This window comes from Pseudomonas sp. KSR10, assembly GCF_022355455.1.
Lineage (GTDB): Bacteria > Pseudomonadota > Gammaproteobacteria > Pseudomonadales > Pseudomonadaceae > Stutzerimonas > Stutzerimonas stutzeri_E.
The window spans coordinates 1,694,301-1,737,623 of sequence record NZ_JAKOEN010000019.1; the positions used below are offsets into that span (position 1 = coordinate 1,694,301).

Below are 43,323 nucleotides of genomic sequence, written 5' to 3' on the forward strand. Positions count from 1 at the left end.
TGGAGAGGTTGGATTCTTCCATCAGCTTTTGCAGATGCTCCACCGCTTGCCGACTGAATGCCGTGAAATCCTGGTTGCCCTCCATGTACTGGCTCAGCCAGCCGCTGAACGGGTAGGCGCCGGACTCCTCGTGAAAGAAGCCCCAAGCCTTGCCCTGCTTGGCGTTGTAGCTTTCGTTGAGATCGGCCAGAAGATTCTCGATAGCCTGGGAATCGCCCAGCTCCGAGTCACGGGCATGAAGCACGGCGGGCGTCCCGTCCGGCTTTTTCTCGATCAGATGAACAATGCAGTGGCGAATCGGCATGGGTTACTCGCGTCGGGTGAGGCAGACAGGCGGCAGTTTACCCGAGCGGCCGTTCCCGTCGCAGGGCAAAAAAAAGTGGATGCGAACGGGTAGGGGTATGCGAGTAAGATGGATCCCCCCTTCGTTTTTGCTAAGTGTGTCGGCTATGAATGCGATATGGCGCAACAGTACCTGGATTCTGTTGGGTGGTTCTCTGATCCTGGCCGTTTCCCTGGGAACGCGGCACGGCTTCGGCCTGTTTCTGCCACCCATGAGCGCGGAGTTCGGCTGGGGGCGTGAGGTCTTTGCCTTTGCAATCGCCTTGCAGAACTTGATCTGGGGTCTGGCGCAGCCGGTTACCGGCGCACTGGCGGATCGCTTCGGCGTCGCTCGCACGGTATTGATCGGCGGCGTGCTCTACGCGGTTGGTCTGCTGTTCATGGCTGGCGCGGATTCACCGATCTCGTTGTCGTTGAGCGCAGGTCTGCTGATCGGTCTGGGGCTGTCCGGCACCTCGTTCTCCGTGATCCTTGGCGCGGTCGGCCGCGCCGTGCCGGCCGAGAAGCGCAGCATGGCCATGGGTATCGCCAGCGCCGCCGGTTCGTTCGGTCAATTCGCCATGCTCCCCGGCACACTCGGCCTGATCAGCTGGCTGGGCTGGTCGTCGGCCCTACTGGCGTTGGGCCTGCTGGTCGCATTGATCATGCCGCTGGCGCTGATGTTGCGTAGCGGACCGCCGGCACCGGTGACCGGACCGCAACAGTCGCTGGTCGAGGCGCTGAGCGAGGCGGTCAGTCATTCCGGGTTCCGCCTGCTGGCGCTGGGGTTCTTCGTTTGCGGTTTTCAGGTGGTGTTCATCGGCGTGCATCTGCCAGCGTATTTGGTGGATCAGCATCTACCGGCCATGGCGGGCACAACCGTGCTGGCGCTGGTCGGGCTATTCAATGTGGTGGGGACCTATACCGCCGGATGGCTCGGCGGCTGTTATTCGAAACCCAAGCTGCTGACCGCGCTCTACCTGCTCCGAGCGGTGGTGATCAGCGCGTTCTTCTTCGCTCCGCTGACGCTGTGGACCGCGTATGCCTTTGGTATCGCGATGGGCTTACTGTGGCTCTCCACGGTCCCGCTGACCAACGGCACGGTGGCGACGCTCTTCGGCGTGCGCAACCTGTCGATGCTCGGTGGCATCGTCTTCCTGTTCCATCAGATCGGCTCGTTCTTTGGCGGCTGGCTGGGCGGCTGGGTATACGACCAGACCGGCAGCTACGACCTGGTCTGGCAAATTTCCATCGCGCTCAGCCTGATGGCCGCCGCGCTGAACTGGCCGATTCGCGAGCAACCGGTCGAGCGGGTGCGCCTGGCTGCGGAGATGGCCTGATGCGTGGCGGGTGGCTCTGGACCGGCGGCGTCATGCTGTTGGCGCTGCTCATGGCGGCGATCTTTTGGGGTTGGCGGCAGGGCGGGTTGGCGCTGCTCCAGTTGGGTGTCGGTATTTGCTGATCGATCGTTTGGGCAGTTTTTGCGCTGGCTAAGGAATCAATCAGCCAAAGATGGCTCCAACAAGCGAGACGAGTGAAACTGTCGCGTAACCGTCATCTAATGCCTGTAAAAAGCTGCGGCATGCAGTTATCTGGAGCCACCGAACCATGTCCACTCTTACCGAACTCGCCCAACAAATCGCTCAGCTCTATCCACTGCAGGACAAGCGCGTCGGCAAGCGCTACCGCGTGGTCGGCGAACTCGCCGGCATGACCGAACTGGAAGAGATCAACGGTGAGCCACGTTACATCCAGACCATGGCGCTGAAGAACAAGCAGCTCTGGGACGTGGCGGTCTGAGCAATGCCCCATGTGCGCGACGCGCGCCGTACTGATGCATCAGCAATAGCCCGCCTGCTCGGCGAGCTTGGCTACCCGGCAAACGATGACGTCATCGAGCGTCGCCTTCAGCAGCACCTGAATCATGCCGATGCCTGCCTGCTGGTAGCCGAAGGAGGTGAGGGGCAACTGCTCGGCTTCATTTCCCTGCACTTCATCGTCCAGTTGGCGCTCGAAGGCGACTTCTGCCGAATCAGCTATCTGTGTGTCGACTCGACGGCGCGCAGCCAGGGGACCGGTGAACGGCTGGTGCAGGCTGCCGAGCAGCGCGCCCGAGCCCGCGGTTGCGATCGCATGGAGCTTCATTGCGATGTTCGTCGCGAAGGGGCTCATCGCTTCTATGCGCGACTGGGCTACGAGGATGCGCCCAGGTACTTCCGTCGCCCGCTGAGCTGATCAGGTCGGCTGGCGCATCCAACGCGTCGCGCGCCACTCGCGCTGTTGTTCTTCGGCCAGAAAGGTCCAGGCGACGAAGCGACTGCGCTTCTGCCCTTGTGCCATGTCCGATAGGCGTATCTGCTGGGCTCCGAGCTTTTTCAGGCGCCCCTGCAACGGCTGCACATTGCCACCCTTGGACACCAGCGTGCTGAACCAGCAGACCTGTTGCGCCACGCCGCGGCTTTCGTCCGCCAGCCGGGCAATGAATGCCGCCTCGCCCCCTTCGCACCACAGCTCCGCCGCCTGGCCGCCGAAGTTGAGGGCCGGCAATTTGCGCTTGGGGTCGAGTTTGCCGAGGTTGCGCCATTTGCGTTGGCTGCCACTGCTCGCCTCGGCTTGTGATGCATGAAAGGGAGGATTGCAGAGCGTGATGTCGAAGCGATCGTCACGCCGTATTAAGTGTTCGAAGATATGCCCTGGATCGCTCTGCTGGCGCAACGCGATGCTTTTGCCCAGCTTGTTCGCCGCGACGATGGTACGCGCCGAAGCCAGGGCTATCACGTCGATGTCCGTGCCGGTAAAGCGCCAGCCGTACTCGCGCACACCGATCAGTGGGTAAATGCAGTTGGCACCGGTACCGATGTCCAGCGCATGAATGCGCGTGCCGCGAGGGATTTCACCAGCGTTTTCGTCCGCCAGCAGGTCGGCCAGACCATGCAGGTAGTCGGCCCGCCCAGGGATCGGCGGGCATAGATAGCCTGGCGGAATGTCCCAATGCGCGATCCCGTAGAATTGCTTGAGCAAGGCGCGGTTGAACACGCGTACGGCATCCGGGTTGGCGAAATCGATGCTCTGCTTGCCGTAGGGGTTGATGATCACGAACTCGGCCAGCTCTGGGCTGCCAGCGATCAGTGCGGGAAAGTCGTAGCGTCCGCTATGGCGGTTACGCGGATGCAGGGTGGCCTTGCCTTCAGCTGATTTGGCGGCCCGTGCTGGCGGGTTGACGGATTTGCGGACGGTCATTTTTCGGCTGCTGGTAACGGTGAAAACCGGCATTGTCCCACAGCTTTCAGGCGCGACGTGGAACCTGCAGCATCCAGCCCAGGCCCCAGAGCAGCGCGCCGGCACCGAGCCAGAATGCGCTGTGCAGCGAGCCCCCCATGGAAAGCCAGATACCCGTAAGCCAAGGGCCGGCCAACTGAGTCAGGCTGTAGAGCGCAATCAGTGCCGCCGATAGCCGCGGGCCCTGGTGCGGGTGCAGTGCGCGTGCCAAGCGCTGGGTCAGCAGGACCGTGCCGAGAAAGGTACCGCCGACCAGTACGGCGCAAAGCAGAATGCCTGACGCACCCGGCAGCAACAGTGCTGCCAGCACGCCGAGTAGTTGAGCGACATAGCTCAAGCGCAAGGCCAGCACATCGCCCAGCAGAGCACCGAGGCGGTTCCACAACCAGGGGGAGGGCAGCGTTGCGAGTGCAACCACCAGCCAGCTGCTCTCGATGAGCAGGTCGCCGGGCTCGACCTGCAGACGCGCGACCATCGGCAGAAACGTCATCGGCAGGATGTAGCCCATGCCGGCCCCGGCGTAGGACAGAAACAGCGGTGTACTGGCGCGGTCCAGCAGGCGCCCGCTCGGCACGTGTTCCGATTCGTCGGCGAGGGGCGTTTCCGGCATGTCCAGGCGAGCTAGCTGCCGCCAGCCCCACCATGCCAAGGGTAAGGACAGCAGCGCCGCCGGCCACCAGCGGTCCGCACCTGTCAGCACGCCATTGCTAAGGCTGACTAGCAGACTGGAGAGAATCAGCCCAACACAGGCACCCAGGTACACCAGCCCGCTGGATGACACACGCTGCTGGCGCGCCAGCCACTCGAGAATCAGCGAAGGTGCCTGAACGAAGACCAGCCCGTTGCTGATTCCATTGAGTAGACGAAGCGCCGAAAGCGCATCGGCTGAATCGGCCTGGGTTTGCGCCAGCGTACTGAGTACATGCACCACCAGGGCCCAAGGCAGACTGCGGCGGATTTGCGCGACGCGGTGCCAGCGTAACGCCAATAATGCGCCGATGAGATAGCCCAGATAATTCCAAGTGGCGATACTGGCGCCTTCTCGTACCGTCAGCAGGCCGTCCTCCACCAGCCACGGAAGTAGCGGGGTGTAGACGAAACGGCCCAGCCCGTGAACGACCAGCAGCAAGATGGCGCCGGCCAGCAGGACCGGAAACAGGGCGGGGCGTCGAGACATCGAGATGTGGACTATCAGCGAAAAGGGATCACAGCTTAGCGGCTGCTGAGGCAAACGACCACGCTACCTATGGCGGGGCGACCAGCCAGCAGATCCACCTGGCGAAGACGACTCCCGGTATGCCACATACTCCATCCTTAGCGTGAACGTTGGTGAGTGACACCCACCGAGCAGACGGGATCGGCCCGGATTGCGCTGCTTTCAAGGATAGTCGAGTACGGTTTTGATTCGGGACAGGTTGCGCTCGATCCACTGCCTATCGACCGCGCCCCAGTCATGGATGCGATAGCAGCCGGCGTTGTGGCGTTCGCCGTCCTCTTGGATGAAGCGGCAGTCGATATCGAGGTCGGATAGCGCGGCCAGGGTGTCTTGTGCGGTGCGCCTTGGCATGCCGGTTGCGGCGACCAGCGCTGGCACGTTGGTGGCCGCTCCAGTGTCGATCAACCATGCGACATAGAGGCGGCGATAGAAACTGCTTCTGGTCTTGCTGACGGTCATCTCGATTCCATTGCTATGAAAGTCCGGCCCGCTCAATACCGCGCCGTGGCGACGGGCCAGGATAGTAGTGTGCCATTCAGCGCAATGCGAGCAGACCGATATAGGTGACGGCTCCGGCCGTGTATCCGAGGAAGGCCAGCAGGCTGACTCGTTTGACGTACCAGGTGAAGCTGATCTTTTCCATGCCCATGGCCGCTACGCCTGCCGCCGAACCGATGATCAGCGTGCTGCCGCCGGTACCGGCGCAGTAGGCAAGCATTTCCCAGAAATTCCCGTCGACCACGAACTGAGACAGCCAGGTCGACTCTTCCGGCGTGGCGGCAGCCAGCGTCACGGGGTTGACCAGCGGGTACATCTTCATCGCGCCGGCTACCAGTGGCACGTTGTCCACCACTGCCGAGAGCAGGCCAATGGTGTAATTGATCGGATAAATATGGCCAAGGGACTCGCGCAATATCGTAGCGACCTGGGTCAGGTGACCGGCCGTGGCTAATGCTGCGACCGCCAGCAGAATACCCAAAAAGAACAGTACGCTTGGCGTGTCCACCTTGCGCAGCACACCGACGACCGACAGCGGATGCTTGTGATCGTCCTCCTTGTGACGGTGCAGGAACTCGGTGGTAATCCAGAGGATTCCAAGCCCGAACAGGATGCCCATGTACGGCGGCAGATGCGTGACCGTTTTGAAAATGGGGACGAACACCAGCGCTCCGAGGCCAAGTGCCAGTACCAGATTGCGCTCGAACGCCGTCGTGGCTGGCGGATTGCTTTCAGCCAAATGCGCGCGGGCGCCAGGGCGGGGCACTTCACCACGCAAACGAAAGCTGAGGATCAACAGCGGCACCACCAGGCATACCAGACTCGGCAAAAACAACCCGACGATGACGCCGGACGCGGTGATCTGGTTACCAATCCAGAGCATGGTGGTGGTGACGTCGCCAATCGGCGACCAGGCACCACCGGCGTTGGCTGCGATAACCACGACGCCTACGAACAGCCAACGTTCCGGTCGGCCACGAATCAGCTTGCGCAGTAGCGAGACCATCACGATGGTGGTGGTCAGGTTGTCCAGCGCGGCGGAGAGGAAGAAGGTCAGGAAGCCGATGATCCACAACAGATGCACGCGCTTGCGGGTCTGGATGCGATCGGTGATCACCTTGAACCCTTCGTGGGAATCGATCAGTTCGACGATGGTCATGGCGCCGAGCAGAAAAAACAGGATCTCCGAGATCTCACCGAGATGGTGCCGCAATGACTCGACGACCGTCTCGGCCGGACTAGCCGTTTCGTGCCCGCCTTGTATGTGCGGGATGATCGAATCGGCACCCAGCACGAGAAGTGTCCAGCAAATCACGGCGGTGAGAATCGCCAGCGCTGCCTTGTCTATCTTCAACGGGTGTTCTAAGGCTATGCAGAGATAGCCGATAAAAAACACGACAGCCATGAGTACGTACATCGGAGGGCTCCATATTGAGAAACCAAACCGGCTCGTCGGCAGTGCCGACGATTCGGCAGTGGCAGGCTCAAGATGGGCAAACGGCTATGCGAAGCATGAAGCGAAACCGCAAAACGAAAGGCTGGCGCCAGCGTGTGAACGGTTGCACGGTCCCTCCGTCACGGCGTGACGACTCGTGCATATTTCATGTCGTGGAGCGCTCTGCGAGTTAGGCCTGCCAACTATAAATTGTTAATTGTTAATGTCCGTGTGCGGATAGTGTATCGGCCACATCGGTTTTTACTTGTCATCAATCAAGTGCAAAGGCCTAAACAAAAAAGGCCAGCACATCACGCGCTGGCCTTCTGTTTGGTTACAGGCTGGCGATACGCTCGCGCTGTTCCAGAAGTTGGGCTTTTGCCTGTTCGGCCTCGGCCAGCTTGGCGCGCTCCTTGTCGATCACCTCGGCTGGCGCCTTGTCGACGAAACCGGCATTACCGAGCTTGCCGCCAACGCGCTTGACCTCACCCTCGAGCTTGCCGATTTCCTTGTCGAGGCGGGCGAGTTCAGCGTCCTTGTCGATCAGCCCGGCCATCGGCACCAGCACCTGCATGTCGCCGACCAGTGCCGTGGCGCTCAGCGGCGGCTCTTCGCCGACACCGAGGATGCGGACGCTTTCGAGCTTGGCCAGCTTCTTCAGCAGCGGCTCGTTGTCCGCCAGACGACGCCGGTCCGTATCGGAAGCGTTGCCAAGCACGACGTCGATCCGCTTGGCCATGGAGATGTTCATTTCGCCACGGATCTGGCGAATGCCGAGCATGAACGCCTTGACCCACTCGATATCGCCTTCAGCCGCCTCGTCGAGACGCTCCGGGTTGAATTGCGGCCAGGGTTGCAGCATCAGGGTCGGACCGGATTTGCCTGCCAGCGGTGCGACCCGCTGCCAGATTTCTTCCGTGATGAAAGGCATGAACGGATGGGCCAGGCGCAGGGCGGTCTCCAGCACGCGCACCAGCGTGCGGCGTGTGCCTCGCTGACGTTCCAGGCTGGCGTTTTCGTCCCAGAGCACGGGCTTGACCAGCTCCAGGTACCAGGCGCAGTACTCGTCCCAGATGAACTCGTAGAGCGCTTGGGCGGCCAGATCGAAGCGGAAGGCCTCGAGCTGACGAGTAACTTCGGCTTCGGTGCGCTGCAGTGCGGAAATGACCCAGCGATCCACTGACGACAGCTCCACCGAAGCGTCGGCCGCCGGAGCGCCGGTCGCCGGTTCGCCATTGACGCCGGTATCCTGGCCTTCGGTGTTCTCGAAGACGAAGTTGGCGGCGTTCCAGATCTTGTTGCAGAAGTTGCGGTAACCCTCGACGCGCCCCATGTCGAACTTCACGTCGCGGCCGGTCGAAGCGAGCGAGCAGAAGGTGAAGCGTAGGGCGTCGGTGCCGTAGCTGGCGATGCCTTCAGGGAACTCAGCGCGGGTCTGCTTGGCGATCTTCTCGGCAAGCTTGGGCTGCATCATGCCGCTGGTGCGCTTTTGCAGCAGCGCGTCCAGCTCGATCCCGTCGACGATGTCCAGCGGGTCGAGCACGTTACCCTTGGATTTGGACATCTTCTGCCCTTGTCCATCGCGGACCAGACCGTGCACATAGACGGTCTTGAACGGGATCTGCCCGGTCAGGTGAGTCGACAGCATGATCATGCGGGCGACCCAGAAGAAGATGATGTCGAAGCCGGTAACCAGTACGTCGGTCGGGTGGAACGTCTTGAGATATTCGGTCTGCTCGGGCCAGCCGAGGGTGGAGAAGGTCCACAGGCCGGAGCTGAACCAGGTGTCCAGCACGTCTTCGTCCTGACGCAACTCGACGTTGTTGCAAAGGTTGTACTTACTGCGAACCTCCGCCTCGTCCCGGCCGACGTAGACGTTGCCGGCTTCGTCGTACCAGGCTGGGATGCGGTGCCCCCACCAGAGCTGGCGGCTGATGCACCAGTCCTGGATATCGCGCATCCAGCTAAAGTACATATTCTCGTACTGTTTAGGCACGAATTGGATTTCGCCGCTCTCGACGGCCTTGATCGCTTTCTCGGCCAATGGCTTGGTCGAGACGTACCACTGGTCGGTCAGCCAGGGCTCGATGATGGTGCCGGACCGGTCGCCGCGCGGGACCTTGAGCGCGTGATCGTCGATCTTTTCCAGCAGACTCATGGCTTCGAATTCGGCGACGATGGCCTTGCGCGCGTCGAAGCGATCCATATGTGCATAGCCATCGGGCAGGCTGGCGTCGACTTTGTCGTTCGGCGTGCCGTCGATGTTGAACACCTGCGCGCGCGCCAGGATCGCGGCGTTGCGGTCGAAGATGTTGATCAGGGGCAGGCGATGGCGCTTGCCTACTTCATAGTCATTGAAGTCGTGCGCCGGGGTGATCTTTACGCAGCCGGTACCGAACTCGAGGTCGACATAATCGTCGGCAATGATCGGGATCAGACGATTCACCAGCGGCAGCATGATGTGCCGGCCGATCAAGTTCCTGTAGCGTTCGTCCTCGGGGTGCACCGCGACGGCCGCATCACCCAGCATGGTCTCCGGACGGGTCGTGGCGACGATCAGGTAGTCCTTGCCGTCGGCCGTTTTGCAGCCGTCGGCCAGTGGGTAGCGCAGATGCCAGAGATGACCCTTCTCGTCGTGGTTTTCGACCTCCAGATCGGAGATGGCGGTGTGTAGCTTGGTGTCCCAGTTGACCAGGCGCTTGCCGCGGTAGATCAGACCATCTTCATGCAGGCGTACAAAGGCTTCCTTCACGGCATTGGACAGGCCGGCGTCCATGGTGAAGCGTTCGCGCGACCAATCCACCGAAGAGCCCAAGCGGCGGATCTGACGCGTGATGTTGCCGCCGGATTCCTCCTTCCATTCCCAGACCTTGTCGAGAAATTTTTCGCGGCCCAGGTCATGACGACTCACGCCTTGCGCGCTCAACTGCCGCTCGACCACCATCTGCGTGGCGATGCCGGCGTGATCGGTGCCTGGCTGCCACAGCGTGTTGCGACCTTGCATGCGGCGGAAACGGATCAGCGCATCCATGATCGCGTTGTTGAACCCGTGCCCCATATGCAGGCTGCCGGTGACGTTCGGCGGCGGGATCATGATGGTGTAAGGCTCGCCTGAACCCTGGGGGGCGAAATAGTTGTTCGACTCCCAGGTTTGATACCAGGAAGTTTCGATGGCGTGCGGCTGGTAGGTCTTGTCCATGCGGCGGGACCCTTAGAACGGCTGATCGGAAAAGCGGGCAAGTATAAAGGCAAAGTGCGCGAGGGGCAGAACCGCGATGCGGCATTTATCCGGCACTGCTGAATGAACCGTCCGATGTGTGGGGAGGGGACGTCACCGGAGACGCCCCGGTGCAATCATGGCGGATCGTTCAGGAACGGTGGGATTTGATCAGCTGTTCGGCGCGCGCCTCCAGGCGACTGCGCAGTTCAGCTTCGATCTGCGGCACGAAATCGTCGATCACATCTTGCAGAATCAGCTGCGCGGCGGTGCGCAACTCATGATCGAGGTGGCGCTCGGCAAGGGTGCGGAAAGCAGTCCGTACGGCTGGCTCGCGTGGCTCGATTTCTTGCTGCGCTGCCGCTGTGGGCGCGCGCTCGACGACCTCAGAGAGCAGGGGGATGCTGTCTGGGTCAAGTGTCTCGCTGAGCATGGGAGGGTCCTCATCCCCAAGCAGAGCGCGAATGGATTCCAGGTCGTCAAGCAGGTGAGCGGCTTTATTGGGAGGTGTTTGCGTCATGTACGGTGGTTTCCGGAGATTAAGCGTCCAGGCGGTGTGGCGCTCCTGAAAGGGCATTGGCCCTATAGCCAAGGCCGTCGAACGGCTGCGGAGTCGGTGAGTTCGTGCCGTCCGAAGGCTCGCTACAATTCGACTCTCTTTGGATCATAGCCGCGCTGTCGATAGAGACGAAAATTGTCCCGGCAAACGGTCAATAGCTCCGGTTGCTGGTTGACGATCTCGATCACTCGGCTGAACTGGTCGGTATGCGGCGACAGGGTGGGTGACAGATTGATCAGCAGGCCCTGGGTGGCGGTAGGCGGCTGCTCCGTACCGATCACCACGGGCGCTTGAGGATCGTCATCGTGGAGCTCATGCGGAATGAAGCGCTCGGCGCGAAAGCTCCACAGCAGCTCATCCAGTTCGCTGCACTGCTGGCTGTCCTGGCAGCGTATGAATACCGGCATGCCGTGCTGCCAGCCTTTGCTTGCCAACAGGCAGGCGGCTCTGGCTCGGCCTGCCGGTTCGCTATCGGGCAGTACATAGAACTCGATGCGTGTCATGCCCGGTTTCCGCTCGCCTGGCTCATGCCTGCCCGGCTCGATCCAGCAGGTATTGCGTCAGCAAGGGTACCGGACGACCCGTGGCGCCCTTTTCCTTTCCGCCACTGACCCAGGCGGTGCCGGCGACATCCAGGTGCGCCCATGGGTAGGCCTTGGTGAAGCGCGAAAGGAAACAGGCCGCGGTGATGGTGCCAGCCTTGGGCCCGCCGATATTGGCGATGTCGGCGAAGGGGCTGTCCAACTGCTCCTGGTATTCGTCGAACAGCGGCAGTTGCCAGGCCCGATCATCGGCTTTCTGGCCGGCCCCCAGCACCTGTTGCAGCAGTTCGTCGTTGTTGCCCAGCAGGCCCGATGTATGGCTACCCAGCGCAACGATGCAGGCGCCAGTGAGCGTGGCGATATCGATCACGGCGCGCGGCTTGAAGCGCTCGGCATAGGTCAGGGTATCGCACAACACCAGACGGCCTTCGGCGTCGGTATTGAGAATCTCGACGGTCTGGCCGCTCATGGTGGTGACGATGTCGCCCGGACGCGTGGCATTGCCGCTGGGCATGTTTTCCGCGCAGGCCAGCAGGCCGACGAGGTTGATCGGTAGTTGTAATTCCAGTGCGGCGCGGAAAGTGCCGAGTACGCTGGCGGCACCGCACATGTCGTACTTCATTTCATCCATGCCCTGGCCTGGCTTGAGGCTGATACCGCCGGTATCGAAGGTGATGCCCTTGCCGACCAGCGCGTAGGGCTGCTCGCCTTTCTGGCCGCCGTTGTATTGCATGACGATGATGCACCCGGGCTGCTCACTGCCCTGGGAAACGGCAAGAAACGAGCCGGCACCGAGTTCACGCAGTTTCTTTTCGTCCAGAATGTCGACTTTCAGGCCTTTGAATGTTTTGCCGAGCTGCTTGGCCTGCTCGGCCATATAGCTGGGATGGCAGACATTCGGCGGCAGATTGCCCAGGTCTCGGGCGAAACTCATGCCGGCGGTGATCGCTGCGGCGTGGCGAGTGGCCTGCTCAACCTGCGTCTGGTTCGCCTTGTCGCTCAGGATGGTGATCTTGCCGAGCGCCGGGGCATCGTTCTTCTTGCTCTTGAACTGCTCGAATACGTACTGACCATCGGCCAACACTTCGACCAGCATCCGGATGCACGCATAGGTATCGCGCTCTTTGACCTGTACATCTTGCAGCGCAAAGGTTGCATCTTTGCCGCCGAGCCCTTTGAGAACGCCAAGCGCGGCGCCGGCGATCTTGCGCCATTGGCGAGCGTCGAGTTCGCCCTCTTTGCCAGTGCCGACCAGTAGTACGCGATCGGCTTTCAGGTTCGGCAGGCTGTGCAGCAAGAGGGTCTGACCCGGCTTGCCCTGCAGGTCGCCGCGCTTGAGCAAGGCGCTGATGGCGCCGCCGCTGACCTGATCCACGCTTTGCGCGGTTGAGCCGAGCTGTAGATTTTCACCGACTGGCAAGACCAGAGTGGCTGTTTTTGCCGCAGCTGCTTTGGTGTTTTTTACAACAAATTCCATGGCGTCGAGTCCCCAAGACAAAGAGTCGGGTTTGCAGGATGATGCAGAGGTTTTTCGCTATAGGCCTTTAAACATGCGGCCTTCAGAGCGGTGCCGTTTCAGCCTGTACCGATTTTGTACCAACTGTAGCTGTTGAGAGCTTGGCCAGTTCCGACCAATCGGAGGGCGAATTGATCCATTCGGCGTACGTGCTCAACAGCATCTCGACCGTGTGCCCAAGCTGGTTGGCGATAAATGCCACGTTCATCCCGGACATCAAGCAAAGGGTCGCGTAGGTGTGCCGAGTATCGTACAGACGGCGCGGACGAATGCCCAGTGCACCTATGGCCTCCTTCAGGTAGCCGGTGGGGCCGTCTGGGTCTTTCATCCATTCGCCGCCTTGGGCGGGTGGAAACATGAAGTCGGTCTTGATCCTGATGTCGGCCTTGATGGCCCGGGCGCGATCCAGCGCGTGCAGCGCGCGGTCATTCAACAGCACGTTGCGGGGCTTGCGGTTCTTGATGCGCTCGGCAACGTCCCCATCCACCACGATGCGACACACCCGCGCGATGCGCTGGTTGGTGTCGATCTCGTCCTCTCTCAGCGCGCGGATCTCGCCCGGGCGCATGCCCGTGAAGAACGCGAACTCCATGTAGGCCGCGTAGATCTCTACACGCCGGCCGGCCAGGGTCTCGTACAGGTACGCAATGATCCGTTCGGCTTCCTCGCGCGTGAACGGGTCAATCTCGCGCTTGTTCTTGCGCGGCAGATCTATCCCGCGCGCAGGGTTCTTCTCCAGCCAACCATCATCGACGGCCGACGCCATTACCGAGCGAATCCGAACGAGTGCCGCGCGTTTGGTTGTGGCTGACGTCCATTGCGTGTCGGCCACGATCTGGCGCAGCTCGAAGGGCGTGATGGCGCTGATCGGTTTTAGCGCCAGGTGCGGCATCCAGTACAGGTTGAGTACGTTGCGATAGTTGCGCCGCGTGCCACCTACGATTTCGCGTGTGTCGAGCCACACCTGGGCGTACTCGGCGAAGGTCGGCGTCTTTCGCGTGGTGGCATACCGGCTGTTCGGAAACAGCTCGGCATATTTGTCGTCGGTCAGCGCGTTGTGCTTGATCAGCTGGACTACTTGAGCACGTAAGCTGGCGGCAGCTGCAATCCCTTTCTGGGTTTGCGGGAAGCTGAGCGTTTCGCAGCGGCGGGGCGGCTCGGCTCCTTTCCAGGTGAAGCGGATTCGGATTGAGGTACCAACAAACTCAACTCCGGTGGGCAGTCCCAAGTTGTTTCGAGCCATGCTTCGTACCGCCTCCAGCTGTAAATGATATCGCCGTTGATCTTGTTCCAGACGCCGTAGGGGATTTGCTTCCTGTATCGGCGGGTCTGCAGCCCTCGAACGGTGGTCCCGATGCGAGCGGCCATTTCTTCTTCCGTCAGCTTGTCCCGATCGGGCTCAAGCTCAAACTGGTGCGCGGCTGACATCGCACGCCTCCCATTTCGATCGGTGCATCGCTTGTCTCTGGCGAGAGCAGGCGGTGTGGTTTCCCTTGGTGCGCGGGCGGTTGCAGATGTCGCAGTGCGGCGTCAGCAGGGACATGCAGAGCACACCTGGGACGCTGCTGCGGGTGGTGTGGCGACGGCGTAGGGGCTGGGTCATGCCTCACCTCGCTGGCTAATCTTTAGGTGCGTATACCCCTTAACAAGCTGCGCGTACGGGCGGGGCGATGAGCGAAGCGGGGCAGCAGGGTGCGCGGCCCGGCGCACGCCTGTCAGGGGGTATGCGTGGGCTCCGCGGGGGCGAGAGGCAAGAGCGAATATGCCTGCTGCTGCGCAGCAGCGACTCTTTATCTCGCCACCGGCCGAGCGCGCAGGGCGGCCGGCCAGCTGCTGAGTCATCAGGGCGCGCCGTGCCCGGCCGCCGCCGTGCTGTCGCACGGCCGGGGCTTGGGTGGATACGGTGGCGAGGATCATTCCGCACCTCCTTGCGTGGAGCGCAGCAGCCCTTCGGGCGAGCCGGTGGGCTGGCGGTCAAGGCGCTCGATCTCGGCGAGGATCAGCGCGCCGGCGCGGACGTAGTTCGGTCTGGCCTCCTTGGGTTTCCACCACTTCGATGCGAACGGCCAGATACAGGGCGCTTCGTCGTTGGCACCGTTCAGGATGTAGGCGGCGGCGGCTCGCGGTAGCTCGGCGGCGCAGTAGAGATCGTCATGTGCAGGCGTCCACCCCTCGGCCTCGACCTGCCGGCGCCGCTCGGCGAGCACGTCGGCGGCGGCCTGGCTCTGCTCCGGGGCGGTCTGCGCGATGGGGGCGGCTATCGGCAGCCAGCCAACAGGCGTGCCTTTGCCTTCCGTAAAATGGTCGTGCGACCAACACCACCCGGCGAACTGCCAGCGATCCTCTCCGTCGTTGTCGTAGTTGTTCGCGCCGATAGTCGGAGCTGGCCCGTCCGTATCCTCGGTGGCGTGCTCGTCGAACTCGACTAGCAACTGGACCAGCGTGCCGTCTCGCGGCGCGGTAGCCATGTCCTGCCAGCCTGGGTCGTGATCCTCCTGCGCACCGCAAGAGGTGCAAACCAGAATATACTGGCCATCGTCTACCCACTGATGGTCGCAGGACGTGGCGGGCTGCTGATCGGTCTGCGCGATGGGGGCGGCGTAGAGCTTCAAGGCGTAGTTCGCGGCCAGGGCTGGACATTTAGCCTTAAATTCCGGCGTGCAGACGTCAGTGACCTTCTCAATGTTTGCGTATAAGAAAGGCTGCTGCTCGGTCTGCGCGGGGAGGGATTGAAGGTAAGTGGTCATGCTGCAATCTCCTCCTGCAGCTGCTGCAGGGCGACGGCGTTGCGGGCATTGGCCTGCAGGCGCCATAAGGTTTCGGTGCCGTGCTCTTCACGGATGGCTTGGTGCAGGGCGGCGAGTTGGGTTTCCAGCTGGTCAGCGCGCTTGGTGGCGCGCTCTAGGTCGTGGAGGGCTTTGCCGGCCGCCTCGGGGGTGAGGCGGTGCAGTTGGTAGGTGCGTCGTGTCATGGCCGGGACCTCACATGCACGTCGGGGTGGCGGGTTGGAGCTGTTCGTCGACCCGCTCCCAGGTGCCCAAGGCCTCGGCGCGATCGAGCTGATCTTCGCGTTGGCGGGTGCGTTGCTGCGCGACGGCAAGCACGAGGATGTCGCGCAGATGTGGCGGGACGGCGTAGGGCGCTGTGGCCGGATATTCCAGCACTGCGCTTTCGGGCTCGACGCAGCATGCGGCGTGGCTGTCCAGCCACTCGATCAGGTCTGTATCCGTGATGCAGCTATCCGCCATTTGGGCCATCAGCTTCGGTGCGGTAGCAGCGGCATGCACTCGGCCGGCGATCTCGTTCACCTGGTGCTGCGCCTCGGTTGCTTCTTTGGCGCTCTTTGGGGCGATCCTGCGGATCAGCGCTGCGGCGTTGCCCAGCTGCAGGGCGGCATGTGTAAGCGTTTGGTGGTCCGCAAGGGTCAGGCTGTTGGCGCGCTCGCGCTCTAGCTCCTCAAGCAGATCCCGAACGATCGTGATGTTATCGGACTGCTCCTGATGCAAGGCCGTGCGTAGCGCCTTAAGTTGGCGACGGATGCTGTCGGTGAGTTGTTCCTCGCGGGCCAGCATGCCCCGCATCTCGGCGTGTTCGCCGCGGATGCACTTCATCAGCCATTTCCAGTAACAGGTTCCGGTTTCGCGGCCTTGCTCGTAACCGGCCGCTCGGCCGGTGCGAAGGCCAGTACAGTAGCTCAAGCCGATCAGAAGGCCGACGAATATCAGCATCGAAAACAATGCGTACAGCTGTGGTGTTGTGAGTTGCATGGTGTTGCTCCTGGTGGTGGTCGCTGGTGGTGGCAGCGGGCAGGTTTCGTTCTAGTGTTGGGTAATGGTTGACGGTGCTGGGACGCAGCCCAACTCTCTCGGGCCGGCCAGGCGTGCCGAGTAACGCGGGCGGCTTGGTTTGCCGATCATGTTGCGCTTGGCACTGCTGATGGCTTCAGCTGCGGTCCGGGCGCGGACGTAGACGGTGTGCCGGTACGTCGGGCGGTTGGATGGGCCGGCAACCACGTCAATGGCGAACGTCTTCCACTCACGAGTTGCCCAGTATTCCCGTGCATCCGTCTCGTCGCCGAAGTAGATGCGCGCTTGGTTAGCCGGCATGGTTGGTTGCCTCCGGTTCGTTGATCTGCGCTAGATCGTCGTCAGAGGCGTCGGCGCGCGTGTCGATGAAAATCGCCAGATGGCGCACGTCGATGAACTTCGGCGCCTTGGCACTGCTGTCCAGAGTGGTAATGGGAAGCTGCAGCCGGCCGCTGCTGAGCGCTCGGGTGAAATTCTCCTCGTTGAGGTTGCGGAAATACGTCGTGCGGATCCGGTCGACCGGAACCAGCACATCGCCGAAGGTGCGATAGAGCAGTTCGACCGTCGCTTGGCGTGGCTGCGATGGCAGGCGCAGGCGTGGTTGAGCGTTGTTCATGCCCACTCCCTCTGTCTCTGTTTAAGCCTGCTAAGCGGGCCGCGCGGACGTGCGATGACGGGTTTCGGCTTGGGCGGTTGCGCCTGCGCGGCTATATCGCTCTTGAGCCGGTTCAATACCTGCGCGGCGGTGCGGCCAAAGGCGACGAAGCGAAGCTGATTTAGGCCTGATTCTCGCGGCTCGATGACGCCGCACAGCTCGACGCCTTCCAGCCCACCGCCAAGGCGCAACGTTGCGCGATGGATGTATGCGTCGCCGAATTCAGCAGCGAGCCGTTCCAACGCGGCGTGCAGCTTGAGGTGTTCCAGCTGCAGCGGTGCGCCTTCGGTGCTGAGCGAGATTCCGGCAGCAGTCGCGGCCAGGGTGAGGCTCGCCAGGATCTTCTCTGGTGTGCGGTACTGCTCCGGCAGCATCAGCAGCTCGGTCAGCAGGTTATCGATCAGTTTGCTGTCCATTTGTAGCTCCGTTCGGGTGGTTCCAGCCGTTCTCGACGTGAAGGCGGACAAGTTCGCGATGTTCCGCCGGTACGTTGGCGAGGGCGGCAACGCGCTCGTCGCGGGTGGGTAGGGCCATGATTTGCCGCGCGTACTGGCGCGGCCATGGTTCGGGGTAGCTCTTCACGCCACTTCTCGCGGGTCAGCAACAGGTGGCGGTGCGGGGCGCTCAATTCCGAGCTGTTCGGCCAGCCAGTTGATGCCGGCCGGCGTGACCCGAGCCGAACGGCTGTACTGCATGCCGAGCTTTGGATGGAACCACTGGCCGTCCTTGATTTTCAGGTACAGGCGGTCGCGCACCGGCTTGGCCGGAAGGTTGTTTGCATCGAGCAGCGCTGCATTGCGCATGGCTTCGATCAGCTTCGGGCGCGTGATGCCGAGGCGAGCCGCTGCCTTTTGTAGGGTGAGGTCCATGGCAGCACCTCACGCGACGGCGCTGAAAGCGGCGCGGAAGTCCTGCAGAAAACGCTGCAGGTGCGCCGTCAGGCGGGTGAAGGCGACCGAGCGGTCGGCCGGCAGCGTGAACCCAGCGTTCGCGCTTCCGAGGCGCAACTGGACGAGGAAGCCGCCACGGTCGGTGCGCCTGACGAGCAGCTCCGGTTCCAGCTCGTCTGCCGGCAGCACAAAGGTGCCATGCCCGAAGCGAAGGGCTTCGCGCAGCACGATTTCCAGATCGCTCACCAGCACATCGCCGTCCATCTCAGGCAGGCCGGTAGCGGCGTCGCCGTTGACTGTTGCTTCAATGAACCGGGCGATACGTACGACGTTGTCGCGGCGCTTCTTGTCGAGCGTGACGCTGTTGCGTGTGCCGTTATGGGCGACCTCGACCCGAATGGACTTGCCGGCTTGCTCGACTGCGATGGTGGCATGCACGCTTCGGCGGGGCTGATCGGCATCGAGGCGATGCTGAAATACGCCACTGAGGCGCACCTGGGCGTCCAGGCGGGCGACCGCTGTGGCGTTGAGTTGGAGGCGGCTCATGCGCGGGCCTCCTGTGCGGCCGAGTTCGGCTTGCAGGTGTAGGGCTGTTGCGGCAGGCGCAGCTCCAGCCAGCGGCACTGGCGCGCATTGATCGCAAGATCCCAAAGGCGCTCGAACTCGTCGCCGGTGAGCGCGTCCAGGTGCAGCCCGGCACGGATCATGCCGAAAGCGTGCTGAGAGGCCTCATTGCTGGCGTTGATATCCGTCGCTTCGCGACATTGGCGGATCGCTTCGCCGACCCGACCGATGTAGAAGGTTTTGGGGGTTTCGGATACCCAAGCTGGGCAGGTGACCGTTGTGCTGCTCATGCGGCGTCACCTCCCCATGGGGTCGTGGGGGTGGGGGCCGGCTGGGAGGGGCGTTGTTTCAGTTTTGCCTTGCCGCCGCTGATCACGACGAGCAGGCCCGTGGCGGCCTGCAGGTTCTCAACGAAACGGCGGTTCGACGCGCACGTCGGGTGGACGTGCAGGATTGCTGTGGTGTGCATGTTGACCTCGGCTCTGTGGTGGAGAGACGAGGCAATTAAACGCAATGTTTACAAGTGCGTCAACACAAAATGTTTATCGCGAGTTCATATAAGTGGCGCCGAGCGAAGCGGGCGGATGGTCGACCACCAGAAAACGCGGCCCAGAATCACGATCCGCTGCTCCATCACCTGATCGAACGAAAAGTCTTCATCTTTGAATTCGGCATGGTTGTAGCTCTTCAGCCGTAGGCCTCCGCCAGGCAGTCGTTCCAAAAATTTAACTCGGAGAAGACCGTCGTGATCCAGTGCGTATATTTCGCCGTCCACTACGCGCGTCATGCCTTTGTCGACGCCGATCGTAGCGCCGTGAAGTATAAGCGGATGGTTGCTATTGCCGGAGTTGGTAGCAAAGACCGCGTGCTCTGGGTCAACACCGCATTGACGCATTGTGGAGCGAGAAAACCGAAGCTTTGGCCCTCCGATCTCTTGTACTGCTGTTCGTCCGTGTCCTGAGGACAACTCAACCTCCTTATACAGCCTCAGCTCAACTTCATCGCTGTCGAGAGGAGTACTGCTATCCCAGGCGGCCAGTGGTTCTAGGCAAACTGGTGATAGCTGGTCCGCTACTTCTGGGTCGGTAGGAAACCGCCAACCCAGGGCCCCGGCTCGCTCGTGATTGAAGGAGGGATCAAGAAGCGGATCTCCCGTCCCTTCGGCCAACCAGCGCGGCGATACTTTGAGGTTGTCGGCAATCTGAAAAATCCGCGCTTTCGGAATCCCTCTCTTGAACCAATGGTTGACGTGCTGAGACTCGACGCCGAGGTTTTCAGCGAAGTCTTTATATGCAATGCCTCTCTGATCGAGAAGCTCGCGGAGACGGTTTCCGGATTCGTTCATAAACGTGGAGTTTATAGAGCTAGACAGTGCGTTTAAATAAACGTAATGTATATGAACTGATCTCGACTTAGCCGGAACGTTTATGAGCAAGACGTCCTTAGAAATAGCAATCGAAGCCTCCGGAGGCGGAAAGGCGCTAGCAGACAGCTTGGGTGTGAGCCCCATGGCTGTATCTCAATGGAAGAAGCGTGGAGTGCCGGCCGCGCGCGTGCCGGGAGTGGTGCGTGCCGCTGGCGGGTGCGTTCAGGCGCACGAGCTTCGCCCTGATCTTCCAGAGCTGTTTCCTGCGCCCGTGTCTGATGCGGCGCCGACAGATGCTGATAGGCGCAACGGTGAACGCAGGGAAGGGGATCGCCGGATATGCGAGCGCCGGCAGGAAGATCGCCGAGTAGCATAAGAAAAAAGGCGACCCAAGGGCCGCCCGGTTTCTCCCGACACACACCACCACAGTGCTGTCGGGTGATGCAGTAAGTCAGCGAAGCACACCACGTACCTGCTGATCTACCGCACCCGCCAAGGCACGGATGCCTTGGGTTGCCCGCCGTCTCCACCACAGATAGGGCGGGCTGTAGCGGCGGGGTTCATGCGGAGCATGGGCCTCGCCACCACGGACGTAACCGGCAAATCCACCACAGAACGGCCGGCTACGTGTGACCACCTTGTAAGTGACCACGGCGCAACTCTAACACCACGTTTGCGCTGTGGCACTGGCAGTACCGGGGAGTAATTGCCAATGCGACGTTCATTCACTGACCAACTGGAGCGGCTTGACCGGGAGGTAATGACCCTCCCGGATGCGCTCAATCTCGTGGCGCGTAACGAGCTGATGTGCCGGGGAGGCATCACCGGCTTTGCATACGCCTACAACCGAAACCCTTCCACCGTGGCCCATAAGTTCGACCGCGAGCATCCAGGGCACAACCTCAACATCATCGAGCTGATGGACTTCCTGCGCTACGTGTCGCCCGAAGGTCGTGCTGTTGTGCTGGATAGCTTCCATGCCGAACTGGGCGACTCCATGTGGTTTGGCACCGAGGCGTTTGATGACGACTGCGCGATGCAGCTGCTTATCGCGGGGGCCAGCGAGGTGCTGACTGCTTCAGGGACTGCCGTTCAGCGTGTGGCTGAGCACATTTCCGATGGCAAGATCGACGAAACCGAGCTGGCCGAGGCGAAGAAGCTGAGTAGCCAGATCGTGCGGGTTGGCATCAGCCTGTGGCGCCGTGCGCTGTGGGTGCATCGCGTTGGCGGGAAGGAGGTGCGTCATGGCTGATATTGCTGACGTAACCAATGACCGCATCCTCGACGAGCTGGATCAGCGCCTGGCTGCACGAAAACTCTCCGGGCCGCGGCGCGTTGCGGAGGAATGTGAAGAGTGCGGCGTGAAAATTCCCGAGGAACGCCACAAGGCCTTGTTAGGCCGCGATTGCTTGCTTTGTGCTTACTGCCAGACCGCGACCGAGTCGCTTGCTAGTCGCGGGAGGCGCGCATGACGGACTTGCTCGATGACGTGCTGCGTCAGTTCCGTGACTACGGCCTCGATCCTGAAACGCCGCTAAACATCAATGGCAAGCGCACGCGCTGCCTGGCCGAAGGCGACAAGGCGCCCGAAAAAACCGGTTGGTATGTGATTTACGAGCACCGCACCTCGGATGACCGTGTCATCTACTGCGGTGCGTTCGGTGATTGGCGTCAGGGTGAGAAGGGCGACTGGCAGAAGATCAAGCCGAAGGGCGGGAAGCTGAGCGCCGAAGACCGGGCTGTGATGAAGAAGCGCGCCGAGGATGGCCAGCGCAAGGCTGCAGAGGCCGAAGCGCGCAAGCACAAGACTGCTGCCCGCCGTGCTGCCGGAATGTGGAAGCGCCTGCCGGAAAAGGGCAAAAGCGCGTACTTGGCTAACAAGCAGGTGGTGGGCTTCGGGTTGCGCTACAGCGCCAAGAGCGGTTCGGCTCTAGTGCCGATGCGAAATGTGAAGGGCGATATCGTCGGGCTGCAGGTGCTGTATCCCGAAAAGCAGGCCGACACCGGCCGCAATAAGACCTACTGGCCGTACGGTGTGGCCAAGGAAGGCGCATTCCATATGATCGGGCCGGATCCTGAGCCGGGCGAGCCGCTGCTGATCTGTGAGGGCTACGCCACTGGCGCTAGCCTGCACATGGCGACATCGCTGGCCGTTGCGGTCAGCTTTGACGCTGGAAACCTAATGGCCGTAGCCGAGGCTATGCATGCGCGCTTCCCTGGCCGACCGATCATCATGTGCGCTGATGACGACTGGAAAACGGTCATCCGCGAAAAGCCGACCAACGTGGGCAAGTTGAAGGCTGAGAACGCCGCCATCGTGGTTGATGGTCAGGTGGTGCTTCCGATCTTTGACACTCAACGTGAGGATGGCTGGACCGACTTCAACGATCTGCACTGCGCCGAAGGGCTCGATGCCGTGCGGCGCCAGGTGTTGGCGGTCGTGCGGCCTCCCGCTGATGGAGGGTGGAAAGAGGGGCTGCAGCGCACCACGTCCGGTGCGTTGGTTCCGCATGCTGTGAACGTGAAGCTGATCCTTTCGAACGACGAGCGCTGGAAGGGCGTCATCGGCGAGGATATTTTCAGCAGCAAGACGGTCAAGCGCCGCGCTACTCCCTATGGCGGTAAGCCGGGCGAGTGGAGCGATCTGGATGACGTACAGACGTCGATCTGGCTCGCTGAGCGCTATGGCTTGCGGGTAAAGAGCCTGACGGTGCTTGAAGCGGTCGGGGTAGTGGCCAACGACCACCAGTTCCACCCGGTGCGCGAGTATCTGCAGGCGTTGGAGTGGGATAAGACGCCACGGCTGCGTAGCTGGCTGCGGACTTACATGGGCGCTGAGCCTTTGGTTGCGGAAATGGCCTATGTCGATGCCGTTGCGGTGCGCTGGATGGTTTCAGCGGTCGCCCGCGTGATGGTCCCAGGTGCGAAGGCTGACTGCGTGTTGATCCTCGAAGGCGCGCAGGGTGAGGGCAAGTCCACTGCGCTCAAGGTGTTGGGCGGCGAGTGGTTCATGGATTCGCCTTTTCCCCTGGGCGACAAGGAAGCGTTTCAGCAGATCCGGGGCAAGTGGATCATCGAGCTGGGCGAACTGGATGCGTTCAACAAGGCTGAGTCGACCAAGGCAAAGCAGTTCTTCTCGGCCTCGAAGGATACGTTTCGTGCGAGCTATGCGCGCCGGACTGTGGACGTGCTGCGTCAGTGCGTGTTCGCCGGTACCACGAACCAGGAAGACTACTTGAAGGACCCCACGGGCAACCGCCGTTACTGGCCGGTGTGGTGTCGGTTCGTCGATCTGGTCGGCCTGGCCGAGGTGCGTGACCAGTTATGGGCTGAGGCGTACCACCTGTACCAGACCGGTGAGCCGTTCTGGCCGCAGAAGGACGAGGCGGCGCTGTTCGAGGCTGAGCAGGATGCGCGTTTCGCTGGCGATATGTGGGAACACCCGGTCGCCAAATACCTTGAGTCGTATGTAGGCGAGACCATCACCGGTGATGTGCTGATGCGCGAGGCGCTGCAGCTGGACCCCGGCCACTGGGGCAAGCCTGAACAGATGCGTCTCGGGCAGATTCTGCATCGCCTGGAGTGGCGCAAGCGTCGACAGCCGGCTGCTGGTAAGTATGGTCGGCGGGGTTATGCGTACGAAAGGCCGGATTCCTGGAAGGTTGGCCAAGCGCAGCTTGGCAAGCGGGGTACGGCATTTTGATCAAGTATATCGACGAGGCCTTGCAGCTCTGGGCCGATGAGCTACACGGGCCAGAACCAATCGGACATGCTGGCGGTGGTGGCAATATCATTGCTACGCTGATAGACACCAAGGGCACCCTGATCCGCAGTACGCGGGGAAGCCGGGTGTTGATCGATCAAGCTGCCGAGATCGAGCTGATCGTGAACAAGTACTTGCCGTTCGAGGAACACCAGGTGGTTGTCGAGCATTACTGCAACCGTGACAGCTTGCAGGCGCAGAAGTGGAGCGCGTGCGGCTGTGGTCGTACGGTCTTCTACGAGCGGCTGCATCGAGCACACGAGATGATCCTAAACCAGCTGATGAAGCGCGCCGCATGAGCGCGCTTTTTCATTCCCGTCCTACCTGTCCTGCCTCGTTAATGAAGGTAGGACAGCTAGACGCCGCGCCATTGCTGGGCTTGCCCTACTCCCTACCTTCTGCGGCGCTCCGCCCGCATATGCGTGATGCATGGGCGCGCATTGCGCGCTAGCGTGTGTTCGCGCGCGCTCCCTCTCGCGTAATAATTTTTACTCTTTAGGTAGGGAGTAGGGAAAAGGCAAGTAGGACAAGGGGTTACGGTGCCCTACCTGCAATTTCTAGGTGGGACAGGTAGGACAGCAGCGGAGCTGCTGGGAGCCGGAATGTTATATGGGCGTTTTTCACCGGTGCGTTTCCGTTGATTACGCCATGGCAATAAAACTCCCTTGCTGCCACCGGAATCAGGGGGTATAAATCAGGCAATGTCAAAGAGGTGCGCGACCAGCAACCCTCACCAAACCCGGCCACCGCGCCGGGTTTTTTGTTTCTGGCGCCGACGGGGCTCCCCGGCCGACGCGGTGCCAAGGTCCAGCGATGGGCCGCCCATTCAAGCCCTGCCATGTCGGCGGGGCTTTTTTGTTTCTGCCGCCGAGGAGGCCGCACATGTCGAGCGAAGAACAGGTCACGCAAACGCTGGCCGACCTGCCCACTTGGTTGTTGATCCTCGTGGCGCTGGCCGGACTGACCGGCGAGATGTGGCGCGCTGATGCGGCTGGCATGCCTATCGGTGAGTTGGTCAAGCGGGTGCTGTTGCGGTTCGGCGCTTCGGCGGTGTTCGGCCTGGCCACCGTGCTGCTGGCCACGGCTTGGGGTTCGAGCCTGCTGACAGCTGGCGCGCTGGGTAGCGTAGTCGCATGCCTTGGCGCCGATGTGGCGAGCGGGTTGTACGCGCGTTGGCTGGCGAAGAAAGCCGGTGTGTGCGATGTGCCAGGAGCGGTCAACGGTGGCAAGTGATCGCAAGCAGCTGACGTCAGCGGGCAAGGGCTACGGCTACCGCTGGCAGAAGGCACGAGCCGATCATCTGCGGCGCAACCCGCTTTGCATGTTCTGCCAGCAGGCGGGGCGGTCAGTGCCGGCATCGGTGGTCGACCACGTCACGGCGCCGCGACTCGGCGACGCCAAGCTGAGCGGCGACCCTGAGCGGATCGCCGCGGCCTGGAAGCTGTTCTGGGATCGCGCCAATTGGCAGTCTCTGTGCAAGTGCTGCCATGACTCGACCAAGCAGCGACTGGAGAAGTCCGGCCGTGTTGCTGGCTGCGGCGCCGACGGCCGCCCTGTTGACCCTCGCCACCACTGGAATCGCTTGCCTGCTGGCGGCCAGGGGTAGGGGGGGGTTAAAAACTTTCGGCCCCACGCTACCTAGACCGCTAGGTCCCCTCCGTGCGCAACGCCGGGAAAAATGGGGGGGTGGGGGGCTTCGATCTGGAGGGTTAGACATGGCTGGGAATGCCAATTCCGGCCGGCCACCATTGCCGGCCACGGTCCACCTGCTGCGCGGTGACCCCAGCAAGCAGGGCATGGCCGCGCTACAAGCGGCTGCGCGGGCACCCGCTGTGCCGGTACAGGCTCCGCCGAAACCCGACTTCCTGAGCGCCGAGGGCGCCCAGGAATGGGACCGCGTGGTGGAAGCGCTGACCGCCCTGGGCTGGATCAGCACACTCGACATGATGGCCCTGGCCACCTACTGCGAAGCGGTGGGCGACTGGGTGCGCTTCCGTCGCAAGATCACCGAGCTAAACGACGAGCTGGAACACAGCGGCGACGTACAGACGTTCAAAACCGGCGCCAAGCAACTGAGTATCTGGCGGCAGCTGGCCAACGATGCCGAGCGCCGCGCGAATCAAGCTGGCGCGCTGTTCGGGTTCTCCCCGGTCGCGCGCCGCGCCATGAAGGCGCTGGTGCCTCAAGGCGAGCTGTTCCCCAATGAACCAAGAGACGCTGCAGACAAATACTTCAGCTGACTGCCGGGTGAAGGCGTTCGCGAACGCGGTGCTAGCCGGCTCGATTGTCGCCGGCCCGGATGTGCGGAACGCCTGCCAGCGGCACCTGAACGACCTGGCGCTTGGACCGGCGCGCGGTCTCGAATGGCGACAGGATCAGGCCGACCGGGCGATCGGGTTTTTCGAGGACGTGCTGCGCCTCAACGGAGGCGAATACGAAGGCTTGCCGTTCCTGCTCGCCCCCTGGCAGGCGTTCGTCGTAGGCAGCCTGTTCGGCTGGTACGCCGAAGAGGGCTTTCGCCGGTTCCGCCTCGCGTACATCGAGACGGGCAAGGGCTCGGGTAAGTCGCCGCTGATCGGCGGCATCGGGTTGTATGGCCTGGTCGCTGACGATGAGCAGCGCGCCGAGATCTATGCAGCCGCAACCAAGCGCGACCAGGCGATGATTCTGTTCCGCGATGCGGTGTCGATGGTGAACATGTCGCCGTCGCTTGCCGCGCGGATCGAGCAATCAGGGCGCAACGAGAAAATCTGGAACCTGTTCTACCCGAGCACCAACAGCTTCTTTCGCGCCATTGCGTCGGACGAAGGCCAGTCGGGGCCGCGCCCGCACATGGGGCTGCTGGACGAGGTGCACGAACACAAGACGGCAGCTGTCGTCGAGATGATGCGCGCCGGCACTAAGAGCCGGCGTCGCGCACTAGTGGCGATGATTACCAACAGCGGATCGGACAAAAACAGCGTCGCCGGCCAATACCATGATTTGAGCGTACGTGTGTGTCGCGGCGAAGCGGTCGACGACACGTTTTTCGCGTTCGTTTGCTCGCTGGATGAGGGTGACGATCCGTTCAAGGACGAGGCGTGCTGGCCAAAGGTCAACCCGTCACTGGATCACATCCCTGAAGGCCGCACTGATGGCATTCCAGGGCGCCGTTACCTGCGCGAGCAGGTGCTGGCCGCGCGCGGATTGCCTGCGAAGGAAGCGGTGGTGCGTCGGCTTAACTTCTGCCAGTGGACTGCGGCGGAGAACCCATGGATCGGCGGGGATGTGTGGCTTGGCGCTGCTGAGCGCGTGCCCATGCGGGTGTTGCGCAATCGCCCGTGTGTGGGTGGGCTGGACTTGTCCAGCACGACAGACTTGACCTCGTTCGTGCTTGAGTTCTACCCGACCGAGGCTGATCCGCATTGGCGGCTGCTGCCGTACTTCTGGATACCCGACCACGAGCTGGACGAGCGCGAGAAACGCGACCGTGCGCCATACCGGGTCTGGATCAAGGAAGGCCACTTGGAGACGACGCCAGGCCGGGCCATCAGCAAGCTGCACGTGTTGCGGCGCTTGCAGACGATCTGCGCGTACTTCGACATTCGCAAGATCGGCTATGACCGCTGGCGGATCGAGGATCTAAAGCAGCTGATGATCGAGCACGACATCGAGCTGCCGGAAATGGAGCCGTTCGGCCAGGGTTACCAGAGCATGTCGCCGGCCGTGGACGAGTTCGAGCGCCGCTTGCTCGGGATGCCTACCCAGACGCTGGACTACGATGGCAACGTTGTTGACGTCGACCCGAGCGAGTTCGAGCTGGTGGAAACCTTGCGGCACGACGGCAACCCGGTTCTGACCATGTGCGCGGCCAACGCCGTGACCACCTCGGATCCGGCTAACAACCGCAAGATCGACAAAGCGAAATCCAACGGCCGCATCGACGGCATCGTTGCGGCGGTCATCGCCACCGGCGTCAGCGGCTCCGTTCCGCCAGGTGGTGGCAAATCCATCTACGACGAAGGCGTCGGCATATGAGCACCGTTCTGCAGATCCTTTCCTGGCTCGCCGGGCTGGTGGGCTTCGGCCTGCTGGTCACGGGCGTGGCTCAACTCAATGTGCCGGCAGCGTTCATTGTCGCTGGCCTCGGCCTGCTGGCCTGGTCGCTGTTGGCTGACCGTGCGGCGGCGGCGATCAAACCCAAGGGGGGCTGAGCATGTTCTTTTCGAGCCTGCGAGGCGCAGGGGAGCGGCAGGGCACGCTGGAAAGCTTCGGCGACTTCTGGCGCGGCATGCTCGGTTCTGGGGCCGGCAACAGCGCAGGCGTTGCCATCACGCCGGAGACGGCGCTCGGCATTCCCATCCTGCACAACTGCGTCACGCTGCTGGCCGAGAGCCTTGCCCAGCTGCCGCTCGACGTCTACGAACGCAAGGACAACGGCCAGCGCGACGCTGCCATCAACCATCCGCTGTACGACGTGCTGCGCTACCAACCGAACGGATTCCAGACGCCTTTCGAGCTGAAGGAATGCGAACAGATGGCCTGCGGTCTGCGCGGCAACAGCTACACCTGGATCGATCGGCGCGAAGACGGCAACGTCGCCGCGCTCTGGCCGTTGAGCAACGACAAAGTTCAGGTGCTCAAGGGCGCCGATCTGTTGCCGTACTACCGCATCGGCACCGCTGACCCTGTGCCGATGCGCATGGTGCACCACGTGCGCTGGACGGCGACGAACCACTACGTCGGCTTATCGCCCATTGAGCTGCACGCCGAGACCGTCGGCATGGCCCAAGCCATCACCCGCTACACCGGCAAGTCATTCGCCAACGGCGCCACGGTATCGGGTGTGATCGAGCGGCCGCGCGAGGCTCCGGCGATCAAGGATCAGAAGAGCATCGACGGCATCATCGAGCAGTGGGGGGAGAAGTACAGCGGCATCGACAATGCGAAAAAGGTCGCGCTGCTGCAGGAAGGCATGACCTTCAAGCCCATCTCCATGAGCAACGTCGACGCCGACGTGGTGAACATCCTCAAGCTCACCGGCACCAACATCGCGCGGATCTACAAAATCCCGCTGCCGATGGTGAATGACCTGGAGAAGGCAAACTACAACACCATCGAGCAGCTGCTGATTCAGTTCGTGGTGTTCGGGTTGCTGCCGTGGGCCAAGCGCCACGAGCAGGCCATGATGCGCGACTTCCTGCTGCCCAAGGATCGGCACAAATACTTCATCGAGTTCAACCTGTCCGGCTTGATGCGCGGCGACCAGAAGAGCCGCTACGAGGCCTATGCCATCGGCAGGCAGTGGGGCTGGCTGTCGGTGAACGACATTCGACGGCTGGAGAACATGCCACCCGTCAAGGGCGGCGACCTGTACCTGCAGCCACTGAACATGGTCGACGTTGGCAAGGGTGCCGACCTGACCAACCCCAATGTGCGTGCGCAGCTGGAGCTGCAGCAGGCCGAGATCGCGAGGATTCTCCAACAATGAAACGCCACCTGAGAGCGGCCAGCATGCTGTTCAACCAGCCGCTGCTGATCACGCCGGAAATGCTCGATCTCGGTGTTGCCTGGGCCAACCAGGCCATGCACCTGAACATCATCAACATCGGTGCCCAGGCGCAGGGGCAGGATGGCGCCAAGCTCTGGCACGACGATGACGATTACTCCGCTCGCATGGAGCGAGCCGAAGAAGGGCGCCGCCAAGCCATTGGGCGAACTGGCGTCGAAGTCATCCCGGTCAGCGGCATTCTGGTTAGCCGTGCGGCTCATCTGCAGATGTGTGAGGTGATGACCAGCTATGAGGAGCTGCGCCGACAGCTGCGCACCGCCGTCGCCGATCCGATGGTCGAGCGCATTGTGCTCGACATCGACAGCCCAGGCGGCGCCGCTGTTGGCGCGTTCGAGCTGGCAGCGGATATCCGCGCGACGGCCCAGCAAAAGCCCATCACCGGCCTGGTGAACTTCTCGGCGTACAGCGGCGGCTACCTGCTCGCCTCGGCCTGTAGTGAAGTGGTGGTCAGCCAGACCAGTGGCATCGGCTCCATCGGCGTGATCGCCAAGCATCTTGATCGCTCCAAGATGCTGGAGAACGCGGGCGTCAAGGTCACGACTGTGTTTGCCGGTGACCACAAGAACGACCTCAGCCCTCACGAACCGCTGACAGATCAATCCATGAAGGTGCTGCAGGACATCGTGCAGGAGAGCTACCAAATGTTCGTCGGTGCGGTGGCTGAGTATCGCGGCCTTGCCGTCGAGAAGGTGATCGCCACCCAGGCCGGGCTGTTCAGTGGCCAGACCGGTATCAACGCTGGCTTGGCCGATCGCCTGCAAAGTCCGCAAGACGCAGTCGATCACCTGTCTCGCGCGGTTGCTGAAAGCCGCGCGGCACGTGGCAACAACGGTCTGTCGGTGCGTGCCCGCGCCGCAGCGATTCAATCCAAACTCTGACCGCGTTCGCGGCAGCGTCACCCGGCCCGCCTAGTGCGGGCTTTTTTATGCCCAGGAGGCACCATGTCCAAAGTTCTACAACTGCGTAGCGAACGCGCCGAGCTGAACACCAAGCTGCAGGCGCTCGCGAAACTCGAAGCCGAGGGTACGAACCTGAGCGCCGAACAGCTGCAGGAGTTCACCAGCCTGGAATCTCAGATTGCTGATATCAGCGCCAAGCTCACCCGCGCCGAGTCGGCCGAGAAATCCGCAGCCATGTCGGCCGTGCCCGTCACCGAAGGGGCCCAGGGCATCCAAGGCCCGCCCGCCAGTCGCATGGGTGGTGGTGATGGCAAAGAGCACATTCCGGGCGCCAAGATGGCCCAGATGGTTCGTCTGCTGGCCGCGGCGCAAGGCAATCAGCAAGCCGCGGCCCAGATGGCCAAGGATGGCAATTTCGGCTCGGACGTACAGATGGCATTGTCGACCGTAACGCCGGGCGCTGGTGGCGTGCTGGTGCCAACCAACATGGCGGCCGATGTGATTGAATCGCTGCGCCCGACCTCGGTGCTGCGCAAGATGGGCGTGACCAGCCTGCCGCTGAACAACGGCAACCTGACCATGCCCCGTATCACCGGCAACACCGTGGTGACCTACATCGGCACCGAACAGGATATTCCCCTGACCGGCATGACATTCGGCGACACCAAGCTGTCTGCCAAGAAAGCCGCAGCGTTGGTGCCCGTTTCCAACGATCTGCTGCGCATGTCGGGCGTCAACCCGCGCGTCGACAGCCTGGTCGCCAATGATCTGACCGTCAGCATGGGGCTGTCTGAGGATCTGCACTTCATTCGTGCCGATGGTACGGGCGTGCTGCCGAAGGGCTTGCGCCACTGGGCGATCGCGCAGCACGTGCTGCCGGCGCCGGCCAACCCCGATCTGGCGGCCATAGACCTCTTTCTGGGCGGCCTGATGCTGCGCATCGAGACCGCCAACGTGATGATGACCTCTTGCGGCTGGCTGATGCATCCGCGCACCTTGCGCTGGTTGCAATCGCTGCGCGACGGCAACGGCAACAAGGCATACCCCGAGATCGACCAGAATATGCTGAAGGGCTATCCGGTCGGGTTGAGCAATCAGATCCCGGTGAACCTAGGTGATCTCGGCGATGAGTCCGAGATTTATTTCGTCAACTTCGCCGACATGATGATCGGCGAGGACATGGATCTGGTCATCGATTTCAGCAAGGAAGCCGCCTACAAGGACGGCGCCGGCAACATGGTCAGCGCATTCCAGCGCGACCAGACGCTGGTCCGCGTCATCGCCAAGCACGACTTCGGTCCGCGCCACGTCGAGTGCATCGCCGTAGGCGTCGGCGTCAAGTGGGGCGCCGGCATGTAATCCGCTGCCCCGCCCTCGGGCGGGGCTTTTGCTGTTCCCCATTTTTTAAGGTGATGACATGAGCAATGAACGTGTAGTGGTGAAGTTCACCCAGTCCTGGCGCGGTTACTCCAAGGGGGAGCGTGCCGGCTTCGATGCGGCTCAGGCCAAGGCATTGATTGATGGCAAGGTGGCCGAGCAGGTCAAGGCTGTCCCTGTGGCAGCTGCCACAGCGGCTCCGACAGGCAGAGCGGCTGGAGGTAATCGCGGCTCCGGCAAGAAGCCTGCAGCCGATGCCAAGCCGGAGGCTTCTGAAACCCCGGCGCCAAGCACTCTACCCGCCGCCCCGAATGCGGGTGCCAAAGAGCTGCCGGCGGATGAAACGTTGTCCCTGGATGACGACGACGAGCCGAAGCCCTAATGGCCCGCCGCATCCAATATGACAGCGCGGTCCAGGTGCTGAGCGTCGAGGATGTGGCCGCGCAGTGCCGCGTCGAGGCTGAAGACCTGCAGGCCGCATTGGTCGAGCAGGTCATCATTCCTGGCGTGATCGCCCAGGCGGAAGCCAAAACCGGCGCTGCGATTCGGCCTGCCGTTTACGAAGAAGAGTGGCCCGAGTCGTACGGCTCGGGCCATCCGCTCGACGTAGGCCAGGCGGACGAGGTGTTGGCCATCCAGCGCGTCGAGGCTGACGGCAGCGTGACCGAGCTACAGTCGCTTCCACCGCTGCGGCTGGAACGTGGCCAGCGGGAGAGCTTCCTGCATTTTCCGCAGGGGCGGCCGGCCGGTCGGCTGGTCATCCGCTACCACGCTGGTGCCGACCTGGCTGCATATCCCGGCACCAAGCAATGGCTGCTCATGCACGCCGCCACGGCTCACGAGTTCCGCGAAACCATGGTGGTTGGAACAATTTTGGCCGAGCTACCCAGTCACTTTACCGACTCCCTGCTGGCCGAAATCACTGTCCCGCCGAGGTTCTGATATGAGAGCAGGTGCACTGCGGCGCCGTTGCAGCCTCCAAGTAGAGCAGCGGACAGGGGACGGGATCGGTGGCTACGTCAGCGTATGGGTAGAGCTGCGTAAAGTCTGGGCCGAAGTAACCACGCCAAGCGGCCGCGTCTCGAACGTGGCGCAGCAATTGGCAGCTGTCGTTACTGCCGAAGTTCGCGTACGGCCATCTGAGGATTTCATTGCAGGTCGAAGGCTGGTCAAAGGCGGCATGGTTTATCGGATCGAGGCTGTGCTGCCCAGCAATAAGGGCGACCAAATGCAGCTGTTGTGTTCCAGCGTGGCAAATCCGTAGGAGAGGCGTGTGGCTAAACGCAAATCTTCGATTAGGGGCGACTTCAAGCTGCGCGGCCTGCTGCGTCGCATCGGCAACAACATGGAGTCGGACCTTCGACCCGCGATGCAGCAATCAGCGGACTTGGTGCTGGAGACGCAGCGAGCCTTGATCCCAAGGGATACCGGTGCGAGCTGGTGGGCGTTGACGGCTTTTGTCTCGAAGTCAGGGCTGAACGCCCAAATCGGCATTCGCGGGAAGGAGAACAATAAGCGGTTCTTCTACCTGCGGTTTGTTGAGTACGGGACGAAAGGCGGGCCGGGCAAGGCGGGAGCCGAGCCGACCAACAAGGCCGACGGCGAGAACTTCTTCGGCTATGCGCCGGATATTCCAGCCAGGCCGGCGCATCCATGGCTTAGGCCGAGCATCGACATGAACCGCGACGAGATCCGAGTCATCATCAGCAGGGCGATCTCCAGCACGTTGAAGCGCGCAGCGCAGGGGGTGAAGAGTGGCTGATCCAGGCCTCGCGCTGCAGCAGGCGATATATCAACGGCTCACGGCCGAGCTATCCGTTCCGGTCTATGACGCGGTGCCGATGGATACCCCTTACCCCTATGTCACGCTGGACTTCGAGACCCTGACCAACGCCAGCCCCATCAGCGGGCGAAACCGTGACCAGCGATTGTTTTATCTGTCGGTTTGGAGCGATTACCAGGGCCAGGCCGAGGTGAAGCGCATCAACGGCGAGATATACCAAGCGCTGAATGAGCGGAGTCTGCCACTCACTACCGGCCGGGCCGTATCCGTGCGCGTCCAGAGCATGAGCAGCAACCGCGAACCGGACGGCAGAACCTACCAAGGCTCTGTCACCGTTCGAATCATCACCACCCACTAAATCACCAATACAGCCGCCATGCGGCATTTCACCAATGCGCCTTTGGAGGATCCCCCATGGCCGAAGATAACCTCAACACAGCCGCTGGCTGCCGCTTCTCCCTCGGCACCAAGAGCGGCGCGGACGACCAGGCCGCATACGAAGCCGATACCTATGTCGAAGTCGGCGAAATCGAAGACCTTGGCGAGTTCGGCGATACGTTCAGCTCTGTGACGTTCACGGCTCTGACTAATGGCCGGGTGCGCAAGTACAAGGGCACCGCGGACGCTGGCGACCTCACCCTGACTGTCGGCCTGGACAATGGCGACGCCGGCCAGCAGGCAGTCAAGACGGCTCACAAGGACCGCAGCAAGGGCGATTACAACATCAAGATCACACTCAACGATGGTGATCCAGATGCGGCAACTCCCCTGTTGCCTACGACGTTCTACATGCGCGGCAAAGTGATGAACAACACCGTTGCTGCTGGTGCAGCTGACAACGTCGTTCGCCGCAACATCACCATCGGCATCAACTCGGACATTCTCGAGATTCTGCCGGCTCCAGCTCCGGTAACTCCGTAACACCACTACGGGGCTTCGGCCCCGCTTCGTTTAGGAAACGAATTACATGAGCAAGACGATGCATGGAATCACTACGGTTCGTCTCGGCGACGAAGAGTTCGAACTGGTGCCTACGCTGCTGGCCGTGAGAAACATCGAGGCACGTTTCGGCGGGCTGCGCGGGGCGGCTCAGGCTGTTCATGCCCTTAGCGTAGAAGGTGTTGCGCACATCATCGCGAGCGGTGCAAACGTGACCGGCAAGGCCGCCGAAGCATTGGTTGAAAAGGTCTGGATGGCCGGCGTGGTGGACGTTTCAGTTCAGCTCAGCCCTTACCTGGCCGCGCTGTACAACCCGCGAGGCACCGACGAGGGAAACGCTCAAGCGGGGACGGAGTAAGCGCCGTCGAGGATGGCAGCTACGTCGACCGCCTCTACACTGTGGCGACTGGGTGGCTCGGCTGGCCACCTGACGTTGCCTGGCGCACCCCGATCCCCGAACTGTTCATGGCGATGGATGGCCGCATCGAATGGGCGAAGATGACCAACCCGTTCGGCCGCCCCCAAGAAGAGAAACCCAAGCCGACCACGGTAGCCGAGAAGATTCGCGCAGCTCTGTTAGGCCGGCGCGCTAAGTGAAGATCAACTAACCCGCTTCGGCGGGTTTTTTATTGCCCGAGGAAAAGTGAATGGCCCAAGACGTCCAGGGCATGTTGATCCAGATCGAGGCCACCACAGCACAGCTGCGCCGTGAGATGGCGCTGGCGGACAAGTCTGTCGCTACTGCCACGAGAGGAATTGACAAACAGCTCTCCAAGATAGACTCGGCGTTTGATCGCGTTGGGTTGGGCGCTGGAAAGCTGACCGCAGCGGCGCGCGCTGTGGCGCCCGCTATGGCTGCTCTGGTTACAATCGAAGGCCTACGCCGCGCCAGGCAGCTGTCAGAAGAGTTCACGCTGCTGGAGGCCCGAGTAAGGCGCCTTGGCGGTGGGACAGCAGAGGCGGCTGTAACCTATGCGCGCCTGGCGGAGATATCCGGCCGGACAGGCGTCAGTCTCGCCGACACCGTCAAGCTCTGGGAGTCGTTAACCGGGACACTGCAGGAAATGGGCGCCACTGATGCCCAGGTCGTGCGCCTGGCTGAAACCCTGCAGAAGATTGGCACAATCGGCGGCAGTTCGTCCGAAGAAGTGTCCTCAGCGCTGCGTCAGCTCGGTCAAGGCCTGGCAGGCGGCGTTATCCGGGCGGAAGAATTCAATTCGGTTATCGAGGGCATGCCAGAGCTTGGGCGCGAGATCGCGCGCGGTCTCGGCGTTCCGTTCGGTGAGCTACGGCAGTTGATGTTGGACGGCAAGCTGACTGCCGAAGCGGTGCTCGGGGCTATACAGTCCAGGGCGGGCGATGTCGACCGCGAGTTCGCAAAGCTACCACGCACGGTTGATCAGGCCTCTAACGCGCTGACAACCAACTTTGGCCGAGCTGTTGCTGACCTTGATAAGGCGATAGGCGGGTCGAAGAACCTCGCATGGTTGATCGACAAACTCGCTACTGGGATCAGGCTCCAAGCTGGCGACCTTACGGATCTGGAACGACTGAACGAGCTGACGACAGAGAGGGCGCGGCTACAAGAGCGATATGCCCAGGCGGATCGCCGTACACTGCTTTCGGCAAAGGAGCGAGCCACCTTCGAGGAAGGCCTAAAGAAACTCAACACCGACATCCTGGAGATTCAGGACCGCCGGATCGGGCAGCTGAAGGACGAAGGCAAGCAGATCAAATCGAGCGGTGAGTCCCGCAACGCCGAGTACGACAAATACCTGGCCAAGCTTAAGGAATCGGCAGCGCTTCAGGGAACCAACACCGAAGAAGCGAAGGTTCGCTATGCCATCGAGGCAGGCGAGTTGGGTAAGTTGACCGACAAGCAACAGCAGAGCCTGCTCGCTTACGCCAAGGAAAAAGACGCCAAGGTTGAGGCCGAGAAGACCGCGAAGACTCACGCATCAGCGATCGACAAGACAAACACGTCTTACAAGTCGCTGGTCGCGAGCCTGGAAAAGCAGATCTACCTGCTCGGCCAGGAAGGCGAATCGGCCGAGATGGCGTATCAGCTCGAGCATGGCGGTCTCAAGGATTTGGACCCAGCACGTAAAACCGTGCTGCGCGATCTGGCCAATGAGCTGGAGGCGAAGAAGGCGTTGGCCGAGGCGGCCGACGAGATGCTGGAGCGGGACCGTGAACGGCTGGCCATGGCTGACCGCCTTGCTGCTCAGCGCACTGCGATCGATCTCGATGTTGCCGGCGTCGGTATGGGCGATCGTGAAATCGAGCAGCTGACTGCTGTGAATGAGGTCCGTCAGCGTTTCGCTCAGGAGCGCTTGGAGCTCACCCGTAATCAGAACGACAAGGATCGTGCACTCAGCGCTGCGGCGTTTGAAGCGCGCATGGCGGACCTCCGTACGTTCGAGGAACGGGAGATTGCCTTGGTCGAGGAAGGCGCGCAGCGAAAGCTAGATGCCCAAAGCGATTGGGGGAACGGCGCGCGTCGGGCAATGGAGAACTACCGCGATAGCGCCGCCGACATTGCCGGGCAGGTCGACGGCCTGTTCACCAACGCGTTCAGCTCGATGGAAGATTCGATCGTCAGCTTCGCCACGACGGGGAAGGCCTCGTTCAAGGATTTCGCAACCTCGATTCTTGAGGACATGGCGCGCATCGCAACGCGCCAGGCCAGCTCCCAACTTCTTGGAATGCTCGTCCAGGCTGGCGCGAGCTACTTCGGTGGCGCGACGGCCGGCAGCGGGGCGGCAGCGAGCGATTACACGGGGAGCGCGTACAGCAACTGGGCAGCAGCCCAAGCGAAAGGTGGGGCCTGGTCTGGTGGCGCTCAGTTCTTTGCGAAAGGCGGCGCGTTCACGAACTCCATCGTCAACCAGCCGACGGCGTTCGGCATGGCTGGCGGGCTTGGCGTAATGGGCGAGGCGGGGCCAGAGGCAATTATGCCGCTCACTCGCGGGCCGGACGGTTCGCTTGGTATCCAGGCGTACGGCGGGGGTAGCTCGGGAGGTGCCGTTGTTCAGCTGAATGCTCCGATCGCTATCACGATGGAGGATCGCAGCTCGGAAGGCATGGAGCTTGATCAAGAGGCATTGAGCCGAAATATGCAGCGTGAGTTTCAGCAGGTTGCGCAGAAAGTCGTGGCTGACAGCTGGCGCCCGGGCGGTATCAGCTACAGACAAACGCAAGGGAGGGCCTGATGGCTATCGAAACATTCACGTGGAGTCCAGACGGGGAGACGGAAGGCGAGATCGCCCAGCGTCGACGTTCCTCTCAGTTCGGCGATGGCTATCAGCAGGTAACTGCCGATGGCATCAATGCGGAGCAGGGTAGCTGGCCGGTGACCTTTGGCGGCACTGAGGACGAGATAAGACCAATCCGGGATTTTCTCAGGCGCCACCAAGGCAGCAAGGCGTTCCTTTGGACGCCTCCGCTAGGCGAGTTAGGCCTGTATCGCAATGATGGCCTCTTCCGAGTCAACGCAAAAGGCGGCGGGATCTACGTGCTATCAACCACCTTCGAGACGGCCTTTCATCCATGAGCCTCCTGAGCGATGTTCAAACCCTCGAGCCGGGGAACGAAATCACGTTGTTCGAGCTTGACGGCACCGAGTACGGCGCCGACGTGCTGCGCTTCCATGGGCATGCGATTCCTCACAGCCCCGCTGAGCTTGCCGCAGCTGGTGCGAACGCTGATGAGCTGCCCGCTAAATCGATCTGGTGGCAAGGCGAGGAGTATTCAGCCTGGCCGGTGCAGCTTGACGGTGTGGAAGCGAACAGTGATGGCCAGTCAGTGCGGCCGACGTTCTCGGCTGGCAACGTACAGGGCAGGCTCACAGCGCTTTGCTTGGCCTTCGATGACCTTGCTGAGTTTCGCCTCACCGAGCGCAAAACCTTCGCGCGATACCTGGACGCAACAAACTTTCCAGCTGGTAACCCAGAGGCGGACCCAACTCAGGAATCGATCGAGATCTGGTACTTCGACCAGAAGATGGGCGAGGACGGCGAGACGATTGTCTGGGAGCTGGCCAGCCCTGGAGACATTGGCGGCGAATCCATCGGGCGACAGATGACCACACTGTGCCATTGGGCGATGACCGGCGGCTACCGCGGCCCGAACTGCGGCTACACCGGCCCGTATGTCGATATCGACGGCAACCCTACAGACGATCCGGCGAAGGACGAGTGCGACGGGTGCCTCGGTACCGGATGCATGCCGCGCTTCGGCGCTAACAACGAATTGCCGCACGGCGGAATGCCTGGCGTATCCCTGATCGCACGGAGCTGACCATGCGCAAACACATCATTGCGGCAGTGCAAGAGCACGCGGCGGCGGAATACCCGCGCGAGGCTTGCGGTCTGCTTGTGCAGGCTGGCCGTGCGCATCGGTACATTCGTTGCGCCAACACAGCGACAGACCCAGCCGAAGAGTTCCGGATTGCGCCAGAGGCGTACGCGCAGGCAGAAGACATCGGCGAAGTCATCGCCGTGGTGCACAGCCACCCGGACGCGACCAGCAGGCCCAGTGCCGCCGACGTGGCCATGTGTAACGCGTCCGGCCTGCCCTGGTACATCATCAGCTGGCCAGAGGGCGATCTGCGGCTGATAGAGCCGGTAGACCAAGTGCCGCTACAGGGCCGGGCTTTCGTGCATGGCGTGCAGGATTGTTGGCAGGTGTGCGCGGACTGGTATCAGCGAGCGAAGGGGCTCGAGTTTCCTCGCTACGAGCGCGCGGATGGCTGGTGGGAAGATCCAGACGGGCCGAGCCACTATGAAGATCTGTATGAAGCAGCCGGCTTTGTGCGAGTGGACGTCCCGCAGCGAGGCGATTTGATAGTGATGGAGATAGGCCGAACGGTTCGCCCCAATCACGCCGGCATCTACCTTGGCAGTGACCCATCGTTGCCCGGTGAGGACGTCAACGTGTTCGGGGCAGGGCCGTTCCTGCTGCACCACCTGTACGGCCGCCGATCAGAAGTGATCGTTTTCGGCGGACCCTGGTGGGACCGCACTCGCTTCGTTCTGAGGCATGAGAGCGAGTTTTAAGGCGTCGACAGCATCTGCTATACACTCCATCAAAATCGAACAAGGAGTGCTGTATGCGGAAACTGATGTGTCTGTTTTTAGCCGTTGCCCTTGGTGGCTGCGCTACTACGCCGGTACCGGCCGAGAAAGCCGAAGCGGTGCCTGCAGCCCGGCTCTACGCTCATCAAGCAGCAGGGTCGAATCTGTCCACGTTAGTCGTCACCCGTGACCGTGGCTTTGTGGGCTCGGCCTGCAATACAAAGTTGTTCATAGACGGCGAGCTTTCAGCCGAGATTGGGTCCGGCGAAAGCGCTCGATTCCACCTCAGCCCAGGACCGAGAATTGTTTCAGTATCGGGAGCCGGGGCGTGTTCGACCGGTCTCAAAGAGCGAGAGGTATTGCTCTCGGCTGAGCGGGTGACTCGTTACCGAATATCAATCGATGCATCCATGAGTATGGATCTATCGCCAACAGCGTTTTGAACAAGCCGCCTCCGGGCGGTTTTTTTATGCCTGAGGAAAGACATGGCAGCTTCCGCGATTGAATACACCCCGATGACGACCATTCGCCTTTACGGCGTGCTTCGCAAGTTTGGGAAGGAGTTTCGACTCGCGGTTAACAGCACCAATGAGGCCATCAGGGCGCTGTGCGTCCAGCTGCCTGGTTTCGAGAAATTCCTCGCTGATGCGCACCTTAAAGGCATGGAATTCGCTGTATTCCGCGGGAAAAGAAACATCAGCCAAGAGGAGCTTGGTTTCGGTGGGGCTGACATGATCCGGATTGCACCGGTCATGCAAGGCCGGAAGCGCGGCGGGATAATCCAGACAATCATCGGAGCTGTGCTGATTGTCGCTGGAACCTACTTCGGTCAGGCGTGGGCGGTTCAGGCCGGCGTTGCAATGGTTGCCGGCGGCGTTATCCAAATGCTGAGCCCCCAAGCATCCGGCCTTCGCCAATCGGCATCGCCCGAAAATATGCCCAGCTATGCATTCGGCAGTGCCAAGAACACCACTGCCAGCGGCAACCCGGTTGCGCTGTGTATTGGTGAGCGGCGGTGGGGCGGCGCAATCATCAGTGCAGCCATCTACGCAGAAGATCAGACGTAAGAAAAAACTAACGCAGCCCGCTTCGGCGGGTTTTTTATTGCCTGGAGAAAAGCATGGGCGCTGCAGCACCACTCGACATTGCCGGCCGCAAGGGTGGCGAAAGCAAGCCAAAGCAGCCTGTAGAATCACCGGACAGCCTGCAGTCAACAGCAACAGCCAAAATCCTGATTGCCGTCGGCGAGGGCGAGTTCGAAGGCGTACCCACTGCGCGCGATATCTATCTCGACAACACACCGCTGATGGACGCAGCCGGCAATTTGAATTTCCCCGGCGTGAAGTGGGAATGGCGGCCAGGCTCCGTTGAGCAGACGCACATCCCAGGCATTCCGAACGTCGAGAACGAAACCACAGTGAATGTGGAGCTTCGCAGCGAGACGCCGTTCGTAAGAGCTGTGAGCAATACGCAGCTGTCCGCAGTCCGTCTACGGTTCGCCTGGCCAGCACTACAAGCGCAGGACTCTAACGGCAATGTGGGTGGCTATCGCATCGAGTATGCAGTGGACCTTGCAACGGACGGTGGCGCTTATCAGGAAGTGCTTCGTGAGGCAGTGGACGGGAAAACGACCACTCGCTACGAGCGGTCCCGTCGTATCGACCTGCCGAAAGCGGACACCGGTTGGCAGTTGCAAGTCCGGCGTATCACGCCGAACCAGGCGAACAACCGCATCGCTGACACCATGATCATCGCAGGCCTGGCCGATGTGATCGATGCAAAGCTCCGTTATCCGAATACCGCGCTGCTGTTCATCGAGTTCAGTGCAGAGCAATTCAGCAACATTCCCGCAGTGACCGTGCGCTGTAAGGGCCGCAAATGGCAGATACCGAGCAACTATGACCCGATTGCCCGCACCTATAGCGGCATCTGGGACGGCACATTTAAAACCGCCTGGACGAATAACCCGGCTTGGATCACCTATGGCCTGTGTGTAAACGATCGCTTCGGGCTTGGTCGCCGTATCAAGCCGTGGATGATCGACAAGTGGGAGCTTTACCGGATCGCGCAGTACTGCGATCAGCTGGTGGACGATGGTCTTGGCAATCAGGAGCCGCGTTTCCTCTGCGATATGAACCTTCAGGGCAAGGCTGAAGCGTGGGTGCTGCTGCGCGATGTTGCAGCTATCTACCGGGGCATGACGTACTGGTCGCGAGGCCAGCTCATGAGCCAGGCAGATATGCCGCGCGAGCAGGACTTCGACTATGTCTTCACCCGCGCCAACGTCGTGGATGGAAAATTTTCATACGGCAGCGGATCCGCGCGCACGCGCTACAGTCGGGCCCTGGTCAGCTACGACAACCCCGCGAACAACTACGACACTGACGTCATTCCGGTGACCGATAAGCGGCTGCAGCGCCGCTACGGTGACCGACCGATTGAGCTGTCGGCAATCGGTTGCACTCGCGCCAGTGAGGGGCAGCGGCGTGGCAAATGGGTTTTGCTTACCAACACACAGGACCGAACCGTCACGTTCAGCACCGGGCTCGAGGGGCGTATTCCTTTACCCGGCTACGTCATCCCAGTTGCAGATTCGCTATTCGCAGGTCGCGAGGTAGGTGGGCGCATATCGGCCGTGGCTGGCCGGGTCATTACCTTAGACCGTGATGCGCAAGTGACGCCGGGGGATCGCCTGATTCTGAATCTCCCGAGCGGCAACGCACAGGCGCGCACTGTTCAGCTGGTAAGTGGTCGCCAGGTGACCGTCACTACTGCATACAGCGAGACGCCAGTCCCACAGCTGGTATGGGCGCTGGATGCCGACGACCTGAGAGTGCAGCTCTACCGAGTGATGAAGGTGGAGCGCGATCAGAACGGCAACTACACGATCCACGGCCTGCAGTATGAGCCGACGAAGTTTCCAGCAATCGACAGTGGGGCGCGACTTGAAACCCGGCCGATTAGCGTAATTCCTACCGGCACGATTGAGGCCCCTGTAAGCGTTGGTATTTCGTCGTTCTATAGCATCGACCAGGGCATCGCGGTTCACACGATGACCATCGCCTGGCCAAGTGTCGCCGGCGCGGTCGCATATGACGTCGAATGGAAGAAGGACTCCGGGAACTGGGTTCGGCTGCCGCGTACAGGCTCGTTGAGCGTTGACGTTTCGGGCATCTACACCGGTGGCTACGTCGCTCGGGTGCGCGCGGTTAACGCGTGGGATGTCGCGTCAATCTGGCGCGATTCTATGCTCACCCAGTTGGAAGGCAAGACGGGGACACCGCCTGCCGTTGCCTATCTCAACACGACGCCGCTCGTGTTTGGCATTCGCCTCGACTGGGGATTCCCGGCCGGAGCAGAGGACACGCTGCGCACCGAACTCGAGTATGCGGCGAATGCCCAAGGCGAGCAGGCGCTGACGCTTGGCGACTTTGCATATCCGCAGGCTGAGCACGAAATGCACGGCCTCGCTGCGGGTGTTCGTTTCTGGTTCCGTGCCCGCCTGGTAGATCGTACCGGCAACGTCGGGCCCTGGTCTGCATGGGTCGATGGAATCTCCAGTACAGACGCCACGGCCTACGATGCGTATTTCGCCGGCAAGATCAAGGAATCTGCGCTTGGCCAGGAACTGCTGAACGAGATCGAGAAGATTTCGGGTGACGGAGCAGGCTCGGTCAACGAGCGGCTACAGGCACTGGCCGAGGAGATCGGCGACATCGTCGACGCTCTGCTGTACGACCCGGCCAAGGCCTATCTGAGCGGCGATACGGTCAGGCAGGGGCAGCGGCTCTATCAGGCATCGCAGGACGTGCCTGTAAATACGCCGCCGCCGAACGCAACGTACTGGCTCGATATCGGCACTGTTGTGGAAACGGCGAACGGCCTCGCCGCCCAAGTGCAACAGCACACGGTTGCCATCAATGACATCGATGGCAAGGTCACGGCTCAGGCGTCCACCCTGGAGGCCTTACAAGCTACCTATCGCGACGACGACGGAGAGGGAGATCTAGCTGACGCGCTACGTGGCGCCGAGGCTACCGCCCAGTTTGCACAGGAAGTGCGGACGCGGGCG

Annotated in this window: 51 protein-coding genes (1 of these 51 cut by a window edge); 28 read left to right on the plus strand and 23 right to left on the minus strand. The window is 61.7% G+C overall.

Annotation, left to right across the window (positions count from 1 at the left end; genetic code table 11):
- Positions 1 to 304, minus strand: the beginning of a protein-coding gene (gene yejK / locus MCB86_RS16660) for a nucleoid-associated protein YejK (RefSeq protein ID WP_045163172.1). It extends 704 nt beyond the left edge of the window; only the first 304 of its 1,008 coding nucleotides appear in the window; it begins with the start codon at positions 302 to 304; the stop codon falls past the left edge of the window.
- Between the two features lie 154 nt (positions 305 to 458).
- Between yejK and MCB86_RS16665 the strand changes: the two genes are divergently transcribed.
- The 3 genes from MCB86_RS16665 (at position 459) to MCB86_RS16670 (ending at position 2,121) form a co-directional block, all read left to right on the plus strand.
- A complete protein-coding gene (locus MCB86_RS16665; protein ID WP_196298687.1) occupies positions 459 to 1,661 on the plus strand; it encodes an MFS transporter in 1,203 nt (400 codons plus the stop codon).
- A complete protein-coding gene (locus tag MCB86_RS22970; protein ID WP_268988828.1) occupies positions 1,661 to 1,783 on the plus strand; it encodes a hypothetical protein in 123 nt (40 codons plus the stop codon). Before MCB86_RS16665 ends, MCB86_RS22970 begins: the two co-directional genes overlap by 1 nt.
- Positions 1,784 to 1,929: 146 nt before the next feature.
- Positions 1,930 to 2,121 carry a hypothetical protein gene (locus tag MCB86_RS16670; RefSeq protein WP_045163170.1) on the plus strand — a complete coding sequence of 64 codons (192 nt, stop codon included), beginning with the start codon at positions 1,930 to 1,932 and terminating at the stop codon, positions 2,119 to 2,121.
- Positions 2,122 to 2,160: 39 nt separating this feature from the next.
- On the opposite strand, the gene MCB86_RS16675 is transcribed toward MCB86_RS16670, so the two are convergent.
- From MCB86_RS16675 to MCB86_RS16780, 22 genes are all read right to left on the minus strand, one after another.
- On the minus strand, positions 2,161 to 2,493 hold the full coding sequence (locus tag MCB86_RS16675) for a hypothetical protein (protein ID WP_239611531.1): 333 nt from the start codon (positions 2,491 to 2,493) through the stop codon (positions 2,161 to 2,163).
- Positions 2,494 to 2,556: 63 nt separating this feature from the next.
- Entirely contained in the window at positions 2,557 to 3,561 is a 1,005-nt protein-coding gene (gene rlmF, locus MCB86_RS16680; protein ID WP_239611532.1) for a 23S rRNA (adenine(1618)-N(6))-methyltransferase RlmF, read from the minus strand.
- Between the two features lie 46 nt (positions 3,562 to 3,607).
- Positions 3,608 to 4,777, minus strand: a complete 1,170-nt coding sequence (locus MCB86_RS16685) for a YbfB/YjiJ family MFS transporter (protein WP_045163167.1) — start codon at positions 4,775 to 4,777, stop codon at positions 3,608 to 3,610.
- A 201-nt stretch (positions 4,778 to 4,978) separates the two neighbouring features.
- A complete protein-coding gene (locus MCB86_RS16690; RefSeq protein WP_239611533.1) occupies positions 4,979 to 5,275 on the minus strand; it encodes a winged helix-turn-helix domain-containing protein in 297 nt (98 codons plus the stop codon).
- A gap of 76 nt (positions 5,276 to 5,351) precedes the next feature.
- Positions 5,352 to 6,731, minus strand: a complete 1,380-nt coding sequence (nhaD, locus tag MCB86_RS16695; protein ID WP_239611534.1) for a sodium:proton antiporter NhaD — start codon at positions 6,729 to 6,731, stop codon at positions 5,352 to 5,354.
- 352 nt (positions 6,732 to 7,083) lie between these two features.
- On the minus strand, positions 7,084 to 9,948 hold the full coding sequence (locus MCB86_RS16700) for a valine--tRNA ligase (protein WP_239611535.1): 2,865 nt from the start codon (positions 9,946 to 9,948) through the stop codon (positions 7,084 to 7,086).
- Positions 9,949 to 10,117: 169 nt separating this feature from the next.
- A complete protein-coding gene (locus tag MCB86_RS16705) occupies positions 10,118 to 10,486 on the minus strand; it encodes a hypothetical protein (protein ID WP_045163163.1) in 369 nt (122 codons plus the stop codon).
- A gap of 122 nt (positions 10,487 to 10,608) precedes the next feature.
- Positions 10,609 to 11,028: a DNA polymerase III subunit chi gene (locus MCB86_RS16710; protein WP_045163162.1), complete on the minus strand. Its 420-nt coding sequence runs from the start codon at positions 11,026 to 11,028 to the stop codon at positions 10,609 to 10,611.
- A gap of 22 nt (positions 11,029 to 11,050) precedes the next feature.
- Positions 11,051 to 12,544 carry a leucyl aminopeptidase gene (locus MCB86_RS16715; protein WP_239611536.1) on the minus strand — a complete coding sequence of 498 codons (1,494 nt, stop codon included), beginning with the start codon at positions 12,542 to 12,544 and terminating at the stop codon, positions 11,051 to 11,053.
- An 82-nt stretch (positions 12,545 to 12,626) separates the two neighbouring features.
- A complete protein-coding gene (locus MCB86_RS16720) occupies positions 12,627 to 13,826 on the minus strand; it encodes a site-specific integrase (RefSeq protein WP_239611537.1) in 1,200 nt (399 codons plus the stop codon).
- Positions 13,827 to 14,496: 670 nt separating this feature from the next.
- Positions 14,497 to 15,330 (minus strand): hypothetical protein, encoded by an 834-nt coding sequence (locus MCB86_RS16725; protein WP_239611538.1) that lies wholly within the window; start codon positions 15,328 to 15,330, stop codon positions 14,497 to 14,499.
- Positions 15,327 to 15,554: a hypothetical protein gene (locus MCB86_RS16730; protein WP_239611539.1), complete on the minus strand. Its 228-nt coding sequence runs from the start codon at positions 15,552 to 15,554 to the stop codon at positions 15,327 to 15,329. The genes MCB86_RS16725 and MCB86_RS16730 overlap by 4 nt, the downstream gene beginning before the upstream one ends.
- Positions 15,555 to 15,564: 10 nt before the next feature.
- Entirely contained in the window at positions 15,565 to 16,350 is a 786-nt protein-coding gene (locus MCB86_RS16735; RefSeq protein ID WP_239611540.1) for a hypothetical protein, read from the minus strand.
- A gap of 51 nt (positions 16,351 to 16,401) precedes the next feature.
- Positions 16,402 to 16,689 carry a hypothetical protein gene (locus MCB86_RS16740; RefSeq protein WP_239611541.1) on the minus strand — a complete coding sequence of 96 codons (288 nt, stop codon included), beginning with the start codon at positions 16,687 to 16,689 and terminating at the stop codon, positions 16,402 to 16,404.
- On the minus strand, positions 16,679 to 17,005 hold the full coding sequence (locus MCB86_RS16745; RefSeq protein WP_239611542.1) for a pyocin activator PrtN family protein: 327 nt from the start codon (positions 17,003 to 17,005) through the stop codon (positions 16,679 to 16,681). The genes MCB86_RS16740 and MCB86_RS16745 overlap by 11 nt, the downstream gene beginning before the upstream one ends.
- Complete coding sequence (locus MCB86_RS16750; RefSeq protein WP_239611543.1) at positions 17,002 to 17,460, minus strand: hypothetical protein; 459 nt, start codon at positions 17,458 to 17,460, stop codon at positions 17,002 to 17,004. Before MCB86_RS16750 ends, MCB86_RS16745 begins: the two co-directional genes overlap by 4 nt.
- A 162-nt stretch (positions 17,461 to 17,622) precedes the next feature.
- The gene (locus MCB86_RS16755) at positions 17,623 to 17,913 is read right to left on the minus strand and encodes a phage antirepressor KilAC domain-containing protein (protein ID WP_239611544.1); all 291 of its coding nucleotides are present in this window, start codon (positions 17,911 to 17,913) and stop codon (positions 17,623 to 17,625) included.
- A gap of 9 nt (positions 17,914 to 17,922) precedes the next feature.
- Entirely contained in the window at positions 17,923 to 18,480 is a 558-nt protein-coding gene (locus tag MCB86_RS16760; protein WP_239611545.1) for a hypothetical protein, read from the minus strand.
- Positions 18,477 to 18,788 carry a hypothetical protein gene (locus MCB86_RS16765; protein WP_239611546.1) on the minus strand — a complete coding sequence of 104 codons (312 nt, stop codon included), beginning with the start codon at positions 18,786 to 18,788 and terminating at the stop codon, positions 18,477 to 18,479. The genes MCB86_RS16760 and MCB86_RS16765 overlap by 4 nt, the downstream gene beginning before the upstream one ends.
- The gene (locus MCB86_RS16770) at positions 18,785 to 18,967 is read right to left on the minus strand and encodes a hypothetical protein (protein WP_239611547.1); all 183 of its coding nucleotides are present in this window, start codon (positions 18,965 to 18,967) and stop codon (positions 18,785 to 18,787) included. Before MCB86_RS16770 ends, MCB86_RS16765 begins: the two co-directional genes overlap by 4 nt.
- A gap of 84 nt (positions 18,968 to 19,051) precedes the next feature.
- On the minus strand, positions 19,052 to 19,843 hold the full coding sequence (locus MCB86_RS16775; RefSeq protein ID WP_239611548.1) for a helix-turn-helix transcriptional regulator: 792 nt from the start codon (positions 19,841 to 19,843) through the stop codon (positions 19,052 to 19,054).
- A 472-nt stretch (positions 19,844 to 20,315) separates the two neighbouring features.
- Positions 20,316 to 20,516: a hypothetical protein gene (locus MCB86_RS16780; RefSeq protein WP_239611549.1), complete on the minus strand. Its 201-nt coding sequence runs from the start codon at positions 20,514 to 20,516 to the stop codon at positions 20,316 to 20,318.
- 60 nt (positions 20,517 to 20,576) lie between these two features.
- Here MCB86_RS16780 and MCB86_RS16785 point away from each other — a divergent pair, with 60 nt between their 5' ends.
- The 25 genes from MCB86_RS16785 to MCB86_RS16910 form a co-directional block, all read left to right on the plus strand.
- A complete protein-coding gene (locus tag MCB86_RS16785; protein WP_239611550.1) occupies positions 20,577 to 21,116 on the plus strand; it encodes a phage regulatory CII family protein in 540 nt (179 codons plus the stop codon).
- The gene (locus MCB86_RS16790; protein ID WP_239611551.1) at positions 21,109 to 21,336 is read left to right on the plus strand and encodes a conjugal transfer protein TraR; all 228 of its coding nucleotides are present in this window, start codon (positions 21,109 to 21,111) and stop codon (positions 21,334 to 21,336) included. The genes MCB86_RS16785 and MCB86_RS16790 overlap by 8 nt, the downstream gene beginning before the upstream one ends.
- A 5-nt stretch (positions 21,337 to 21,341) precedes the next feature.
- Positions 21,342 to 23,567: a VapE domain-containing protein gene (locus MCB86_RS16795; RefSeq protein WP_239611608.1), complete on the plus strand. Its 2,226-nt coding sequence runs from the start codon at positions 21,342 to 21,344 to the stop codon at positions 23,565 to 23,567.
- The gene (locus MCB86_RS16800) at positions 23,564 to 23,926 is read left to right on the plus strand and encodes a hypothetical protein (RefSeq protein ID WP_239611552.1); all 363 of its coding nucleotides are present in this window, start codon (positions 23,564 to 23,566) and stop codon (positions 23,924 to 23,926) included. The genes MCB86_RS16795 and MCB86_RS16800 overlap by 4 nt, the downstream gene beginning before the upstream one ends.
- A 583-nt stretch (positions 23,927 to 24,509) precedes the next feature.
- Positions 24,510 to 24,860, plus strand: coding sequence for a phage holin family protein (locus MCB86_RS16805; protein ID WP_239611553.1), 351 nt, complete (start codon positions 24,510 to 24,512; stop codon positions 24,858 to 24,860).
- The gene (locus tag MCB86_RS16810) at positions 24,850 to 25,233 is read left to right on the plus strand and encodes an HNH endonuclease (RefSeq protein WP_345772242.1); all 384 of its coding nucleotides are present in this window, start codon (positions 24,850 to 24,852) and stop codon (positions 25,231 to 25,233) included. The genes MCB86_RS16805 and MCB86_RS16810 overlap by 11 nt, the downstream gene beginning before the upstream one ends.
- A 109-nt stretch (positions 25,234 to 25,342) precedes the next feature.
- Positions 25,343 to 25,867 carry a phage terminase small subunit P27 family gene (locus tag MCB86_RS16815; protein WP_239611555.1) on the plus strand — a complete coding sequence of 175 codons (525 nt, stop codon included), beginning with the start codon at positions 25,343 to 25,345 and terminating at the stop codon, positions 25,865 to 25,867.
- Entirely contained in the window at positions 25,830 to 27,644 is a 1,815-nt protein-coding gene (locus MCB86_RS16820) for a terminase TerL endonuclease subunit (RefSeq protein WP_239611556.1), read from the plus strand. Before MCB86_RS16815 ends, MCB86_RS16820 begins: the two co-directional genes overlap by 38 nt.
- Positions 27,641 to 27,820 (plus strand): hypothetical protein, encoded by a 180-nt coding sequence (locus tag MCB86_RS16825; RefSeq protein ID WP_239611557.1) that lies wholly within the window; start codon positions 27,641 to 27,643, stop codon positions 27,818 to 27,820. The genes MCB86_RS16820 and MCB86_RS16825 overlap by 4 nt, the downstream gene beginning before the upstream one ends.
- Positions 27,821 to 27,822: 2 nt before the next feature.
- On the plus strand, positions 27,823 to 29,097 hold the full coding sequence (locus MCB86_RS16830) for a phage portal protein (protein WP_239611558.1): 1,275 nt from the start codon (positions 27,823 to 27,825) through the stop codon (positions 29,095 to 29,097).
- Entirely contained in the window at positions 29,094 to 30,056 is a 963-nt protein-coding gene (locus MCB86_RS16835; RefSeq protein ID WP_239611559.1) for a S49 family peptidase, read from the plus strand. Before MCB86_RS16830 ends, MCB86_RS16835 begins: the two co-directional genes overlap by 4 nt.
- 63 nt (positions 30,057 to 30,119) lie before the next feature.
- Positions 30,120 to 31,436 (plus strand): phage major capsid protein, encoded by a 1,317-nt coding sequence (locus MCB86_RS16840; protein WP_239611560.1) that lies wholly within the window; start codon positions 30,120 to 30,122, stop codon positions 31,434 to 31,436.
- A gap of 58 nt (positions 31,437 to 31,494) precedes the next feature.
- Positions 31,495 to 31,836, plus strand: coding sequence for a hypothetical protein (locus tag MCB86_RS16845; RefSeq protein WP_239611561.1), 342 nt, complete (start codon positions 31,495 to 31,497; stop codon positions 31,834 to 31,836).
- On the plus strand, positions 31,836 to 32,396 hold the full coding sequence (locus MCB86_RS16850; protein WP_239611562.1) for a hypothetical protein: 561 nt from the start codon (positions 31,836 to 31,838) through the stop codon (positions 32,394 to 32,396). Before MCB86_RS16845 ends, MCB86_RS16850 begins: the two co-directional genes overlap by 1 nt.
- A 1-nt stretch (position 32,397) precedes the next feature.
- Positions 32,398 to 32,718: a phage head closure protein gene (locus tag MCB86_RS16855; protein ID WP_239611563.1), complete on the plus strand. Its 321-nt coding sequence runs from the start codon at positions 32,398 to 32,400 to the stop codon at positions 32,716 to 32,718.
- 9 nt (positions 32,719 to 32,727) lie between these two features.
- Positions 32,728 to 33,216: an HK97 gp10 family phage protein gene (locus MCB86_RS16860; protein ID WP_239611564.1), complete on the plus strand. Its 489-nt coding sequence runs from the start codon at positions 32,728 to 32,730 to the stop codon at positions 33,214 to 33,216.
- On the plus strand, positions 33,209 to 33,595 hold the full coding sequence (locus MCB86_RS16865; protein WP_239611565.1) for a DUF3168 domain-containing protein: 387 nt from the start codon (positions 33,209 to 33,211) through the stop codon (positions 33,593 to 33,595). The genes MCB86_RS16860 and MCB86_RS16865 overlap by 8 nt, the downstream gene beginning before the upstream one ends.
- Positions 33,596 to 33,651: 56 nt before the next feature.
- A complete protein-coding gene (locus MCB86_RS16870) occupies positions 33,652 to 34,158 on the plus strand; it encodes a hypothetical protein (protein ID WP_239611566.1) in 507 nt (168 codons plus the stop codon).
- Positions 34,159 to 34,204: 46 nt separating this feature from the next.
- On the plus strand, positions 34,205 to 34,534 hold the full coding sequence (locus tag MCB86_RS16875; protein WP_239611567.1) for a hypothetical protein: 330 nt from the start codon (positions 34,205 to 34,207) through the stop codon (positions 34,532 to 34,534).
- Positions 34,535 to 34,847: 313 nt separating this feature from the next.
- The gene (locus MCB86_RS16885; protein ID WP_239611569.1) at positions 34,848 to 37,388 is read left to right on the plus strand and encodes a phage tail tape measure protein; all 2,541 of its coding nucleotides are present in this window, start codon (positions 34,848 to 34,850) and stop codon (positions 37,386 to 37,388) included.
- On the plus strand, positions 37,388 to 37,729 hold the full coding sequence (locus tag MCB86_RS16890; RefSeq protein ID WP_239611570.1) for a phage tail protein: 342 nt from the start codon (positions 37,388 to 37,390) through the stop codon (positions 37,727 to 37,729). Before MCB86_RS16885 ends, MCB86_RS16890 begins: the two co-directional genes overlap by 1 nt.
- Positions 37,726 to 38,475, plus strand: coding sequence for a phage minor tail protein L (locus MCB86_RS16895; RefSeq protein WP_239611571.1), 750 nt, complete (start codon positions 37,726 to 37,728; stop codon positions 38,473 to 38,475). The genes MCB86_RS16890 and MCB86_RS16895 overlap by 4 nt, the downstream gene beginning before the upstream one ends.
- A 2-nt stretch (positions 38,476 to 38,477) precedes the next feature.
- Positions 38,478 to 39,233 (plus strand): C40 family peptidase, encoded by a 756-nt coding sequence (locus MCB86_RS16900; protein WP_239611572.1) that lies wholly within the window; start codon positions 38,478 to 38,480, stop codon positions 39,231 to 39,233.
- A gap of 503 nt (positions 39,234 to 39,736) precedes the next feature.
- Positions 39,737 to 40,318, plus strand: a complete 582-nt coding sequence (locus tag MCB86_RS16905; RefSeq protein WP_239611573.1) for a tail assembly protein — start codon at positions 39,737 to 39,739, stop codon at positions 40,316 to 40,318.
- A 53-nt stretch (positions 40,319 to 40,371) separates the two neighbouring features.
- On the plus strand, positions 40,372 to 43,323 hold a 2,952-nt coding region (locus MCB86_RS16910), incomplete at its 3' end, for a host specificity protein J (protein WP_239611574.1).

Excerpts from the sequence above, each read along its gene's own strand:
- MCB86_RS22970 (WP_268988828.1), top strand. The coding sequence starts at position 1,661 with ATGCGTGGCGGGTGGCTCTGGACCGGCGGCGTCATGCTGTTGGCGCTG.
- MCB86_RS16670 (WP_045163170.1), top strand. The coding sequence starts at position 1,930 with ATGTCCACTCTTACCGAACTCGCCCAACAAATCGCTCAGCTCTATCCA.
- MCB86_RS16675 (WP_239611531.1), bottom strand. The coding sequence starts at position 2,493 with ATGAGCCCCTTCGCGACGAACATCGCAATGAAGCTCCATGCGATCGCA.
- rlmF (WP_239611532.1), bottom strand. The coding sequence starts at position 3,561 with ATGACCGTCCGCAAATCCGTCAACCCGCCAGCACGGGCCGCCAAATCA.
- MCB86_RS16685 (WP_045163167.1), bottom strand. The coding sequence starts at position 4,777 with ATGTCTCGACGCCCCGCCCTGTTTCCGGTCCTGCTGGCCGGCGCCATC.
- MCB86_RS16690 (WP_239611533.1), bottom strand. The coding sequence starts at position 5,275 with ATGACCGTCAGCAAGACCAGAAGCAGTTTCTATCGCCGCCTCTATGTC.
- nhaD (WP_239611534.1), bottom strand. The coding sequence starts at position 6,731 with ATGTACGTACTCATGGCTGTCGTGTTTTTTATCGGCTATCTCTGCATA.
- MCB86_RS16700 (WP_239611535.1), bottom strand. The coding sequence starts at position 9,948 with ATGGACAAGACCTACCAGCCGCACGCCATCGAAACTTCCTGGTATCAA.
- MCB86_RS16705 (WP_045163163.1), bottom strand. The coding sequence starts at position 10,486 with ATGACGCAAACACCTCCCAATAAAGCCGCTCACCTGCTTGACGACCTG.
- MCB86_RS16710 (WP_045163162.1), bottom strand. The coding sequence starts at position 11,028 with ATGACACGCATCGAGTTCTATGTACTGCCCGATAGCGAACCGGCAGGC.
- MCB86_RS16715 (WP_239611536.1), bottom strand. The coding sequence starts at position 12,544 with ATGGAATTTGTTGTAAAAAACACCAAAGCAGCTGCGGCAAAAACAGCC.
- MCB86_RS16720 (WP_239611537.1), bottom strand. The coding sequence starts at position 13,826 with ATGGCTCGAAACAACTTGGGACTGCCCACCGGAGTTGAGTTTGTTGGT.
- MCB86_RS16725 (WP_239611538.1), bottom strand. The coding sequence starts at position 15,330 with ATGACCACTTACCTTCAATCCCTCCCCGCGCAGACCGAGCAGCAGCCT.
- MCB86_RS16730 (WP_239611539.1), bottom strand. The coding sequence starts at position 15,554 with ATGACACGACGCACCTACCAACTGCACCGCCTCACCCCCGAGGCGGCC.
- MCB86_RS16735 (WP_239611540.1), bottom strand. The coding sequence starts at position 16,350 with ATGCAACTCACAACACCACAGCTGTACGCATTGTTTTCGATGCTGATA.
- MCB86_RS16740 (WP_239611541.1), bottom strand. The coding sequence starts at position 16,689 with ATGCCGGCTAACCAAGCGCGCATCTACTTCGGCGACGAGACGGATGCA.
- MCB86_RS16745 (WP_239611542.1), bottom strand. The coding sequence starts at position 17,005 with ATGAACAACGCTCAACCACGCCTGCGCCTGCCATCGCAGCCACGCCAA.
- MCB86_RS16750 (WP_239611543.1), bottom strand. The coding sequence starts at position 17,460 with ATGGACAGCAAACTGATCGATAACCTGCTGACCGAGCTGCTGATGCTG.
- MCB86_RS16755 (WP_239611544.1), bottom strand. The coding sequence starts at position 17,913 with ATGGACCTCACCCTACAAAAGGCAGCGGCTCGCCTCGGCATCACGCGC.
- MCB86_RS16760 (WP_239611545.1), bottom strand. The coding sequence starts at position 18,480 with ATGAGCCGCCTCCAACTCAACGCCACAGCGGTCGCCCGCCTGGACGCC.
- MCB86_RS16765 (WP_239611546.1), bottom strand. The coding sequence starts at position 18,788 with ATGAGCAGCACAACGGTCACCTGCCCAGCTTGGGTATCCGAAACCCCC.
- MCB86_RS16770 (WP_239611547.1), bottom strand. The coding sequence starts at position 18,967 with ATGCACACCACAGCAATCCTGCACGTCCACCCGACGTGCGCGTCGAAC.
- MCB86_RS16775 (WP_239611548.1), bottom strand. The coding sequence starts at position 19,843 with ATGAACGAATCCGGAAACCGTCTCCGCGAGCTTCTCGATCAGAGAGGC.
- MCB86_RS16785 (WP_239611550.1), top strand. The coding sequence starts at position 20,577 with ATGCGACGTTCATTCACTGACCAACTGGAGCGGCTTGACCGGGAGGTA.
- MCB86_RS16790 (WP_239611551.1), top strand. The coding sequence starts at position 21,109 with ATGGCTGATATTGCTGACGTAACCAATGACCGCATCCTCGACGAGCTG.
- MCB86_RS16805 (WP_239611553.1), top strand. The coding sequence starts at position 24,510 with ATGTCGAGCGAAGAACAGGTCACGCAAACGCTGGCCGACCTGCCCACT.
- MCB86_RS16815 (WP_239611555.1), top strand. The coding sequence starts at position 25,343 with ATGGCTGGGAATGCCAATTCCGGCCGGCCACCATTGCCGGCCACGGTC.
- MCB86_RS16820 (WP_239611556.1), top strand. The coding sequence starts at position 25,830 with ATGAACCAAGAGACGCTGCAGACAAATACTTCAGCTGACTGCCGGGTG.
- MCB86_RS16825 (WP_239611557.1), top strand. The coding sequence starts at position 27,641 with ATGAGCACCGTTCTGCAGATCCTTTCCTGGCTCGCCGGGCTGGTGGGC.
- MCB86_RS16830 (WP_239611558.1), top strand. The coding sequence starts at position 27,823 with ATGTTCTTTTCGAGCCTGCGAGGCGCAGGGGAGCGGCAGGGCACGCTG.
- MCB86_RS16835 (WP_239611559.1), top strand. The coding sequence starts at position 29,094 with ATGAAACGCCACCTGAGAGCGGCCAGCATGCTGTTCAACCAGCCGCTG.
- MCB86_RS16840 (WP_239611560.1), top strand. The coding sequence starts at position 30,120 with ATGTCCAAAGTTCTACAACTGCGTAGCGAACGCGCCGAGCTGAACACC.
- MCB86_RS16845 (WP_239611561.1), top strand. The coding sequence starts at position 31,495 with ATGAGCAATGAACGTGTAGTGGTGAAGTTCACCCAGTCCTGGCGCGGT.
- MCB86_RS16850 (WP_239611562.1), top strand. The coding sequence starts at position 31,836 with ATGGCCCGCCGCATCCAATATGACAGCGCGGTCCAGGTGCTGAGCGTC.
- MCB86_RS16855 (WP_239611563.1), top strand. The coding sequence starts at position 32,398 with ATGAGAGCAGGTGCACTGCGGCGCCGTTGCAGCCTCCAAGTAGAGCAG.
- MCB86_RS16870 (WP_239611566.1), top strand. The coding sequence starts at position 33,652 with ATGGCCGAAGATAACCTCAACACAGCCGCTGGCTGCCGCTTCTCCCTC.
- MCB86_RS16875 (WP_239611567.1), top strand. The coding sequence starts at position 34,205 with ATGAGCAAGACGATGCATGGAATCACTACGGTTCGTCTCGGCGACGAA.
- MCB86_RS16890 (WP_239611570.1), top strand. The coding sequence starts at position 37,388 with ATGGCTATCGAAACATTCACGTGGAGTCCAGACGGGGAGACGGAAGGC.
- MCB86_RS16895 (WP_239611571.1), top strand. The coding sequence starts at position 37,726 with ATGAGCCTCCTGAGCGATGTTCAAACCCTCGAGCCGGGGAACGAAATC.
- MCB86_RS16900 (WP_239611572.1), top strand. The coding sequence starts at position 38,478 with ATGCGCAAACACATCATTGCGGCAGTGCAAGAGCACGCGGCGGCGGAA.
- MCB86_RS16905 (WP_239611573.1), top strand. The coding sequence starts at position 39,737 with ATGGCAGCTTCCGCGATTGAATACACCCCGATGACGACCATTCGCCTT.